This is a genomic window from Pectobacterium araliae, assembly GCF_037076465.1.
GTDB lineage: Bacteria > Pseudomonadota > Gammaproteobacteria > Enterobacterales > Enterobacteriaceae > Pectobacterium > Pectobacterium araliae.
Map to the genome: position 1 here is coordinate 4,322,636 of NZ_AP028908.1, position 56,467 is coordinate 4,379,102.

A 56,467-nucleotide genomic window follows, 5' to 3' on the forward strand; every position below is an offset into this window, starting at 1 on the left:
TGGTGCGGAAAAAGCGCGTTTCTACCACACAATGCTGCTGCTGCTGGCACCGATTTGCCTTGGTTTGTTCGCAACGTTTTATCTGCACAGCCTGGCGGGCTGGCTGTTTATTCTGGCGCTCCCGCTGCTGATTCAGCAGGCACGCTATGTGCTGCGTGAAACCAGCGCATTCAGTATGCGTCCGATGCTGGAAAAAACGGTGAAAGGCGCGCTGCTGACCAATATCCTCTTCGCCGTGGGTGTGATATTGAGTTAAGCGCGAGCGAAAAACGGTGCGCATTTACTGATGCGCATCAAGTTAACATTTGATGATTTTGCCAACAGCGGCTAGAAAGGGATATACTCGTGATCCCAGCGGCAAACAGACGTTAATCCTATGAAATACGATACTTCCGAACTGTGCGATATCTACCACGAAGAGGTGAATGTTGTTGAGCCTCTGTTCTCTAATTTTGGCGGGCGTACTTCATTTGGTGGCAAAATCACCACGGTGAAATGTTTTGAAGATAACGGCCTGCTGTTCGATCTCCTTGAAGAGAACGGCCTCGGGCGCGTGCTTCTGATCGATGGCGGGGGCTCAGTGCGCCGCGCGTTGATCAATGCGGAAATCGCTCGGTTAGCGACGCAAAACGAGTGGGAAGGGATTGTCGTATATGGCGCAGTGCGCCAGGTTGACGATTTAGCTGAGCTGGATATTGGTATCCAGGCGATGGCAGCCATTCCGGTCGGTGCAGGTAGCGAAGGCATTGGCGAAAGCGATATCCGCGTCAACTTTGGCGGCGTAACCTTCTTCTCCGGCGACCATCTGTATGCCGATAATACCGGCATTATTCTGTCGGAAGACCCCCTGGATATTGAATAATATCGTTGAATTTTCAGGGAATTTATCACGTCGAGCGATGATAATGGGTAGATCGTAAAGACGCTGTGAATACATCCCTGTACGCTTGATCCGCGCAATATGAATCTCATCCTGAGATTCACCCTTACAGGGCACGTTCAAAAGCGTCATTGACGCTTTTTTCCCTGGCGCGGACGCTTTACTCTTCTATCCCATTATCACCGTTCTAATTCAGTGAAATAGACTTCTCTGGCTGTCAAAAGCCCGATTAGACTTCTTCCATTTTGCCTAACAATGCGCGCAGGCGCTCTTGCCATACCACTTGTTCTTCTTTCAACTGCTCGTTCTCGCGCACCAGCGCTTCACGTGAACCCGCTGCCGCCTGAACATCCTGCGACAGCGCGTTGTTCTGCTCTTTCAGCTCTTCAATTTCCATTTGCAACAGCGTGATGGTATCAATCGCCTGCTGAACTTTCGCTTCCAGCTTTTCAAACACTTCAAATGACATTCTTCAAACCCCTTTTAATCGCAACAAGGCAAAGATCGGTTAACGCTGGCTTTCGAACTCTGTAACCAACACTCACGGTGTCGCGTCATCCGCCCACAAAAACAATCCTAACCGCGGGACGGCTGGCAAGACAGACCATAGCGAAATTGTATGTAGCCAATGGCACCCTGTCTAGCGTACATCCCCCACTACACAAGTGTCGCAGCTTTTCTTACGTAACACTATCAGTACAAACTGAAAAATGGGCAGTACACACTGAAAAACAAGCGGCGCAGGCTGAAAATCCTCACTGTTCGCTTCCCCATTACTCCTATTGTGTTAATAAATTTAACCTGAGCGTTACTATCACCGTGGGCGAAAAACTACCGCAAGTCATTTTATAAGCGAATACGCTCATTTTTTTGACACGCCACACACATTTTAATTTCGATATTTCTCGTTTTCGCTCATTAACGATAAATTCACATCATAAACACATTTAAAACAGGGGATGCCACCAGCGGCATCCTTAGACCTATCACTCTGTACGTTACCCAGCAGGAAAAAAATATGAGCCAAGCAGAACGTTCAACGCTAAAAGGCCAGTGCATCGCCGAATTTCTCGGCACTGGCCTGCTGATTTTCTTCGGTGTCGGCTGCGTCGCCGCGTTAAAACTGGCGGGAGCCAGCTTCGGACAGTGGGAGATCAGCATCATTTGGGGCCTGGGGGTGGCGCTGGCCATCTATCTGACCGCCGCGATCTCCGGGGCACATTTAAGCCCGGCGGTCACCGTCGCCTTATGGCTATTCGCCTGTTTCGACCGCAAGAAAGTGCTCCCCTATATCTTTTCCCAGCTTGCTGGCGCCTTCTGCGGTGCGGCATTAGTCTACGGTCTGTATTACAATTTATTCTTCGATTTCGAACAAACACACAATATGGTGCGCGGCAGCACGGAAAGCCTAGAGCTTGCCAGCATTTTCTCAACCTACCCGAATCCACATATTTCAGTAATACAGGCGTTTCTGGTTGAAATCGTGATTACCGCGGTTCTGCTGTGCCTGATTCTGGCGCTGACCGATGATGGCAATGGTATCCCACGCGGGCCGCTTGCCCCGTTGCTGATCGGTATTCTGATTGCCGTCATCGGGGCATCAATGGGACCGCTAACCGGCTTTGCTCTCAACCCAGCGCGTGACTTTGGTCCTAAGCTGTTCGCTTTTCTAGCAGGCTGGGGCAACGTCGCCTTCACTGGCGCACGTGAAATCCCTTACTTCCTGGTTCCTATCTTTGGCCCGATTATCGGTGCCTGTCTGGGTGGCTTTGGCTACCGCGCACTGATTGGCCGTAATCTGCCATGCGATGTGTGCGAACCCGAGGCAGACGCTACCACGCGTCGTGAAAGCCGTTAAACTTAACGCCACGACCATCCTAATTTCACGGTAAATCATTACAGGATTGGATTTATGAACCCGGAAAAAAAATACATTGTTGCTATCGATCAGGGTACAACCAGCTCCCGCGCTGTCGTACTGGATCACGACGCCAATATCATTAGCGTTTCACAGCGTGAATTCACCCAGATCTATCCAAAAGCCGGCTGGGTAGAGCACGACCCAATGGAAATTTGGGCAACACAAAGTTCAACACTGGTCGAAGTGTTGGCTAAGGCCGATATCAGCGCAGATGAAGTCGCAGGTATTGGTATCACCAACCAGCGTGAAACTACCGTCGTATGGGAAAAAGAGAGCGGAAAACCGATTTATAACGCTATCGTCTGGCAGTGTCGCCGTACCGCTGAAATTTGCGAGAAGCTGAAAAAAGACGGTATGGAAGAGTACGTCCGCAATACCACCGGGCTGGTGGTCGATCCCTACTTCTCTGGCACCAAGGTTAAATGGATTCTGGATCACGTTGAAGGCTCCCGTGAGCGCGCCAAACGTGGTGAATTACTGTTTGGTACGATTGATACCTGGCTGATTTGGAAAATGACGCAAGGGCGTGTTCACGTAACAGATTACACCAATGCCTCCCGTACCATGCTGTTTAACATTCATACGCTGGAATGGGATACCCGCATGCTGGAAGCGTTGGATATTCCGCGCGAAATGCTGCCGGATGTGCGCGCTTCTTCAGAAGTCTATGGCCAGACCAATATCGGTGGTAAAGGCGGCACGCGTATTCCTATCGCCGGTATCGCGGGTGACCAACAGGCGGCACTGTACGGCCAGCTCTGCGTAAACTCTGGACAGGCAAAAAATACCTACGGCACAGGTTGTTTCCTGTTGATGAACACAGGTAAAGAAGCGGTGCTGTCCAAACATGGCCTGCTGACCACCATCGCCTGCGGCCCACGTGGTGAAGTAAACTACGCGTTGGAAGGTTCCGTGTTTGTTGGCGGTGCCTCTATCCAATGGCTGCGTGACGAGCTGAAACTGATCGGCGACTCCATGGATTCCGAGTACTTCGCAACGAAAGTGAAGGACACCAACGGCGTCTATGTCGTACCGGCCTTCACCGGTTTGGGTGCCCCTTATTGGGACCCGTATGCCCGTGGCGCGATCTTCGGCCTGACCCGTGGCGTGAATGCTAACCACATCATCCGGGCAACGCTGGAATCCATCGCCTTCCAAACCCGTGACGTGCTGGATGCGATGCAGGCAGATGCAGGTACGCGTCTGAAATCACTGCGTGTTGACGGTGGTGCCGTCGCCAACAACTTCCTGATGCAGTTCCAATCCGATATCCTCGGCACGCTCGTGGAACGCCCGGAAGTGCGTGAATCCACGGCGCTGGGTGCCGCTTTCCTGGCGGGCTTAGCCACAGGCTTCTGGAACGATCTGGATGAAGTGAAGAGCAAAGCGACTATCGAGCGGGAATTCCGCCCCAGCATCGAAACCGTAGAGCGCAACGTTCGCTACAGTGGCTGGCAGAAAGCCGTGGCTCGTGCACGTAGCTGGGAAGATCACGACGCCTAATCCATCCACTAATCCATCAACAACGGGCGCGCCTGCCGCGCCCGTTTTTTCCCTATCGCGCAACCGCCACACTCCCCCGTTGTGATAAAATCCCCGCCCATATCCTCATGTTGATCGTTTGAGAACCGAGATACCGGGGCAACCACGGTGCGAGGCGTCCCTGCGGGAACCTCATCACCGCGTTTCCCCTAAATCCAGGCTTAATTGGCTAACATAAGGCCACTTCTTCTTTTCCCGATCGACAACAGACAGGTATTTATGAAACGTGAATTAGCCATTGAGTTCTCACGCGTTACCGAAGCCGCCGCGCTGGCAGGCTATAAGTGGTTAGGTCGTGGCGACAAAAATGCCGCCGACAATGCCGCCGTACAGGCGATGCGCATCATGCTGAATCAGGTCAATATCAACGGTCAGATTGTCATCGGCGAAGGGGAAATCGACGAAGCACCGATGTTGTTTATCGGTGAACAGGTTGGCACCGGTCAGGGCGATGCCGTTGATATTGCTGTCGATCCGATTGAAGGCACGCGAATGACGGCAATGGGACAGGCGAATGCGTTGGCCGTGTTAGCCGTCGGCGAAAAAGGCGCGTTTCTGCATGCGCCAGACATGTACATGGAAAAGCTGATCGTTGGGCCCGAGGCAAAGGGTGCGATTGACCTTAACCTGCCGCTGGCGGACAACCTGCGCAATATCGCGATCAAGCTGGGTAAACCGCTCAATCAGTTAACCGTAACGACGCTGGCTAAACCACGCCATGATGCCTGCATCGCGGAAATGCAGCAGTTGGGCGTGAAAGTGTTCGCTATTCCAGATGGCGACGTCGCCGCATCCATCCTCACTTGCATGCCGGACAGCGAAGTTGACGTGCTGTACGGCATCGGCGGTGCGCCAGAAGGCGTGATCTCGGCAGCTGTTATCCGCGCACTTGATGGTGACATGCAAGGCCGTTTATTGGCACGTCATGAAGTCAAAGGCGATAGCGCTGAAAACCGCCGCATCGGTGAAGATGAGCTGGCACGCTGTCGGCAAATGGGCATCGAAGCGGGTGGCGTCCTCAAACTCGACGACATGGCACGCAACGACAACGTGATTTTCTCCGCGACAGGCATCACCAAAGGTGATTTGCTGGATGGGATTGCGCGTAAAGGCACTATGGCTACCACGGAAACACTGCTGATCCGCGGCAAATCCCGCACGATCCGCCGGATTAAATCGACGCACTATCTGGATCGTAAAGATCGCAAGCTGCACGAATTCTTACTGTAGCAGGCGACTGACTGATTGTTTCACAGTTGTTAATAAATGGCGTATCGTAGACGCACGACTTACATGCACGAAATAGCGGCGTCTAACGCCAGTAATAGGAGCAGAAAAATATGGCTGAATGGGTAACAGGCAAAGTGATTCAGGTGGAAAACTGGACAGAAAGTCTGTTTAGCATTCGGGTTCATGCACCCGTCGATGCATTCACTGCCGGGCAGTATGGCAAGTTGGCACTGGAGATTGAGGGTGAAAAAGTGCAACGCGCGTATTCCTACGTGAACGCGCCCAGCGATCCTACGCTTGAGTTCTATCTAGTGACCGTGCCGGAAGGCAAGCTCAGCCCGCATCTGCATGCCATGCAGCCCGGTTCAGACGTCATGATCGTCAAAGAGGCCGCTGGCTTTTTCGTGCTGGAAGAGATTCCTGATTGTGAAACACTATGGATGCTGGCGACAGGTACGGGTATCGGCCCCTATTTGTCCATCCTTCAGGAAGGCAAAGGGCTGGAACGCTTTAAGAACATCGTGCTGGTTCACGCCGCACGGTTCTCACGCGATCTGAGCTATCTGCCGCTGATGCAGCAATTACAGCAGCGCTACCACGGTCAACTGCGTATTCAAACGGTGATTAGCCGGGAAGAGGAAGCAGGTTCACTGACAGGACGTATTCCTACGTTGATCAGCAACGGCACGCTGGAAGCCGCCGTGGGCTTGCCGATGGATACCGCGACCAGCCATGTCATGCTATGTGGTAACCCGCAGATGGTGCGTGATACTCAGCTGTTGCTGAAAGAAGAGCGGCAAATGACCAAACACCTGCGCCGCAGGCCCGGCCATATGACCGCCGAGAACTATTGGTAAACGGCAAATTATTCCCAATCAGCGGCGGAAGCGAAATGGCTCCGCCTCTGCGCCAAACCGATTTTCTCCTTTTGTTCCCAGAAAAACACCGCAGTCGAGCAAGATCATCACGACAATCAGGATCGGCAAGAAGCGACCAACGCCCCACTGCCAGATGGCGGAGAACATAGTCCAATTTCCTGAGGCCAATACCCACGCCACCACGAGCAGCAGCGCCCACCAGCCACTTTTGTTACGGTCGTGCAGGCGTTTTACCATCATCGCCGCCGTCGGCCACAATAAGACCACTAAACCAAACGCCGTCAGTTGCGTATCCAGCCAATGTTGACCAGAAAGCGTAAACAATACCGCCATCAGCGCTACCCAAATCCCCATCCAGAGCCAGAAATCACGACGACCAATACGGCCTTTAAACGAGAAGCACCATTGCTGTAATGTCATTAACGATAACGCCCTGAATTGTTAGCCTGTCTGGCCGAATCAATCTGTATTTATTGTGGGTGATTTTACCTCAACCGGGGTGTTTACCTGCAATTTTTACGCGATTTTTGACAACCACGCACGATCTCTCACAACGACGTACTATTTTTGACAACGACGTACAAATGCCGCTTTAATCGAACGTATTCTGCCGTTATCGGCCTGGACATCTTCTGAAGTGGCTGACCCGAATCCCTATGACACGAAAACGCATCGCTTCACTGTTGGTTTTATCATCGCTGGTGCTGTACCAGACTCACGCGGGTGCCGATCCGACGTTTCCGCCCAAAACGTCATCCAATGTGCCATACCTGCTAGCCGGTGCCCCCACCTTCGATCAAACCATCACACAATTCCGTTCTCGCTACAACCTGAGCAACCCTACGCTGTCGATCGGTGAATTTCGGGTTGTCGACACCGGTAATATCACCAGCATGTTGACCCGCGCGGCCAGCCGGATCAACGACCACCTCTATGCCTCAACCGCGCTGGAGAAAGGCACCGGGAAAATCAAAACGCTGCAAATCACCTTACTACCGCAGCCGCAGAGCGAACAAGAAACCGCAGCGCGCCGCAAACAGGCTATCGACTATATGGCAGCGCTGGCACGCACGTTCGCCCCTTCGCTGACGGAAGAACAGAGTGTGAAAAAAGTCACCGGACTGCTGGAAAAAGGCAAGGGACAGCGCTTTTATCAACAAACGGAAGGCGCTTTGCGTTATGTGGTTGCAGATGATGGCGAAAAAGGGCTAACTTTTGCTGTTGAACCGATTAAGCTAACGCTATCTGAACCGTGATCAACACGGTAGTTCATGACGAAAAACAGAGCCACGGTCACATTTCGTCTCTATACTGTGGGCAGGTCATACTGCCTGAAGGCAGTAAAATTTATGCATCGGTTCATTAATACCTTGATTTATTAACATATTGATTCATTCGCGATTCCGGCTGGAGGAAAAAAGATGCGACATCCATTAGTTATGGGTAACTGGAAGCTGAACGGCAGCACTCACATGGTCAACGAACTGATCGCGGGTCTGCGTAAAGAGCTCAGCACCGTTGACGGCTGTGGCGTAGCGATTGCACCACCTGCCCTCTACCTCGATCAGGCTAATCATCAACTGGCAGGCAGCCGCCTTGCACTGGGCGCACAGAACGTTGACGTAAACCTTTCTGGTGCCTTCACCGGTGAAACCTCTGCCGAGATGCTGAAAGACATCGGTGCGAAGTACATCATCATCGGCCACTCAGAGCGCCGTACTTACCACAAAGAAAGCGATGAATTCGTTGCCAAGAAATTTGGCGTGCTGAAAGATGCGGGTCTGATTCCAGTACTGTGTATTGGCGAAACTGAAGCAGAAAACGAAGCGGGTCAGACGGAAGCCGTCTGTGCACGTCAACTGGATGCCGTGTTGAATACACTGGGCGCGAAAGCGTTTGAAAACACCGTAGTGGCCTACGAGCCAGTATGGGCCATCGGCACGGGCAAATCTGCCACCCCAGCGCAAGCTCAGGCCGTTCACAAATTCATCCGTGGCCATATCGCCAAGCAAGATGCTGCCGTTGCCGAACAAGTGATCATCCAGTACGGCGGTTCGGTTAACGCAGCGAATGCCGCAGAGCTGTTCACCCAGCCGGACATCGACGGCGCGCTGGTTGGCGGTGCCTCACTGAAAGCTGACGCCTTTGCCGTGATCGTGAAAGCCGCAGCCGAGGCGAAACGCGGCTAAGCGTTTGTTTATAGAAAAAGACGAACACACGTTTGTCTAATCAAAAAAGCCGGTTCACGCTATCGCGCCAACCGGCTTTTTTATGGCAGCACAACGCTTACTTCACCGCAGGGATTTGCTGCGTAATGCAGTGAATATTTCCCCCGCCCAGCAGGATTTCCCGCGCAGGCACGCCACTAATCAGATAACCAGGGAACATCTGTTGCAGCAGGTCGCGTGCAACCTCGTCCGTCTTCTCGTCCAGCAGTGGGAAAACGATCTGCTGATTGCTGATCAGGAAATTCACATAAGACCCTGCCAGACGAGAACCCGCAAGGCGCTCAACGGCATCTCCACTGTCCACGCCTTGCGCTTCCTCTTTGGTCGCATACAGCGGACCGGGGGCAGGTAATTTCCAGATTTTCAACTGTCGACCCTGAGCATCTTTGGCCGTAGATAACACACGATAAGCGGCCATAGAGCGTGCATACTGCGGATCGTTTTCATCATCAGTCCAGTGCAGTGCTACTTCACCGGGACGCACGAAACAGCACATGTTATCGATATGCCCGTCAGTTTCGTCGTTGTACACGCCCTCTTCCAGCCAGATAATCGTCGAGATGCTGAGGTAATCACGCATCAGCTGTTCGATTTCCGCCTTGCTCAGGTGCGGGTTACGGTTCGGATTGAGTAAACATTCTGCTGTGGTCAACAGCGTGCCTTCACCATCGACATGGATCGAGCCACCTTCCAGAATCAGCGGAGCGGCATAGCGTGCCGTCTGATGATAGTCCAGCACCTGTGCAGCGACGTTCTCATCCTGATGCCAGTCTTCATACAGACCGCCCAGCTCGCCGCCCCAGGCGTTGAACTGCCAGTCGATACCCCGACGTTCGCCAGCCTGATTCAGCACGATGGTTGGTCCGGTGTCGCGCATCCAGGCGTCGTCGCTTTCCATTTCCACCAGTGCAACATTTACTGGCATGACTTTTTGCGCATCCGCCATGTAACGTGCAGGCACGCCCATGATAACGGGTGTGTTCTGGGCGATGGCTTCCGCCACCCGCGCGAACGTTTTCTGCGCCGGAACGCCCTGTTCGCGCCAGTTATCGGTACGATACGGCCAAATCATCCACACGGCGTCATGCGGAGCCCATTCGGCAGGCATCACAAAACCATCCTGCTGCGGCGTGGTGAGAGGGGAAGTCGCTAACTGTGGCATCACTTATCTCCGGGTCTTACCGTCAGAGCTGGCAATCGTGCCGTACATTTCCGGGCGACGATCGCGGAACAGGCCCCATGAGGCACGCTGTGCCGCAATGGCTTCTAAATCAAATTCATGCACCAGAATCGCTTCATCCGTTTTATTGGCCTGTGCCAGCAGCGCACCCGTTTGATCGGCAATGAAAGATGAACCGTAGAACGTCATTTCCAGACCGTCGATGTATTTACTGGCTTCCGTACCGATACGGTTGGAGGCGATCACTGGCACCAGATTCGCGGCGGCGTGACCTTGCTGAACGCGGGTCCAGTGCGGCTGGCTGTCGATATCCGGGTAAGCCGGTTCGGAACCAATGGCCGTCGGATAAAAAATCAGCTCTGCGCCTTGCAACGCCAGGCTGCGTGCGGTTTCCGGGAACCACTGATCCCAGCAAATACCCACGCCGATTTTCGCGTAGCGTGTCTGCCAAACTTTGAAGCCGGTATCGCCCGGAATGAAAAATTGCTTCTCCTGATACGCCGGACCATTAGGAATGTGCGTTTTGCGATAAACGTCCAGCACGGAACCATCTGCGTCAATCATCACCAGCGAGTTGTAATAGGCATTATTGGCACGCTCAAAGAAGCTCAACGGCAACACCACATTCAGCTCCGCCGCCAGTGCGGAAAAATGCTTAATCAGCGGGCTGGTTTCCAGCTCCTGCGCCAGCGCATAGTGCTCCGGGCTTTGATCGATACAGAAATACGGTGCGGCAAACAGTTCCTGAATCAGGATAACCTGCGCGCCTTTTGCATGCGCTTGTCGCACCAGTTTTTCAGCGTTTTCGATATTCTTGGGCAGATCCCAGGAACACGCCATTTGTGTTGCGGCAACGGTAACTTTTTTCATGCGAAAACCTCAATAATAACGATATATACCCGCCCTTTCTCACCGGCAAGTATCAGCAATCAGTGTTTCTCTCGGCCACGATTATACATCGGCACTAACCGGCGCGGCCTTAACGAGACGCGGGATAGGTTATGCGACTTGTAGGCGATGCAAGCCAGACAGATCCAGTGATTGACGCGCTTGCCACAGGTCAAAATCACGCTGCATTCCCAGCCACACGTCAGCGGTTCCACCCAGAACGATCGCTAAACGCAGCGCCATTTCAGGTGATATATCTGCTTTTTTCGCGATCAAACGTTGCACCGTTGACGGAGCAACGTTCAATGCCTTTGCCAGCCTACGAGCACTCAAATCAAGTGACTCCATAGACTCTTTTACCAGCCCCCCTGGATGGGGGGGATTAAACATTTTACCCATCAGTGATAATCCTCCAGATTAACGATATAGACATCACCACCTACAAACTCGAAAGTGATACGCCAGTTTCCAGTCACGGTGATTGACCATATCCCTTGCTTGTTCCCTTTTAGGGAATGCAGGTTAAACCCAGCAATATTAATACCTTCTATCTGTTTTGCGTTATCTAATACCGCTAGGCGATAAGCGAGCTTTTCAGACTGTTTTGCATCAATCCCAACCGTTGAGCCTGTTTCAAAGAATTTCTTTAATCCTTTGTGTTTAAAGCCCTTTATCATTTTTACCCATCCTTGTGTTGCGCTATGCGCATCATACCAAGGTGCCGCGTGTGACGCAACGCTAAATGCCAGCCATCTTATGACGAATGGCGGTAATCTCGTCGCGCCATTACGGGAAAAACTGGCATTTAAAAACGTCCACATGTTGCCCACACTAGCGGAAAACGGCCCATTTTTGACCACATTTTAACCGCTTGCAATTGCTTGTAATCGCTTAACATGCAATTGTTTTTAAAGGGTTTTCCTGAAAAACCCCAAAAAAAAGCCCTCCATCATGGAGGGCGAAAAGACAGGGATGGTGTCTATGGCAAGGAAAAACAGGGTGTGTACCTACTACACATTACTACTCGGACTACACTACGCTTACAGACTACTTACTACACTACTACTCGGGACTATCTGTCTCGGCATGGTTTGTCGTGCCTGGTGCTGGCGCGGCCATTTGGTTAAACATGGATATCTGCTGCTGCATCTCTTTCATGCGTTGCTTATGCTTCAGCTCTAAAATGTCTTTCTGTGCTGGCGTCAGCAGGTTATACATTTGGTTGCGCACTCGGGTCATCTGAATCTGACGCTCAATCTGCACACTCATCATTCGGGTTATCTGCGCTCGTACCGCCGCTTCATCAAACGTTTCGGCGATTACCAACTGATGCATAGCTTTAATATCTTCAGTATTAAACGCGGGTTTGTCCTGACGACTCTGGTGCATCAAATCACGCATTTGCTGACGCTGTTGCTCGGTCAACCTCACGCCATCGAACATACCTTGCTGACCGGATGCACCTTTTGTAGCGGCATCATCAATGTGCCAACCGCTGCTCACCGGAGCGTCCCCACTCTCTGCTGCAAAGGCAGTAAACGTGCCTAACATAAGCAGTGAAGCAAGAGATAAGGTTGCGAACTGTTGCATCAATAACTCTCCAGAGCGGTACGTCATTTTGTGAATCAATGAGCATGAGTCTACGCATCTTGCTGCAAACATGCGTCAGAGGATGTAAAACTACGTAAAGTCATGGAATAGCGCTAATCTATGTCGTATTTTGCCCTTGGAGGTAGAGAAAACATGAATAAAATTCTGCTGGTTGACGACGATAAAGAGCTGACCGCTTTATTGAAAGAATTGCTCGAAATGGAAGGTTTTAACGTCGTTGTCGCCTACGACGGCGAGCAGGCGTTACAGATAATAGATAACACCATTGACCTGTTATTACTGGATGTGATGATGCCGAAGAAAAACGGTATCGATACCTTAAAAGAGCTACGACAGCAGCATCAAACGCCGGTCATCATGCTGACCGCCCGCGGCAGCGAACTGGACCGCGTTCTTGGTCTGGAGTTGGGTGCCGATGACTATCTGCCTAAACCCTTTAACGACAGGGAACTGGTGGCGCGAATTCGCGCGATTCTCCGTCGTTCCAACTGGACCGATCAACAGCAGGCGGGTGATAACAGCGCGCCAACGCTGGAGGTCGATGGCCTGCGTCTGAACCCCGGACGACAGGAAGCCAGCTTTGACGATGTTGTACTGGATTTGACAGGCACCGAATTCACGCTGCTCTATCTGCTGGCGCAGCGGTTAGGGCAGGTGGTTTCCCGCGAGCATTTAAGTCAGGAAGTCCTCGGCAAACGTCTGACGCCGTTTGATCGTGCGATTGATATGCATATCTCGAACCTGCGGCGTAAATTGCCAGAACGTAAAGACGGCTTGCCCTGGTTTAAAACCCTGCGTGGACGAGGCTATTTGATGGTATCAGCTGCATGATCAATAGTTTGACGGCTCGTATCTTTGCCATTTTTTGGTTAACGCTGGCGCTGGTACTCATGCTGGTTTTGATGGTGCCCAAGCTGGACTCGCGCCAGCTTACTGCCTTGCTGGAAAACGAGCAACGGCAGGGCATCATGCTGGAACAGCACATTGAAGCAGACCTCGCCAACACCCCGGCCAACGATCTGCGTTGGTGGCTACGGTTGTTCTGGGTGTTGGAGAAATGGGCTCCACCGGGGCAGCGCCTTTTTCTGGTCACCAGCGAAGGCCGGATCTTTGGCGCAGAGAAACATGAAACCCCGATTGTGCGTAATTTTATCGGGTTGTCGGATAACGCCGATCATCCACAAAAGAAAAATTATGGCCGTATTGAGCTTCTCGGTCCTTTTGCGATCCGCGACGGTGATGACAACTATCAGCTTTATCTGATTCGTCCTGCCAGTAGCCCGCAGTCCGATTTCATTAGCCTGCTGTTTGACCGACCTCTACTACTGCTGATCTTCACCATGTTGATCAGTTCACCGCTGCTGCTCTGGCTCGCCTGGAGCCTGGCGAAACCCGCACGTAAGCTCAAGCACGCCGCCGATGAAGTCGCCAAAGGCAATTTACGCCAGCATCCTGAATTGGAATCCGGCCCGCAGGAATTTCAGGCTACGGGCGTCAGCTTTAACCAAATGGTCAGTGCGCTGGAACGGATGGTGACCGCACAGCAACGCCTGCTGTCTGATATCTCGCACGAGCTGCGGACGCCGCTGACGCGCTTGCAGTTGGCAACGGCGCTATTGCGTCGGCGTCAGGGTGAAGGCAATGAGCTGAACCGCATCGAGACGGAAACGCAGCGGCTCGACAGCATGATTAACGACCTGCTGGTGCTGTCACGCAATCAGCACAAGAATGAACTGACCCGCGAGTTCCTGCATGCTGATGAACTGTGGGGCAATGTGCTGGACGATGCAGCTTTTGAGGCCGAGCAGGTGGGCAAAACGCTGGAAGTTCCTTACCCTCCGGGGCCGTGGACGCTCTTCGGTAACCCAGCCTCGCTCGACAGTGCGCTGGAGAATATCGTGCGCAACGCGCTACGTTATTCTCACAACCACATCGAAGTGGCTTTCTCGGTGGATAATCAGGGCATCACCATCAAGGTGGATGACGACGGCCCCGGCGTTAGCCCGGAAGATCGTGAACAGATTTTCCGCCCTTTCTACCGTACCGATGAAGCGCGTGACCGCGAATCTGGCGGTAGCGGTTTGGGACTCGCCATTGTGGAAACCGCGATTACGCAGCACAAAGGGTGGGTAAAAGCGGAAGACAGCCCGCTGGGCGGGTTGCGCTTAATCATCTGGCTGCCGTTGCATCAACGCTAAATCGGACAACCGCTTTCCTACCGCTACCTCCTCTCAGGTGCCCAACACGGGTACCTGTCACGTTCTGTTTATCTTCTCTGCATTGAGTTTTTTACGCGATTGCGTAGAGTGATCGCACTCATGCCGAAAACAGGCAAGACCCGTGTTGAATAAAGGATACCAACCATGAAAGGAGTAACGCTGCTGGCTGGCGTACTGACCGCATTAATGAGCAGTCAGGCATTCAGTTCCAGCGATGGAGTGTGCGGCTTTTCCGACTCGGAATGTGGCGTATCCGCTCTCCCCTATTTGCAGCCGGGCAATGACACGCGCGCGAACCTGATGCTGCTGCAAAGCCGCCTCCACAACATGTCGCTTCCGTTGCCCCATCCTTTACCCGATCAAACGCGTTCACGTATCGACCCTTTCACAGCCTATCGGGTCATGGGGATTGCGGCGACGGAAACACCTCAGACGTCAGAGGCAGGGGAAGATGTCACGGCTGATGCACCTTATCTCTCGACGCTCAACAAAGCGAAGCAGCTGAATCTTCCGTTATCCGTTCAGGGCACCCTCTCCACGTTTTCGCCTGACGACAACGAAGGACGGCATATTTCCAATGCGCTCTCCACATTGGAAGCGTTTTTTGACGTCCTGTTGGCAGACAAACAGCTCACCGAGGAACAACGCACGCTGCTGGCGCATCAGCGGGTGAATCTCCTCAACCCGTTGTATACCAAAGAAGCGCTGAACGAGGGTCTTGTCAGTCTGCCGGACGAAGGGCACGCTGGCGCGCTCATGCACTATTTGTTCGCGGTTCTGGCGTTTTATCAGGGTCACTTTGATGAGGCGGAAAACGGTTTTCAGGCGTTGGTATCATCACCACAGCCGTGGGTCGCAGAAACCTCACGCTATATGTTAATTCGCGTGGCAATCAATAAAGCCATGGAAAACGCGTTAGATGAATACAACATGTTCGACGCCAGTAAAGCCGATAAAGACACGGCACAGTTGGCGGTTAAGCATATTGATGAGTATCTGAAACAGTATCCAGAGGGGCAATACATCGATTCTGCTAACGGGCTATATCGCCGCGCTTACTGGATCATGAACGATATGGATGCCTTAGCGAAAACGTACCAACACGAGTTGAACGACACCGCCGACATCGAAACCCTCCTTGAATTAAGCGACGAAATCGACAACAAGCTGCTGGAAAATCGGCAATTCACCAGCGCACCGGGCAGCGCGCCATTGACGATGGTGCAAGATCTCAAACGCTTGCGTTCGGATGAAGGATGGATGGCATTACCCGCCTTATCCACCGATGAACTGGCGGCGCAGAAACCGCTGTTTGAGCAAGACAATATGCAGGAAGCGTTCAGCTACCTTCAGGCCGCACAGCTGTTTTATAATCAAAAAGATTACGCCGCTGTGGTTAACAGCATTCCCATGACACCGTCGAGCGATCTCACCGATACCGTACGTTTCAGCCTGCAAGTACTGCGCGGTCGGGCGCTGGTGCGTCTGGAACGCTGGGATGAGGCAGAAGCGCACTGGCGCCAGCTGTTAACGCTTAAAATGGGGTACACGCAGAATCAGTTCCTGCAATTAGCGCTGGCAGAAACGCTGGTCAAGGCAGGCCACCCAGAGCGCGTTTTTGCTGCCGATAGCCCGGTGAAAAACCTGCGCTTCCGTTCCGCCGTACTGAAAGTCAGCGCCAATGCCGATCTGCTCCGTCAGCAAACAGGCCCGCAGCAGAGCCATGAAGAGCGAGCGATTGCGCTGCATACGCTGTTAACCAAATCGCTGACCCACGGTGATTACGCCAGCTACCTTAAAGACGTTCAGCTTAGAAAAGACATCCCACCGCTGGTCAGCAGCGAAAATCAAAGCTGGAATCAGGAAGATCTAACGACCTTTGATTGGGATGGCAGCGACACCGAAGAAGGCTATCAATGTCCAGCGCTGGATAGCGTGGTCACAACGCTAAACCAACGTCCCAATGACGCCCGTGCGATTAACTGCCTCGGTGAATTTTTCCTGCGAACCAATAACAGCGTGGGTTTCGACTGGGGTGAAAACAACATGCTGAGTGGGTTAACCAATGCACCCGCCCAATTCGTTGGCACCGAGTATAACCGTCTGGATGGTTATGTACGGGTGATTGCCGACCCGAAAGCCCCACCGGAAGACAAAACCTACGCCCTGTATCGTGCAGTCTACTGCTATGCACCAAGTGGCTATAACGACTGCGGCCCACAGGAAATCAGCAAAGCAACACGCAAAGCCTGGTTTACCCAATTGAAGACCAAGTACAAAGGCAGCGAGTGGGCAGACAAGCTCGATTATTACTGGTAACGCCGTCAATCATGCTGGCCTGCCTGCTTTCGTTCTGTACGCAGGCCGCTCCCGTTACGGCACCCGATCCAACCACCAACGCGGTGGATGCCACCGTCGACGCGACGCGCTATCAGGATTTCTGGCTGTGGGCCGCAGTGCGACCCCAGCCGATTCTGCATCAGGCACAGACGTTGTACCTGCATCAGGGAGAAGTCGCCCGCCGTCAGGGCAACGTCGTTTTCCTGCGACAAGGGGTTCCCCCCAGCCAATTACGCGTGAAGCGCGTCTGGCTGGCTTTCCGCATGACCACGCTGGACCTTTCCGATCGCCATCTGAACCGAATGCTAAAGCTACGGGAAAAATGGCAACGCCACGGTAATCACGTTGTCGGGATTCAGATAGATTTTGACGCGAAAAGTTATCAATTGGCGGGTTATGTCGCATTTCTGACGCAATTGCGCGAACGTTTACCCGAAGATTGTCAGCTCAGTATTACCGGGCTGCTCGACTGGTCGAAAACAGGGGATGTCTCGGCGCTTAACCGCTTACAGGGCAAGTTGGATGAAGTCGTGGTGCAAACCTATCAGGGACGCAACACGATTACCAACTACGCCGAGTACCTGCCCGCGCTGATGAAGCTAACCCTGCCTTTCCGGCTAGGGCTGGTACAAAACGGCAAGTGGGAACCACAGTGGCAACAGCGCCTTGCCACTTCACCGTATTATCGCGGGGAAGTGGTCTTTCTGGTAAATCCACCATTGAAAAAATCCGCCACGGGTAGGCTGTAACAAGCCGTGGTTACAGGCAACCACCGAAGCCATTCTGCCGCCAGGCTTCATAACTAATAATCGCCACGGAATTCGACAGATTCAGGCTACGGCTGTTGGACTGCATGGGAATGCGGATACGGAAATCCGATTCAAAGCCGTTACGAATTTCATCCGGTAGACCGGACGTTTCCGATCCAAACAGCAACACATCACCTGGCTGGTAGGTTGGCTGGTCATACGGACGGCTGCCTTTCGTGGTGCAGGCGAAGATGCGTTTGCCGGGAACCGCCGCCAGAAAATCCTGATAGTTTTTATGACGGCTAACCTGCGCCAGATCGTGGTAATCCAGCCCTGCGCGGCGCAGTTTCTTCTCTTCAAAATCAAACCCCAGCGGTTCAATCAAATGAAGCGTACAGCCGTTATTGGCAGCTAATCGGATGATATTGCCGGTGTTTGGTGCAATTTGAGGTTCATAGAGCGCGATATGGAACATGAGATAACGTCAGCCACGAAGAAAAATTCCGCCGCAGTATAGCGCATTCCCGTTGGGCAACCCAAAACCTGCGCGCAGCGGAATACGGATTACTCTGCACGACGTTTTTATCCGTAGCGATTACACTTAAGGAAATACATCAGCATAATGTACTGATGAAAACACGATGCGGGTATACAGCCTGTGTGGAGGTTGAATGAAACACCCTAAGACATTATTGGTCTATGCTACCCTGCTCAGTCTGCCGCTTCTGGCGAGCGCCAACACGACGCAGGCACCCACGCCTCAACAACAGTTTGAAAGTGGCATCAGCAGCCAGAAACAGTTGCAGCAGAATATGCAACAGAGCCAGAAATTGCAGCAGCAACAGCTGAATAATCAGCTCCAGCAGCGTAATCAGCAATTGCAGCAGCAACGCCAACAGCAGCTACAGAAGGATTTGCAGCGGTCACAGAGAACCACACCGCCGCCGCCAATCAATCAGAACCCTTGATGCTACGTTGGCCTTATAGCCGCACACCCATTAGCGTTAAAATCAACGGCGTGGTCAGCGCCGCCATCGCTGTTGATAGCAATAAACTTGATGCCACTGGGCCACCCAGCACATCGAACTGGCGCGACATCAGATAGACGTTGACGCCCACCGCCATCGACCCCAGCAGCACAACCGCACGCGTCTCCATTTCCGGCAGGCCGAGCGCAATCGCAATTCCCCAGATCACCAGTGGCTGTACCAGCAGTTTAATCGTGCAAATTGCCGTGCTGATCTGCCAGCCGTCACGCACGCGGTATTCTGCCAGCCCCATCCCCAGCGCCACCAGCGACAGCGGGGCGGCAATCTGCCCCAGCATGGAAAGCGGCTGGTCGACATACGACGGCAGCGGCAAGCCCGTCAGGCTAAATAAAGTACCGGATAGAATGCCGATAATCAGCGGGTTCTTCAGCACGCCCAGTGCGGTTTTGGTGAAGCCCTGTAGCGACAACGCCCCGTTACGCGCCCATTCCACCGACACCGTCACCAGCGTCCACAAAATAAGCCCGTTAAACACCACCACCAGCGCAACAGACGGGATCGCCTCTTCACCCAGCATCAGCGTGGCAATCGGCAGCCCTAACATCACGTTGTTGGAGAAAATGCCGCTCAGCGCAAACAGCGAGCCGGAGACGCCATCGAGATGAAAGACTTTACGCGCCACAATGCGGCCTAAGACAAACACCAGCAGGCAGCCGCCGAAAAAGGCAATCAGCAGCCGGGCATCCACCACCGGACGTTTAGAGAAATCCGACATCAGGCGGAACAGCATGGCGGGCATCGCCACAGAGAAGACAAAGCGTGTCATGCCGTCGGTCACGGTGGTCGGCCATTTACCGTAGCGAATCAGGCTATAACCGAGCGCGATAAGAACAAAAAGGGGTAACGACAGAAAAATCTGGTGCCAAAGCGAAACAATAAATGCGGGCATAACGCCACTTCCTTATTACCGGCACCAAGTCAGAAAAAGAGTCCCCGCAAGCAAAGATCATGCGGTAATAGGCGAATGCTGGTCATTTAAGCATGAGCATGGATTTACTCGCACAGTACCCGTGCTCGCCCTGACGGGCTGCCACAAGTGGCATTTAAAATGCGTTTGCATTTTATAGGGGAAACACGGCGATGAGGTTCCCGCAGGGATGCCTCACACCGTGGTAGCCCCGGTATCTCGATCTTTAAACGATCGGCATTCGACGATAGGCAGACCTCAGCCGGTCGCAAAGTTTGCCCCAATCAAATCTATCCGGTCAGTACAGATACAGTCAACGCCCCAATCCAGCAAAATTTGCGCACGATCAGGTTGGTTGACGGTATAAACCAGAATACGCAAACCCGCAGCTTTCAGCGCCGCGACGCGTTCTGCCGTCAGCAGCTTGTGATTCAGATGGATGGACACACACGCCAGACGCTGTGTTAATGCCAGCCAGTCTTCTTCCCACTCATCCAGCAGCAACCCGCGCGGCAGCTCCGGCGCGGCCTGCTGCGCGGCTTCAAGCGCTTCGATAGAGAACGAGGATAGCAGCGGCGCGATCGGATGATCGGCCCACAGCTGACGCGCCGCCAGCGCAATCACCCGCCCGGTTTCTGCTTCATACCCGGTGGTGGGTTTAATCTCGATATTGGCCGCCATGCCATACTGCACGCAGCGTTTTGCCACTTCCGATAGCAGCGGCAGGCGTTCACCAACAAATTTATGACCGTACCAACCACCGACATCCAGCCCGACCAGCTTGTCCCACGGCAGTTCTCCGGCAATACCCCAGCCGTTGCTGGTGCGCTCAAGCGTGTCATCGTGTAAGAGGAAAATCTGGCCGTCCTGCGACAGCTTGGCGTCAAACTCGATCATCTTGTGACCAAGGCTGGCACCGACATCAATCGCCGCCAGCGTGTTTTCTGGTGCCAGTGAACCACCGCCGCGATGGGCGACAATGGTCGGGTAAGGCCAGCGTGTTTCCATTATCCCATCCGTAATCCGCTTTGCGAATCAAACAGGTGCCATGATGACGTCGGCAAATACAGCCAGAGCGTCGAGCCAATCGCAGGGCAGTGCTCATAAGAGAGTCGCGTAATCACGTTCTGCCCGCCCCACTTACCGTGCGCTAAATTGTCCGCGCCCAGCAATTCGAGTGTTGAAATCTGCAACGGAATCCCGCCCGCTTCGCGCGTCGCCAGCTGAATATGCTCCGGCCGCACCCCCAGCGTCAATGCTTTACCACACCACTGCGGCTTCGGCTCAGGCAGCGCCAGCGCGATATCTTCGCCGATTTCAAAGCGGCAGCCGTCATCGCTAATGCGACCTGACCACAGGTTCATCGCGGGTGAGCCAATAAAGCTGGCCACAAACAGCGATGCCGGGCGGCGATAAATATCAGCCGGCGCGCCGATTTGTTCGGCGATCCCTTTGTTCATCACGATGACGCGCTGCGCCAGCGTCATGGCTTCGACCTGATCGTGCGTGACGTACAGGCTGGTGGTTTTCAGGCGCTGATGCAGTTGCTGCAATTCCAGCCGCATTTGTACGCGCAGTTTGGCATCCAGATTCGACAACGGTTCATCGAACAGGAACACCGCCGGTTCACGCACAATCGCCCGCCCCATTGCCACGCGCTGGCGCTGGCCACCGGATAGCTCACGCGGCTTGCGTTGCAGCAGCGGCATCAGTTCAAGAATACGCGCTGCGTCTTCTACTCGCTCACGAATCTGCGTCTTGCCGAAACCACGGATTTTCAGGCCATAAGCCATATTGTCGAACACGTTCATATGGGGATAAAGCGCATAGTTCTGGAACACCATCGCAATACCGCGATCTTTCGGTTCCAGATCGGTAACACGCTGGTTATCAATATAGATATCACCGCTGGTGGTGCGTTCGAGGCCTGCCACCATGCGCAGCAGCGTCGATTTGCCGCAGCCCGATGGCCCGACCATCACGACGAATTCACCGTCCGCGACGTCCAAATCGATGGGTTGGATAATCTGTGTTTTGCCATCGTAAGACTTGGTGACGGCCTGAAGTTTTAAACATGCCATAAGCGTTTCCGAAATTCGTCCTGATTTATTTTTCGCTGTCGACCAGGCCGCGAACGAACCAGCGCTGCATCAGTAGTACCACCAGCAGCGGCGGCAGCATGGTCAGCAGCATCGCGGCCATCACCTGATTCCACTGGGTCGCGCCATCACCGGAGGCAATCATGCTTTTGATTCCGGCGACCGCAGTACCCAGACTGGCATCGCTGACAATCAGCAGCGGCCACAGATACTGGTTCCAGCCGTAGATGAACGTGATCACAAACAACGCCGCCAGATTGGTCTTCGACAGTGGCAACACCATGTCGAAGAAGAAACGCATCGGGCTGGCACCGTCGATACGCGCCGCTTCCATCAGCTCATCCGGCAGCGTCATAAAGAACTGGCGGAACAGGAAGGTTGCTGTCGTCGAGGCCATCAGCGGCAACGTTAAACCGGTGTAGCTGTCCATCATGTCCAGCCGCGCGATCACTTCTACGGTTGGGAAAATACGCACTTCCACCGGCAGCATCAGCGTCAGGAAAATCATCCAGAAGAACAGGTTGCGCAGCGGAAAACGAAAATAAACGATGGCGTAAGCGGACAGGATCGATACGGTAATTTTGCCCACCGTGATCGCCAGCGCCATGACGAAGCTGTTGAGCAGCATCAGCCCGAACGGCGTGGTGTTGTTGCCCGCGCCGTGCAGCCAGATATAACGCAGATTTTCCCACAGGTGAGAACCGGGGATGAGCGTCATCGGTGCCTGAAAGACTTCCTGATTATCCAGCGTGGCGGCCACAAAACCCACGTACAGCGGAAACAAAACGGCGAGAATGCTGACGATCAGCATGACGTGGCTGAAAATAGTTAACCCGCGACGATTCTCAATCATTGCCATTGACCTTCATAGATTCACCTTCATTGATAATTCACCTTCCGTTCAACAAAGCGGAACTGAATCACGGTCAACCCGATAACCAGCAGCATCAGTATCACCGACTGCGCCGCCGAACTGGACAGATCCAGCCCTGCGAAACCCTCGCGATAAATTTTGTAGATCAGCGTGGTCGTCGACTGCACCGGTCCACCTGCCGTCGCGGCATCGATAATCGGGAAGGTATCGAAAAAGGCGTATACCAGATTGACGACCAGCAAGAAGAAACTCACCGGCGAGATCATCGGCAGCACCAGATTGAAGAACCGCCGCACCGGCCCTGCACCATCGATCGCGCCCGCTTCCACCAGCGAGCGGGGAATGGATTGCAACGCGGCGAGGAAGAACAGGAAGTTATAGCTAATCTGCTTCCAGACCGACGCCAGTACGACTAAAGACATCGCCTGACCGCTGTGCTGCGCGTGGTTCCACGTATAGCCCAGCAGCCCGAGAAAATGGGTAATCAGCCCCAGACCGGGGTTAAACAGGAACATCCACAGCACGGCCGCGACGGCGGGTGCCACGGCATAGGGCAGGATAATCAACATCTGATACAGGCGGCTGGCGCGGATCACGTAGTCCACCAGCGCGGCCAGAAAGAGTGAAATCAGCATGCCAAACCCTGCCACCAGAAAGCTGAATATCAGCGTGGTGTAAAACGAATCGAGGTAGTAAGAGTTATTGAACAGCTGCCTGAAATTTTCCATGCCGACAAATTCGCTGGATAGCCCAAACGGATCCAGATTCTGCACCGAATACCACAGCGCCTGACCAGCAGGCCAGATAAAGAAAATCACGGTAATCAGCAGTTGGGGCAACACCAGCACATAGGGCAACCAGCTGCTACGAAAAACGGGGCGGGATGATGTCATGCGGTAACTCATTGCAAACAGAAAAGAAGCAGGCCGATTCCCTTCGGCCCGATATTACCCGACAAAAATGTATTACTTCGTCGACTGCTCGAAGCGACGCAGCAGCGCGTTACCGCGTTCTACCGCGCTATCCAACGCCTGCTGTGGCGTCTTCTTACCTGTCCATACGCTTTCTAATTCTTCATCCACAACGGTACGAATTTGCGGCATATTGCCCAAACGCAGACCTTTGGTGAACGGCAACGGTGGCTTGTTCAACATCTGACGCGTGGCAATATCCGCACCGGGATTTTTCTCGTAGAAACCCTGCTTCTGCGTCAGCTCATACGCCGCAGTGGTGATCGGTAGGTAACCGGTTTTTTGGTGCCATTCAGCGGCATTTTCAGGCTTCGCCAGGAACTGCATAAACTCAGCGACACCTTTGTAGGTCGCGGCATCTTTACCGCCCATCACCCACAGGCTGGCTCCGCCGATAATAGCGTTCTGCGGCGCACCTTTCGCATCGGCGTCATACGGCATCATGCCAACGCCATAGTTGAACTTGGCATGTTGACGGATATCCGCCAGTGAACCAGAGGAAGCGGTCGTGATAGCACAATCGCCGTTGTAGAACTTCTCGGTCGGCTCATCTTTGCGTCCGAAATAGGTGAAGTCACCCTTCTTGTTCATGTCCTGCAACAGCTGGATATGTTTGACCTGCGTAGGTTTGTTGAATTCCAGCACGGCATCGGTGCCGTCAAAGCCGTTGTTCTTGCTTGCAACGGGCAGACCATGCCAGGCGCTGAAGTTTTCAATCTGAATCCACCCCTGCCAGCCGCTGGCGTAGCCGCACTTCATCCCAGCCGCACGCAGCTTGGCGGTGTACTCGGCCATTTGCTGCCAAGTTTTCGGCGGCTGCTCTGGATCTAACTCGGCTTTCTTGAAGGCATCTTTGTTGTAGTACAGCACTGGGGTTGAGCTGTTAAACGGCTGAGACAGCAGGTGGCCGCTCTTCGCGTCGGTGTAATAACCGGAGACCGTCGGCACAAACACTGACTCATCAAAATTAATGCCCGCGTCTTTGAACACTTCATAGACGGGCTTGATGGCTTTGCTTGCCATCATAGTGGCCGTACCGACTTCATAAACCTGTAAAATAGCGGGTGCATTCCCTGCGCGATAGGCCGCAATCCCGGCAGCCAGGCTCTGCTCGTAGTTGCCTTTGTAGACCGGCACAATTTTTACGTCGCTGTGTTCTTTATTAAAACGGTCAGCCAGAGAATTCACTTCTTTCCCTAACTCGCCTTCCATGGAGTGCCAGAAAGGAATGTCTGTCGCGGCCTGCGCACCAGCGCTCATCAGCGCGAATGCCACACACGCCGCGGCGGTGCGAATAGCATGTGTTTTACGAATTGTGTTGTTGAACATGCCTGTCTCCTGCAATCAATTAAATGCGCCATCATCACGGCGTTTTTTATGCGAAGGTAAACATGACATGAGCGCATGACAGAAAAATAACTGGAAGATGACGGGAAAGTGACAGAGGGAGGCATAAGTAAAGAATTCACTTATGCTACAGGAAATAAATTTTACAGGTTTTCACTAAACATGGACGACAATCGGCGTAAGAAGTGGAATAACGGCATGAAACCATAAGGTTCTATTAAACACTCTGGATACCCTACTCAAGGCTATTTTCGAATAACATCAACGATAACGGTTTTAGGATCGTTGATGATTCCTATATGTATCGTTTTATCTGAATCCGTCGACTTCCAATACTCACCCGTCGCGTCTGTGTAGCTCAGCGTAAAACCAAGCGATGCTAGATAGCCGCGTATGTTTGTCGCGTCATTGGTGTTTTGAAACGTAATATTGCTGACTTCCAACGCAGGGCCATCAACCGTTGCATAGCCAAAATCATAGAGAGAAGAAATGCGTGGGCTATTTTTAATGATGTCGTCCGTAAGCATTTCATATCGTCGGGTGTCCTGCTCCGAATAGCGAGAACTCCCTTCAGTCAGAATGACTAATGCAGGCCAATAATAGATAAGCGGAGAGGCAATTAGGATCGATATGACGAGTGGTATAATTATCTTTTTTTTCATGTTATTTAAAGAGATTTGTTGTGAGTTCAGTGCCATCGTAGGATGCAATACCTACATTTCCTGACGCAAAGTCGTTATAAGGTTGTATTGTTTGCATAACAGAGGGGAGAAACCCTAACCGAGGTTGAGCATAGGGCATGAGCTCAGGGTCCGGAAATAAAATAGGTCGGAATCCTATATTTTTAAAATTTCCGATAGGGCCATAGAAATCCCATCGTTTTAATGCTTCTTCTTTACTCACTGGCCGTAATAAATAAAAAGGGTTAGGAGTAGAAATCACTCGGTAAAAACCTAATAAATCTGAAACAAGATCTTCCCCACTAAATCCACTATCTGTAACTAAATTGAATGGAAAAGAGGCCTGCATAGATTCAAACCGTTTCGCTACGGTGAGCATCATAGCAAGAGCAATGCGATGTCTTTCTTGAGGAGACCTTCCTTTTTTTATCCGCCATTTAATAAACCGGCTGATAGTGACACTTCTTCTGAGTCCAATCATGCCTTGTTTATATGTCACATCGTAGTATGGCATTCCGTCTTCAGTATTCTCTCCGACATACATTTGTTGAATAATATCCTTAATGTCGTCCCCTTTCGCATGGCCTAAATCAATCCACCCTAGCACCTCGGTATAAATCAAGCCATATGTCACACCAGAGGCTTGTCGGCCATCAATAATTTCACTACGCACGCTCACTATTTACATTCCTTTGTTTTTCATAAGCTTATTTAATTAACGACATCACAATAATACGTTTATTTCCACATTCGACTCAAGACGATAGTTAGGCCGTCCCAATTTAGCTATCCCTCTCACCCCGCCACCAGCACCTCAACCCCCATTTTGTTTAACGCGTCTTTAGCGGCGGCGGGCAGGCCGTCGTCGGTGATGATGCTATCGAATATGCTGAACGGCGTGGCGAGGTGGGTGGCGATGCGGCCGTATTTTGAGGTGTCACATAGGAGTACGCGTTTTCTGCTGGCTGAACATCACGGCGTTTTTTGGGCGAAAACAAACATGGCATGCGCGTATGACAGAAAAATAACTGGAAAATGACGGAGAAATGACAAAGAGAGGGAGAGGTAAAAGCACCGATTAAACATACTATTTCGTGCCACTACGATTACGACCATTGTAGAAAACCCGTAATTTAGACTATAGTTATTATTACTAGTCATGTTTAAGGATGAACCGTGGCGGTATACACAACGAAGCTCTTCGATAAAAAACTAAAAAGCAAACTACTTTCAGACAGTTACCTTTTTGAGATTGCTCATGAGGTAATGAATGGTCGCTTTGAGGGTGACCTTGGCGGTGGTGTGATTAAGAAACGAATCGCATTGAATGCCGGAAAGAGTGCAGGAGCCAGAACTATCATCTTTTTCAAACTGGGCTCTAATCTATTTTTTGCCGATGGATGGAAAAAAAATCAGGTCAGGAAAGGCGTTAAAGAAATTCAGGATGATGAGCTGGCTGTTTATAAAGACATTGCTGGTGACCTACTTCAACTCACCGTTCAACAAATAGCTCAATTGGTAAAAGTGAAAGAACTACGAGAGGTGGAATGCGATGGCTGCAAAGATGAAAGAGCTGCAGGAAATGGCGAAAAGCCTGCATGAACACGGGGGTATCACTGATACCACGATGGAACGCATTAATAATCGGGTTGCAGCACGGGAATTCCGTGAACGCATCGAGCAAGCTCACGCAATGAGCGGTGCAGAAATTCAGAACATGCGCTCCCGTTATAAAATGTCGCAATCTTCTTTAGCTTACGCTCTCAATATGTCCGTTGAGAGCGTCTCAAAATGGGAACGGAATGAGAAGAAACCCTCAGGGGCTGCGCTACGTCTTCTCAATATAATCAACGAGAAAGGTCTGGATATTTTTGCCAGTTAGACAAACAGACATAAACAACCCCCTCACCCCGCCACCAGCACCTCAACCCCCATTTTACCTAGCGCGTCTTTGGCGGCGGCCGGTAGGCCGTCGTCGGTGATGATGCTGTCGAATACGTTGAGCGGCGTGGTGAGGTGGGTGGCGATGCGGCCGTATTTTGAGGTGTCGCACAGCAGTACGCGTTTTCTGCTGGCTTCCACCGCCGCACGTTTCACCACGACTTTGTCTTCATTCGGCGTGGACAGCCCGCGCAGGCTCCATGAGGAAGCGGAGATAAAGGCGATGTCGATAAACAGGTTGCGCAGCGCCTGCGCCACCGCTTCGCCGATGCAGGATCGGTTTTCCCGACACAGCGTGCCGCCCGTGTGGATCATGCGACACTGGCTGGACTCAATCAGAAAGGCCGCGATCGCAAAGTCGTTAGTGACAATCAGCAGATCGTCGCGCTCGGCCAGTTCACGCGCCAGCGATAGCGTCGTGGTGCCCGCATCCAGATAAATGCAGCTATTGAACGGGATATGCTGCGCCGCCAGCTTGCCAATCGCCTCTTTCTGCTGGCTGAACATCACAGATTTATCCTGATGCGATGGCTCAATCGCCAGCCGTTCAGGCGAACGCACGCCACCGGAAACGCTCAGCAGCAGGCCGTCCTGCTCCAACTTTTGCACATCGCGCCGTACCGTCATATGCGACACGCCCAACCGCTCGGTCAGTTCGTTAATACTTACCGCGCCGCGCTCGGCGATGAGCGCCAGAATCTGTTGATGACGTTCTACTGGAATCACGCTGTCCGTTCCCTGTTTGATTGTGCTGACCTGGTAAATATGGAGGCTGATAAATATTGTGAGAAACACCCCGTTTGATGACGATAATTATCATAAATTCACGTCATAAACCACGCCAGACATAACAACCTTTCTCATCACTCAATGCCAAAAAAGAAATAATCGACTGATATATAAAGATAATAATGAAAATCATCTTCCCGGCGGGGTTCAGCTACACTGAATCATCACGACATCAATGTTAATTTATGTGATAAAAATCACCACAATTTGTTCTGATAGTCCTTATATTTAACACCAGAGAACAAAAAATCACTAATTTTAACAAGGCAACCACGATGAAAAAGACTTCTGATTATGCTGTCGCCGTTATCGGTCTGGGTTCCATGGGCTTTGGCGCTGCGGCGTCCTGCATCAACGCCGGCCTGACGACATACGGTGTCGATATCAATCCGCAGGCGCTGGAACGCTTACGTCAGGCGGGTGCGGCGCAGGCCGACACGCGTATTGATGCCTTCGCTGACAAGCTGGATGCCGTCGTGCTACTGGTGGTGAATGCCGCACAGGTGAATGGGATTCTGTTCGGTGAGCCGCAGGTCGCAGCGAAACTCAAGCCCGGCACCGTAGTCATGGTGTCCTCAACGATCTCCGCGCAGGATGCCAAAAATATCGAGCAGCGTCTGGCCGAGCATCAGCTCATCATGCTGGATGCGCCGGTATCTGGCGGTGCGGTAAAAGCTGCCGCAGGCGACATGACCGTGATGGCATCCGGCTCCGATCTGGCTTTTGAGAAACTGAAACCGATACTCGACGCCGTCGCAGGCAAGGTCTACCGCATCGGTGAAGAGATCGGGCTAGGTGCGACCGTTAAAATCATCCACCAGCTGTTGGCAGGCGTACATATCGCCGCTGGTGCAGAAGCGATGGCACTGGCCGCCCGCGCCGATATCCCGCTGGATATCATGTACGACGTGGTGACCAACGCCGCCGGGAATTCCTGGATGTTCGAAAACCGCATGCGCCATGTGGTGGACGGCGACTACACGCCAAAATCCGCCGTTGATATCTTCGTGAAAGATCTGGGGCTGGTCACCGACACCGCTAAATCGCTCCATTTCCCGCTGCCGCTGGCTTCCACCGCGTTCAATATGTTTACCGCTGCCAGCAACGCCGGATTCGGTAAAGAAGACGACAGCGCAGTCATCAAGATTTTTAACGGCATTACGCTGCCGGAAAAGAAGGAGGCGCCATGATCAAGCTGGGTGTGATTGCAGACGATTTTACCGGTGCCACGGATATCGCCAGCTTTCTGGTGAACAATGGGCTGCCAACCGTGCAGCTCAACGGCGTACCGCCGTCCGATTTTAAGGTTGAAACGCAGGCCGTCGTGATTAGCCTGAAATCGCGCTCCTGCCCGGCGGAACAGGCGGTAGCAGATTCCCTTAAGGCGCTGGCGTGGCTGCAACAGCAGGGCTGCCAGCAGTTCTACTTTAAATATTGTTCCACCTTCGACAGCACCGCGAAAGGCAACATCGGTCCGGTGACCGATGCACTGTTGGAACAGCTTGGCGAAACGCAAACCATCATCTCTCCGGCGCTGCCGGTGAACGGCAGAACCGTCTATCAGGGCCACCTGTTCGTGATGGATCAGCTGCTGTCTGAATCCGGGATGCGCCACCATCCCGTCACGCCGATGACGGACAGCAACCTGATGCGCGTTATGGAGCAGCAGGCTGCCGGGCGTTGCGGATTAGTGCCGTATGCCGTGATGGATCTGGGAGCGGAAGCCGTCAAACAACGGCTGGTGCAGCTGAAAGAAGAAGGTATGCGCTATGTGGTGCTGGATACGCTAAACGAACAGCACCTGCTGACGCAGGGCGAGGCGCTGCGCGACATGAAGCTGGTCACCGGTGGCTCCGGCCTGGCGATTGGGCTGGCGCGTCAGTGGGCAGAGTCTGCGGCACAAACTGGTTCCGCAACCGACGCAGGCAAGCCGCAGTCCGGCGCAGGCGTTGTGCTATCAGGCTCTTGTTCGGTGATGACCAACAAGCAGGTCGCTCAGTACCTGAAGCAAGCGGCAGGCCGCGCGATCGATGTTGCCCGTAGTCTGCAAGGCGATGAATCCTACGTGCAGGAACTGGTTGATTGGGTGAAGGCACACCGTGACGACACACTCGCGCCGCTGCTGTACGCCACCTCATCACCCGATGAACTGGCGCAAATTCAGCAGCGCTGGGGCGCGGAAGCCAGCAGTCAGGCGGTGGAGAAATTGTTTGCCGCCGTTGCCCGCCAGCTTCAGCAAGACGGTTTCCAGCGCTTCATTATCGCGGGCGGTGAAACCTCCAGCATCGTGGTGCAAACACTGGGCATCCACGCATTCCATATCGGGCCGTCTATTTCTCCCGGCGTGCCGTGGGTGCGTTCGACCAATCACCCACTCTCTCTGGCGTTGAAATCCGGCAATTTCGGTGATGAAGACTTTTTTGCCCGCGCCCAAAAGGAGTTTGCCGCATGAGTGAAAAACACCACAGCACCGAAGCAGCGCTGAACAGCGAGCAACGCGCACGCGCGGAAATGGTCAAACTAGGCGCGTCCTTTTTCCAGCGCGGCTACGCCACCGGTTCCGCGGGCAATCTCTCACTGCTACTGGATGACGGCACGCTGCTGGCAACACCGACCGGCTCCTGCCTCGGCGAACTGGATGCCGAGCGGCTGTCCAAAGTCAGCATGAGTGGCGAGTGGATCTCCGGGGATAAACCGTCGAAAGAAGTCAGTTTTCACCTGTCGATTTACCGTAATGATCCCGAATGCAAAGCGATCGTTCACCTGCACAGCACCTATCTGACGGCGCTCTCCTGTCTGGAAGAGTTGGATACGCAGGATGCCATCAAGCCGTTCACGCCCTATGTGGTGATGCGCGTCGGTAAAGTGCCCGTCGTCCCTTATTACCGCCCCGGCGATGCGCGGCTCGGTGAAGATCTGGCGAAACTGGCCTCGCGCTATAAAGCGTTCTTGTTGGCTAATCACGGTCCCGTCGTCACCGGTAAGGATCTGCGTGCAGCGGCGGACAACATGGAAGAGTTGGAAGAAACCGCCAAGCTGATTTTTATTCTCGGTGATCGAAAAATTCGCTACCTCACCGCTGACGAAATTACCGAGCTCTCTTGATGAGTGACTTTTTACTGAGCTATGGAGTTAACCATGCCTAAGTTTGCTGCCAATCTTTCTATGCTGTTTACTGACGTGCCGTTTCTCGATCGTTTTAAAGCCGCTGCCGATGCGGGTTTCACCTCGGTCGAGTACCTGTTTCCTTATGAATATCCGGCACCGCTGCTGGCGGAAAAGTTGCGGGAAAATGGCCTGAAGCAGGTGTTGTTCAATACCGCGCCCGGCAATATTGCGGCGGGTGAATGGGGCGTCTCTGCCCTGCCCGACCGTATTGAAGATGCCCGCCGGGATATCGATAACGCCCTGGAATATGCGCTGGCGCTGAATTGCCCTTCGGTGCTGGTGATGGGGGGCGTCGTGCCGCCCGGTGAAGACCGCGCTGCCTATCAGCAAACCTTTATCGATAACCTGCGCTACGCCGCCGATAAATTTGCACCACACGGCATCAACATCATGATTGAGGCGCTGAGCGCGAAGGTGAAGCCGAATTACCTGTTTGCCAGTCAGTATCAGGCATTGGAATTAGCCAATCTGATCGACAGGCCGAACGTTTATATCCAGCTCGATTTCTTCCACGCACAAATTGTCGATGGCAACCTGACGCAAATTATTCACGATTTGGCTGGCCGCATCGGACATATTCAAATTGCTTCGGTTCCTGCGCGACATGAACCCGATGAAGGGGAAATTAATTATCCGTTCATCTTTGCCGAATTGGATCGCGTAAATTATTCCGGCTGGGTTGGCTGTGAATATAACCCACGCGGTAAAACGGAAGACGGGTTGGGATGGGCTAAACCCTATCTAAAGAAATAAGTTATCGCGGAAAAATATTGCTGTTCCCATAAAAGAATAAACACCAGAGACATATTTATAAAATATCGAGAAAAGGTCAGGTTCCCGCATTATTCCGATGCGGGAATCAGGTCACCCTTTTCTTCAAATAAAACAATAACCCAATACCTTTTCAGCCTCTGAATTGAAAAGATGGGATCAATGAGGATAAGAACATGGCCACCTCGCTCTTACTCTGCATCGCTATCGCCGGGGTATTACTCCTGCTGCTGATGGTCATTAAATTTAAAATTCAGCCCTTTGTTGCCTTGCTGGTCGTCAGTTTACTCGTCGCCCTGGCAACCGGTATTCCTACTGCTGAGGTGATGAAGGTGATTACCTCCGGCATGGGCGGTATTCTCGGTTCAGTGGCGATTATTATCGGCCTCGGCGCGATGCTCGGCAGAATGATCGAAGTGTCCGGCGGCGCGGAATCCTTAGCGCACCGCTTTGCGCAATTAATGGGACCGGGACTGATGGTGGCAGCGCTAACCATCGCCGCGTTTATTCTGGGTATTCCGGTCTTCTTCGATGTCGGCTTTATTATCCTTGCCCCGATTATTTACGGCTTTGCGAAAGTCGCGAAAGTCTCCCCGATTAAATTTGGTTTGCCCGTCGCAGGCGTGATGCTGACGGTGCACGTTGCGCTGCCGCCCCATCCCGGCCCCGTCGCCGCTGCTGGTCTGTTAAATGCGGATATCGGCTGGCTGACCATCATTGGCCTGCTGGTGTCGATTCCTGTCGGCATTATCAGCTACTGGGCGGCCAAGGCCATGAACCGCCGTAAGTATGCGCTTTCCGTCGACGTGTTAGAGCAGTTACAACTCGCGAAGCCGGAGGATGCTACGCCGAACACCGCTCCCGTGTCAGCCCCTTCGGCCGGGATGATCACCGCGCTAATTGCGATTCCTATCGCCATCATCATGCTCGGCACCGTGTCTGCGACCATTCTGCCCACTGGACACCCAGTGCGTAACGTGATGTCGCTGGTCGGTTCTCCCGCCGTGGCGCTGCTGATTGCACTGACACTCGCATTCTGGCTGATTGCCCTGCGTCGCGGCTGGTCGCTGGAAAAAGCCAGCGGCGTGATGGGCGATGCCATGCCTGCCGCCGCGATGGTTATTATGGTGACCGGTGCCGGTGGCGTGTTCGGTAAAGTGTTGGTGGAATCGGGCATCGGTAAAGCGCTGGCAGATACGCTGACCAGCATTCACCTGCCGCTGGTGCCTGCCGCCTTTATTCTGTCGCTGGCGCTGCGTGCCTCGCAAGGTTCGGCCACCGTTGCCATTCTTACCACCTGCGGCCTGCTGAGCGAAGCCGTCAGCGGCCTGAACCAGATGCAACTGGTACTCGTGACGCTCTCTGCCTGCTTTGGCGGGCTCGGTCTGTCGCACGTTAATGACTCAGGGTTCTGGATCGTCACCAAATATCTGGGGCTATCCGTCGCCGATGGCCTACGCACCTGGACGGTGCTGACGACTATCCTCGGGCTGGCCGGGTTCCTCTTTACCTGGGCGCTTTGGCTGGTCATGTAAGGGTTTCACCCTTTCACTACGGAAAACCGCTAATATTCAGCGGTTTTCCTCCTTATGCCAAAAAATACGCCCGTTTTACTCTTATATTCCACATCTGCCTATCCATGTACTGTCTTTATAATATATCCACGACAAGAGACAACACGCTCTCCTGTCAGGCAAGTCTGCATAACACGTGCATGTCATCAGCAATACGCCCTATTCCTGACCTTTCGTAGAGAGCAGCCCAATCCATAAGGCTAAACCTGCATCAACTGATGAAAATAATAAAGGAACACTATGAATTTTTTAGCAAAAATGAAGCTTGGCACTATGCTGGGTACGGGCTTCGCCTCTGTCATTATCATCGGTCTAATGGTCGCCGTTCTGGGGCGCTTTCATCTGGTCGACCTCGGCGAAGATATTGAATCACTGTCAGAAAAAAATCTGGCCAGTCTTATCCTGATACAGGACGCCAAGAGCGGTTTTGATGCCGTGGCACGCTCGGTTCGTACTATCGGCCTGACAGACAATAGAAGCCGTATTCAGGAAGAAAAGCGCCTGATCGATCAGCAAATTTCCCGCAATACTGAAACCCTAACCAAACTGTATGAAAGCCTGTCTGAGCCAGAAACCCGCAGCCTGCTAGACAATCTGACGCAGGCACGCCCAGCTTACAGAGATGCGGTGAATAAAGCGGTTGAGCTTGGCGTATCCGAAAATGCGGAAGAAAGGGCACAAGCCGTGCAGCTCATGGTCAATGAGATGCAGGTAACACAAGCACCGGTTTTCGCCGCGCTGGATAGCATGGCGCAATTGCAGAAAAAGCGGACGCAGGACATGACGACAAGCGCCATACAGGAAGCGCGTGGAGACGGTAACACGCTGATTATCTTCGCGGCGATTGCGGTTCTCGTCGGTATTCTGGTTTCCGTGCTGATCACCCGCACCATCAAAAATTTGTTGGGCGGCGAAGTGGCTTACGCCGCCCAAATCGCCCAGGCGGTTGCACAAGGAAACCTGGCCGTCGTGGTCAATCTGCGCTCCGGCGATAACCACAGCATGCTGGCCGCGATGAACGTCATGCGTAAAAGCCTGAGTGGGATTGTTGAACAGGTACGAGAAAGCAGTGAATCCATCGCGACCGGCTCCAGCCAAATCGCCGCAGGCAGCACCGATCTCAGCCAGCGCACGGAAGAACAGGCGGCTAACCTGCAACAAACGGCGGCCTCAATGGAAGAAATGAGCCAAACCGTGCGTCAGAACTCGGACACCGTGCGTAACGCTACGCGGTTGGCGCAGGCAGCCAGCAATACCGCCGCAAAAAGTGGCGAAGTCGTCGGCAATATCGTTGTCACCATGAAAGAAATTACCGACAGCTCGCAAAAAATTGGCGACATCATCAGCGTCATTGACGGCATCGCGTTCCAGACCAATATTCTGGCGCTCAACGCAGCAGTAGAAGCCGCACGCGCTGGCGAACAAGGACGTGGTTTTGCCATGGTCGCAGGCGAGGTACGCTCGCTGGCACAGCGTTCCGCCACCGCCGCCAAAGAGATTAAAGAACTGATCGGCCACAGCGTCGAGAAAGTTGAGACGGGTTCTGCTCTGGTCAGCGATGCAGGAACGACGATCGAAGAGTTAGTGCGTCAGGCCCGTCACGTTGCCGACTTGATCAACGAAATTGGTGCCACCACGCAGGAACAAGAGTCCGGCGTTTCACAGATTCATGATGCCGTTAACCAACTCGATCAGGTCACGCAGCAGAACGCCGCGCTTGTTGAGCAATCCGCATCCGCCGCCGATAGCCTGAGCGATCAAGCCGCCCATCTGGTCGAACTGATGAAAGTCTTCATCATCGAAGGCGGATCATCGCAGCGTATCGCACCCGCGTTAAAAAGACCTTCAAGCGCAACGCTTTCCCTGACACCCCCTAAAGGCAGTACGGAAAGCCACAGCCAAAACTGGGAAACCTTTTAACGAATACGGCCGATCGATAGAGTCCTCGGCCTATTAGCGTAAAAAATCAATCCGCTGAGCCTTCAGCGGATTTTTACATTAACAGGTTGCTCGTTATCAGCAATTACAGCGCCCGACGCAAGCGAGCCACCGCTTCATGCATTTGCTCATCCGTTGCCGTCGCAAAGGACAGGCGCAGCGTTGAGTAATCGATACTGTCTGGGAAGAAAAACTCGCCCGGCACGAAGACAACGCCCTGATCCAGCGTCTTCTTCAGCCATTCGGTGGTGTTGAAATTATCCTGACGGAATTTCGCCCACAGGAACATCCCACCTTTCGGCTGGTTGAAGGTGATCACATCACCCAGTTCCTGCTCGACCAGCTGTGCCAACAGTTCGCCTTTGTGCTTATAGGCGTGGCGAATCTTCTCGATCTGCGTATCCAGACGACCCAGCCCCAGATAGCATTCCGCGACGGTCTGAGACAGTGAACTCGCGTGCAGATCAGCGGCCTGTTTGATAATCGCCACTTTGTGCAACAGCCAATTCGGCAGAATCGCCCAGCCGAGACGCAGCCCCGGCGCCAGCACCTTCGAGAACGTAGAGGTATACAGCACGTATTCCGTGCTACCCAGTTGATCCTGTGCCAGTTGGAACAGCGTCGGGTTGCGCTCTTCGGTGAAGCGTAGCTCACCATAGGGATCGTCTTCGATAATGACAAAACCGTAGCGCTCCGCCAGTTGAATCAATTTCAGGCGACGTTCATAGCTCAGCGTCACGCCGCTCGGGTTACCGAAGTTAGGAACGATATAAACGCCTTTGATACGCTGTTTCTTCAACAGCTCTTCCAGCTCATCGACCACCATGCCGTCAGCATCGGATGATACCGACATCACCTGCGCCTGCGCCAGCTCCAGCGTTTGCAGCGCCGCCAGATAAGTCGGGCGTTCAACGACGAACACGTCGCCCGGATCGACCATCGCACGCATAATCAGGTCCAGCGCCTGCTGTGAACCTGCCGTCACAACAATATCGTCGCCGCGCGTTTTTACGCCACGTACCGCACACAGCTCGGCAATGCGATCGCGCAACACGCCGCTGCCTTCGGTTAAGCCATACTGGAATGCCGTTTTCGGCTGTTCGGTAATCGCTAACTGCGTGGCCTGATTTAACCCTTCGAAATCAAACAAGGCATCTGACGGAATCCCGCCAGCCAGCGAGATAATGTTTTCCATCTTGCTGTGTTTCAGCAGTTCACGGATGGCGGAACTTTTTAACTGAGCGATGCGGTGCGCCAACAACCCTTCAATAGCCATGTCTTCTTAACCCTTCTACGAAACAGGCCGGTAAGCCGGCCCGATCGACTATTTATTAATATCATCCGCCCAGATAGGCCGAGCGTACCGCTTCATTAGCTAACAATGCCGCACCGGTATCTTCCAACACGATATGACCGTTTTCAAGTACATAACCCCGGTCAGCCAGTTTCAGCGCCTGATTGGCGTTTTGCTCTACCAGGAAGATAGTCATGCCCTCTTCGCGCAGTTGCTGGATCGTGTCGAAAATTTGCAGGATGATAATCGGTGCCAACCCCAGCGACGGCTCGTCCAGCAACAGTAAACGCGGCTGGCTCATCAAGGCACGGCCAATCGCCAGCATCTGCTGCTCACCGCCAGACATGGTGCCGGAACGCTGGGCGCGTCGCTCATAGAGGCGCGGAAACAGATCGTAGACGCGCGCGATGCGTTCCTGATACTGATCGCGCTCGGCAAAGAATCCCCCCATCGCCAGATTTTCTTCTACCGTCATGCGGGAAAAGACGCGACGGCCTTCCGGCACAATCGCGATCGCTTCACGCATAATCTGCGCCGTCTGCCAGTGTGTGATGTCCTTACCGTCAAACGTAATGGAGCCTTCCGTCGCGCGGGGATCGCCGCACAGCGTGCCCAACAGCGTGGTTTTACCGGCACCGTTGGCACCGATCAACGTGACAATCTCGCCCTGATTAATGTGCAGGCTAACCTGATGCAGCGCCTGAATCTTTCCGTAGTGGGCCGAAACCTGATGTAATGACAGCATAAACGTTATCCTTCACCCAGATAGGCACGGATGACATCCGGGTTGTTACGAATTTCAGCTGGAGTGCCTTGTGCCAGCGGCGTGCCCTGATTGACGACATAAATCCGATCGGAAATTCCCATGACCAGCTTCATATCATGTTCAATCAACAGAACAGACACCCGATGGCTATCACGCAGCTCCGCAATCAGCTGATTTAACTCGTCAGTTTCTTTCGGGTTCAGACCCGCCGCGGGCTCATCGAGCATCAACAGCTCAGGTCGCGTTACCATGCAGCGAGCAATTTCCAGACGGCGCTGCTGGCCGTAAGCCAAATTTCCCGCCTGACGGTTCGCTAAATCCAACAGGCCGATACGCTCCAGCCACACCGCCGCACGCTCCTGCGCATCCGCTTCCGCACGACGAAAGCCCGGCGTTTTCAACAGCCCGGCAAACACGCCGCTTTTCAGGTGCTGATGCTGCGCAACCAGTAAGTTCTCGATCACCGTCATTTCACGGAACAGACGAACGTGCTGGAACGTGCGTACCACGCCCATTCGGGCAATAGCCTGTCCGGGCAGCCCTTCCAGATGACGATCGCGCAGCATGATGGTGCCGCCACTCGGGCGATAAAAACCGGTCAGGCAGTTAAAGACTGTGGTTTTCCCCGCTCCGTTAGGGCCGATCAGCGAGACGATTTCGCCCGCATGAATATCCATTTCAACGTTGTTGACCGCCAGCAGGCCGCCAAAACGCATCATCAGATTTCTGACTGATAAGAGTGGCTGCGTGCTCATGCTTGCTCTTCCTTGTTCGCGACTTTCAACTTCATCTCAGGACGCTTCATCGGCAGCAAGCCTTGCGGACGCCAAATCATCATCAGAACCATCAATGCACCCAGCAATAACATGCTGTATTCATTCAGATCGCGCATCAGCTCACGAGACACGACCAGCAGAATCGCAGCGAGAATGACCGCAAACTGCGAGCCCATACCGCCCAGTACCACAATAGCCAACACAAAGGCCGACTCGGCAAACGTGAACGATTCCGGGCTGACAAACCCTTGACGCGCGGCAAACAGCGTACCGGCAAAACCAGCGAACGCGGCGCTGATGGTAAAGGCGGTCAGCTTAATGCGCGTTGGACTCAGCCCCAGAGAACGGCAGGCGATTTCATCATCGCGCAGTGCTTCCCAAGCGCGACCCAGCGGCATCCGCAGGAGACGGTTAATTACAAACAGGGTCAACACAACCAACAGCAACGCAACCAGATACAGGAAGATAATGCGGTCGCTGGGGTCATATTGCAGGCCAAAGAAGTTGTGGAACGTATCCCACCCGCCATCGCGCGCGTTGCGGCCAAATTCCAGACCAAAGAAGGTCGGTTTAGGGATCTGGCTGATACCGTTCGGACCACCGGTAATGTCGGTATTATTCAACAGCAGGATACGGACAATTTCCCCGAACCCAAGCGTCACAATCGCCAGATAGTCGCCGCGCAACCGCAGCACCGGGAACCCCAGCAGGAAGCCGGACAGCGCTGCTACCATGCCCGCCAGCGGCAAACTTTCCCAGAAGCCCAGACCATAATAGTGGTTCAGCAGCGCATAAGTGTACGCGCCAATGGCGTAAAACCCGCCGTAGCCCAAGACCAGCAGACCGGACAGACCCACGACGACGTTCAAACCCAGACCCAGCATCACGTAAATCAGCGTGAGGGTAGCAATGTCCACCGTACCGCGCGAAACCAGAAACGGCCAGGCGATAGCGGCGATAATCAATGCCGCAGCCAGTACCTTCTGCCGTGGCGTACTGCCATCAAAGCTCGGCAGCACCAGTGATGGTGCGGAAAATTTCTTAATGCTTTGCTGGAAGAAAGGGCGGATCAACTGGAAGAAGAACACCACAATGCAGCCCGCACCAATCCAATACCAACGCACTTCATCGGCACCGCGCACCACCAGTTTGGTGCCATCCAGCGCCAGTTGCATGCCCATTAAAAATGATGCCAGCACCAGCAGCATGAACGCGGAAACCACTGCATTAAACAGGTTGAGCTGCTTCATACTTTCTCAACCTCCGGGCGACCCAGAATACCGGTTGGCATCACCAGCAGCACCGCAATCAGCAACGCAAATGACACCGCATCTTTGTATTCCGTGCTCAGGTAAGCGGACGTCAGCGCTTCGGCTACGCCCAAAATCAACCCACCGATCATCGCACCAGGGATACTGCCAATCCCACCCAGCACCGCCGCCGTAAAGGCTTTCATCCCAGCCATAAAGCCGATATAGGGGTTGATAACACCGTAAAATTGTCCCAACAACACACCGGCAACAGCGGCCATGAGCGCGCCAATAACGAAGGTCAGAGAGATGACGCGGTCGGTGCTGATACCCAGCAGGCTGGCCATTTTCAGGTCTTCCGCACAGGCACGACAGGCGCGCCCCATACGGGAATAGCGAATAAATAGCGTCAGCGCCAGCATGGCGAGGAACGTCACAATCCAGATAGTCAACTGCATGGTGCTAATGGTGGCGGCAAAGCCATTGCTTTCGCCCAGCACCCACTGCCCAGTGACCAGACTCGGCAGCGCAACATCGCGCGAGCCCTGATTCAGGCTGACGTAGTTTTGCAGAAAAATTGACATCCCGATGGCAGAAATCAGCGCAATCAAACGCTTTGACGTCCGCACGGGGCGGTAGGCCACCCGTTCGATACTCCAGCCGTAGGCACTGGAAATCACCACAGCGGCAACGAAGGCGACGCTAATCAGAAGCCAGCCAGCGTCGATACCCATCATCATCAGGGCCGCAATAACGATAAAGGAAACATAGCTACCGATCATATAAACCTCGCCGTGCGCGAAGTTAATCATGCCGATAATGCCGTAAACCATGGTGTAGCCAATGGCGATCAGCGCGTAGGTGCTGCCCAACGTCAGGCCGTTGAACATCTGCTGAAGAAAATAGAGGAACTGCTCGGACATACCTTAACCTTAAATGCCGCCCCCGCGCCTTGCGGCAACGGGGGCTTCGGTATTGAGGGATTCGTAGTGGTACACACTCAGAAAGCGGAGAATGCTCTCCACGCAGAAGAGATAAACAACGGTACATTCATCCGTTGCCGCCTCCCGGCATGATGATTATTTCACTGCGCTGGACGTACCGTCTTTGTGCCACTCAAATACGCCAAATTCAAACCCTTTCAGGTCGCCTTTTGCATCCCAGCTTAATGGTCCCATTACGGTATCCACGGAGTTTGCTTTCAGATCCGCGACCAGTTTTTCCGGCTCATCGCTACCGGTACGTGTCATCGCTGTAGTCAGTGATTGCAGCGCAGCGTAGGTCGTCCAGACGAACGGACCGGTTGGGTCCAGTTTTTTGGCCTTCAGCGCATCCACAATCGGTTGGTTAGCTGGCACCTGATCATAACGCTTCGGCAGCGTCACCAGCATGCCTTCAGAGGCATCGCCAGCAATGTTGGACAGCGAGGAGTTACCCACACCTTCAGGACCCATGAATTTGGTGGTCATACCAGCCTGACGCGCCTGACGCAGAATCTGCCCCATTTCCGGGTAGTAGCCGCCGAAATAAACGAAATCCACGTTTTCTTTCTTCAGACGCGCAACCAGCGTGGAGAAATCTTTGTCACCCGCCGTCACACCTTCAAACAGCACAACATTCGCGCCCGCTTTTTTCAGGCTATCCTGAACAGAACGGGCAAGACCTTCACCATATTGCTGTTTGTCATGAACCACAGCGATACGCTGCGGCTTGAGGGTTTCGACAATGTATTTCGCCGAGGTTGGCCCTTGATCGGAATCCAGTCCCGTCGTGCGCAGCACCATTTTGTAGCCACGCGTGGTCAAATCAGCGTTGGTTGCCGCAGGCGTAATCATGATCACGCCTTCTTCTTCATAGATATCAGACGCAGGCTGCGTGGAGGAGGAACACAGATGGCCAATCACATAGCGGATACCGTCATTGATGACTTTGTTCGCGACGGCAACCGCCTGCTTAGGGTCGCACGCGTCATCGTATTCAACGCCAACCAGTTTGTTGCCGTTGATGCCACCTTTTGCGTTGATATCAGCAATGGCCTGACGCGCGCCAATGAACTCCATATCACCATACTGCGCAACGGGACCAGACATCGCACCGACAACCGCAACCTTAATATCGGCAGCATTAACGGCATGGCTAAACGCCACCGCCATACAACTCATCAGCAATACTTTACCTTTACTGAATTTCATTCTTTTTACCCCATCTGTCATTATGGATATTGCCGAAAACCTGACCGCCATTTGCCAGAATCTGGCTATTTTCTTATAAGTAAGAAAGGTTTAGGTTATTATTAGTAATAATTTCTAATAAGGCTTTATTTTTCATATTATTAAACAGGAATATTATGCTGCAAATCAACTAACACTGTCAGAAACAAGCGGAGCAAACAGCATAAAATGCCAGATGCAAAAACTAGCATTTAATTTATATATAGTCAGATATTCTACTTTATGCATTAATTGTCGATGGATTACTCGAAAAACAAAGAACGAGAAAAACATTTGCTCTATTAACCATAACGTTCAAATTACACAACTGTTCTACTACAAAACAACTACATTATTCTTCACTCACATGATGGAGTGCCGATAAAAATGAAACTAACCGTTGAATGCCTCACCCAATTCAGCCCTCAGGATAAAATTGATCTGGCAAAAATTTGGCCGCATCAAAACATTGATCTATTAGAAGCAGGACTAAAACCGACGCGACGACTCTTTGCCGCCCGTTTTAACGATCGGTTGCTTGGAGGAATACTGGTCGAAATTGCCGGGGATTATGCGGAGCTGAGCGATTTAATGGTGCGAGAAGTCACACGGCGGCGAGGAGTAGGGCAACTTTTGGTTGATGAAGCGCGCCGCCACCTTCCTGAAGTGAACGAGTGGTGGCTTGCCACGGCAAACCATGCGGCGATCAAAGAGGAAGTGCTAGCGCGATTTATGGTGTCCTGCGGCTTCTCACCGGTGTCCGGCGGCTGGCGCTATATTCGCAGAAAAGAAACGCCTCTGGTGCTTGATGAACTCAACCCAGAGAAACCCTAAACGCCTCTCTACGTCCTGAGATTTACATCAGACAAATCGAGTAGGAGGCGAGATTACTCCCGCCGTCCTCTCACACCACCGTACGTGCGGTTCCGCATACGGCGGTTCATGTTAACTCTGGAACTGCCGTTGCTGCTCCACTAGTGATATCAAGCCGAGTCGTCTGAACTGCGCCGTCTTTATCGCATCATTCATGTGACTCGACCCCGCGTTCCACCACGCTCCTCGCTGGTTACTCGCCGACCTCCACGCTCGCTTTTCACACAAGCCCGCTCGCATTAGCATTCGGGCTCGCGTATACGTTCGTTTCCATTGCCGCCACAGTAGACTGCGCAGTTTACGCCTGACCCAGCCGTCAATCTTCTCCAGAACTCCTTTTACTTCCGTGTATCTGAAGTAGCTCATCCAGCCTCGCAGTATCGGTGTGAGTTCATTGATTACGCCTTTCACTGATTTCGTCGCGTGCCCTGTCGTCAGGCTACGGATCTTCTCCTTCAGCCTCTCGACACTGCTCCCTGCGATCTTCAGTCGGGTCTGTTTGTGCCGTGTCACGCTGTATCCCAGGAACTTACGCTCCCACGGTCGCGACACCGCACTCTTCTGCTCATTGACCTTTAGCTTCAGTATGTCTCTCAGGTACACCCTGATTGCCCTAAAGATATGCTCGCCTGCTTTGCGACTGCTCACGTAAATGTTGCAGTCATCCGCATAGCGACAGAAGCTGTGACCTCGACGCTCCAGTTCTTTATCCAGTTCATCCAGCAGAATGTTCGACAGTAGCGGCGACAACGGTCCGCCCTGCGGCATTCCCTTACCTCGCTTCTCTGTCTCGCACCCGTTCGTCATTTCCGCTTCAAGGTAGCGACGTATCAGTTTCAACAGCCGTTTATCCCTGACAGCCTCGCCAGACGTGACATCAAAATGTCATGATCCACCCGGTCAAAGAACTTTTCCAGATCCAGATCGACCACCCAGCGTTTCCCGCTTTGTATGTAGCGCTGTGCCTGTTGCACTGCCTGCCACGCATTGCGGTTACTTCTGAACCCGTAACTCGATTCGCAGAAGTGCGGCTCCACGACCGGACTGAGTTGTTGTGCTATCGCCTGCTGGATAAGCCTGTCCACTACCGTCGGGATACCCAGGGTTCTCACGCCGCCGTCCGGCTTTGGGATATCCACTCTGCGTATCGCCTGCGGCTGGTAGGCGCCCGTAATCAATGCCTGCCTGATACTCGCCCAGTTCTGTTTCAGCCACGGCTTCAACTCCGTCACTTTCAGGTTATCTACCCCTGCCGCGCCGTTGTTTTCCACCACGCGCTGATAGGCCAGCATCAGGTTCTCTCTCGTTATCACCGTTTCCATCGTCAACGGCATTTCCGCTTTCGTTTGCCCACCGACCGCCGTGGGGATTTCAGCACCCTCATGCAGCACTGACGGATACTGTCCGTCTCCTCTGCCGCTGGCCGCAGTGCTCTGCGCTTGTGCCTCATTAATTCCCATCGAGTATCGGTGTCCTAATCACGGTTAATCATGTTCAGCCCTTCATGCTGCCAGTTATGCAGCACTACTACGGCTTCGGCTGACTGCTGCACGTTCATCCCGTCGCCTCTCGACGCTCGGTAGCCCTGAAGCAAACGTGCAGCCCTCCCGGGGTAATTCGCGCGACCTTCCTGCTTATGCCTGTCAGCTTTACGTCACAGCGTTCTGTGCAAGTATTGGGCTTTGATGATATTTGCCACCTTACCCCGCTGTGCCGCCTAAACTGCTTCCTGTTCGTCAGGCCAGCATTTTGCCTTCAGCTTCCTTCAGATCCCACCTCGCGGTGGGCACCCTTGCCGTTCGGCTAACACTTCCCCTTGCCGGGTGTGTAGAGGACTTTCACCGCCAAGTCGCCCCTTGACCACTACAGTCAACGGACAGCGCCCGTCAAGGCGCTACGCGCCATGCCCGGCGCACAAACACAAAACGACCGGGCATTACCCGGTCGCTAGAGAAAGAGACGATGAGAGCGATTACGCTTCTATCGCCGCTCGCAGTTTTTTCATCGCATTCTTTTCTAACTGACGCACACGCTCGGCGGAGACGCCGTATTGGTCGGCCAACTCCTGCAAGGTGGATTTGTTGTCATCATCCAGCCAGCGGGCGCGGATAATATGCTGGCTACGTTCATCCAGCCCTTCCAACGCGTAAGTGAGCTTGTCGGCCGCATGCGTATCCCAGTTATCTTCTTCAATGCCATCGGCAAAGTCAGACGATTTATCCTGTAGGTAAAGCATCGGCGACATCGCTTTGCCGTCGTGAGAATCTTCTTCTGGCGTCGGATCAAACGTCATGTCCTGCGCCGCCATACGGGATTCCATCTCACGCACGTCTTTACTGGACACGCCAAGTTCACGAGCGACCAGCTCGACTTCGTCCTGATTAAACCAGCCGAGGCGCGTTTTCGTCTTCCGCAGGTTAAAGAACAGCTTACGTTGTGCTTTGGTGGTCGCCACTTTCACGATACGCCAGTTACGCAGCACATATTCATGAATCTCAGCTTTGATCCAATGCACGGCAAAAGAAACCAGACGCACGCCAACTTCAGGGTTGAAGCGACGTACCGCTTTCATCAAGCCGATATTCCCTTCCTGAATCAGGTCCGCCTGCGGTAGGCCGTAGCCGGAATAATTGCGGGCGACGTGAATAACAAAGCGCAGGTGTGACAGAATCAGGTGCTTAGCAGCCTCCAGATCGCCCTGATAATGCAGTCGTTCAGCCAGCGCCCGCTCTTCCTCCGCCGTCAGCATTGGATAGGCATTGGCGGCACGAATATACCCTTCCAGACTGCCCTGGGGAACTAAGGTGAAAGTTTGCATATCTTTGGTCATTCAACCCTCTCAGTTGTTCTACTCGTCATATTGCAGTCGGCTATCTTAGCACTGCTTCACCGCGTCGTTTTGCGCGAAAATGGCAAAATGCGGCACCTTAAAGCGTATTTATCGAATACCTTAAAATCCGTCTATTCAGACTGTGATTTCGCTCGCAAGTTCCCATCATTTTATTCACCTCATGCCAGAGATCAAGCAGGAGACAAACCAACGGTGAATCAAGGAGAAAGCACAGCGGGAAGGACAAAGAAGCGATGTCGCTGAGGAGGTTTCCCCTGCAATACGGTCTGAATTACAGGGGAAAATTATACCAGAAAAAGCTTACTGTGGTGTAAAACGACGTAAATGTTGTACCGTTGCCAGCCAGGCGGCCAGCCAGCCAATCATACCGGCGATTAACAGCAGCAGCAGGGACTCATCCCAGCTCAGCCCTTTGACGGCAAACGTCGTACCAAAGACGGCGGCAACCTGTGCCACCACCGCATCCAGCTTCCAGACCAGCGCCTGCGATAAAATCAGCGACAACACCGCGCCGCCCACACCCATCGCCGCCCCACCGTTCAGGAACGGACGCAGAATAAAGCCGTCCGTTGCACCAATCAGCTTCATCACGTTGATGGTTTCACGGCGGCTGAAAATACTCAGACGCACGCTGTTGCCGATGACCAAGAAGACGGCAACAATCATCAGGACACCAATCGTCGCGGAAATTTGCCCAACCAGATTGGTCAACGCCACCAGCCGCGCAAACCAGCTGTCGTCCATCCGCACTTCGTCCACACCCTGCGTCGCGGCCACGCGGTCGCGTAGCGTCGTCAGCGTAGTGGAATCCTGAAAACTCATTTTTGGCGTGACAATCGCGACAGCGGGCAGCGGATTTTCTTCCAGCATATCCAGCGCGCCGCCAAAGCCAGACCAGTTGCGGAACTCGCCCATCGCTTCATTGCGCGACAGATAATTGACTTTATCGACGCCGTCTTCAGATTGAAGCTGTGTGATGACTGCCTGCGCAGCGTTGTCATCCAGCGATTTATCCAGATATACCGTCAACTGCGGTGAGGGATACCACTGTGTGGCAGCCTGACTCACGTTTTTCCAGACCAGATAGCAGATACTGGGCAACGCCAGTGAGATGGCAATAACCATCACGGTCAGAAAAGTGGCAAGCGGCTGGCGCAGCATATCGGCCAGCGTATTGGTCCAGGCATAGCGCCACTGTTCCTGCCAGCCGCCGCGCAGTGCTTTCGCTTTTGCGACAGGCTTTTTCGCATTACGGACGTTATTCGCCATTGTGGTTTCCCCCCACCATGCGACCATCCGACAGCGTCAGCACACGGTAGTTACGGCGGGCGATCAGCCCAGTATCATGCGTCGCCATCAAAACGGTGACACCAACGCGATTGAATTCTTCAAACAGGCGCAAAATGCCTTCTGACAGCGCGTCGTCCAAATTACCCGTCGGTTCATCCGCCAGCAACACCGCGGGTTTGTTCACCACCGCACGCGCAATGCCCACACGCTGCTGTTCACCGCCGGACAGCTGGATAGGATAGTTCTTCGCTTTATCCAACAGGCCAACCTTGTCCAGCGCGGCGGATACCCGACGACGAATATCCTCACTGCTGGCACCCGCGATGATGAGTGGCATCGCGACGTTGTCATAGACCGTGCGCTCCATCAGCAGATGGTGATCCTGAAAGATCATGCCAATCTGACGCCGCAGAAACGGAACTTCACGTTTTTTCAGGCGGCTGATATTGTGGCCGCCAAATAAAATCTGACCCGCGCTGGGACGTTCAATGCCACAAATCAGTTTCAGCAGGGTACTTTTCCCTGCGCCAGAATGACCAGTCAGGAACGCCATTTCCGCTGGGCGCAGATGGAAATCCACCCCTTGCAATGCCTGACGCCCACCGAGGTAAGCTTTACTGACCTGTTCAAAACGAATCATCCGTTTTAATCCTCTCGGGCAAAAAGTGCCTCAATAAAATCGTCGGCCTTGAATGGCCGTAAATCTTCAATGCCTTCACCTACCCCAATATAGCGGATAGGAATCGCAAACTGGTCGGCAATGGCGAAAATCACCCCGCCTTTCGCGGTGCCGTCCAGTTTAGTTAAGGTAATGCCTGTCAGCCCGACCGCTTCATTAAACAACCTGGCCTGACTCACCGCGTTCTGCCCGGTACTCGCATCCAGCGTTAGCATCACTTCATGCGGCGCGTCTTCATCCAGTTTCTTCATCACGCGTACAATCTTTTTCAGCTCTTCCATCAGGTGCGCTTTGTTTTGCAAACGCCCTGCGGTATCGGCAATCAGAACATCAACGCCGCGCGCTTTCGCGGCCTGAATCGCATCGAAAATCACCGATGCCGAATCCGCACCGGTATGCTGCGCGACCACCGCCACGTTATTGCGCTGTCCCCAGACCTGAAGTTGCTCGACCGCCGCCGCACGGAAAGTATCACCCGCCGCCAGCATCACGGACTTGCCCTGTGCCTGGAACTGGCGTGCCATTTTGCCAATAGTGGTGGTTTTGCCCACACCATTAACGCCAACCATCAGAATGACATACGGCGTTTTACCTTCGATATTCAGCGGGGCGTCCACCTTAGCAAGAATCTCCGCCATTTCTTCTTTCAGCTTAACAAAAAGCGTATCCGCATCTTTCAGTTGGCGACGACTGGCGTGCTCCGTCAGGCTACCGATGATCTTACGGGTCGTCTCAACCCCGACATCGGCAATCAGCAGTTGTTCTTCCAATTCATCAAACAGATCGTCGTCGATTTTCTTACCGCGAAACAATCCGATAAATCCGGAACCGAGGTTCTGGCGCGTTTTCACCAAGCTGCGCTTCAGACGCGCGAAGAAGCCTTCTTTCGTCGGGCGTTCTTGTTCTTGCGCCACAACAGGCACGTCATTTTCCTGCTCTGCTCGCGCTTCCTGCGGCGCGACATCCAGCGCTGCATCAGCGACAACCGCGCTTTCGGCGATCTCAACCTGCGCGATCGGATCGACAACATCACGATCGAGAACCTCATGATCGTCTGGTGTAGTAATGACGGGGGCGGAAACAATAGGTTCAGCGTTGGCTTCTGGGACAACCACTGTCGGCTCGTCTGCCGTAACGGTCACCTCACGTTCGGCGACCGGCTGGGTCAATTCTTCCGCTTCAACCGTCACTTCTTCCGGCTGTGATTGCTCTACGCGTTGGTGAGTCGATGCGGCGGCATCTGGCTCTGATGCTATCGGCTGTTCTTCGACAACCGGCTGCTCTTGCGGTTGCTCTTGTTGTTTTTCTTCCTGTTTCCCGAGTCCCAGCCAGGAAAAAAAACCGCGCTTCTTTTCTTTTGACATGTACGATCGCGCTCCACGCTGCTCACCGCAGCGAATCAATCAATGAAAATCATATTTAAACAACAAGTTTAACACTTTCCTGCCGACAGCAACACGCAGCCAGCAAGAGCAATGGCAGACAATTCTCAGCGCTACCGACAATCTTCGTAACGAAAGGCACTGTCCGTAACGAAGTGTGTCAAACACAGTGCGTTACCGAAAGCCCGCAGACAGCACAAAATTTTGGCTTAAGCGCCTTAACGTCCATCTTAACATTCCCTCTACACGTAACCGCCGTTAGAATAGCGCCAGAAATTTCCTGCCCGCACCCACACCATGATGATGCGGCACAACAATAACCCTGTGAGCTATGGCTAAAAAAAATGCATCGTCAGCCGCCGGACAAATCCGAATCATCGGTGGTCAATGGCGCGGCAGAAAACTCCCGGTTCCTGATAGCCCCGGTTTACGTCCCACCACCGATCGCGTGCGGGAAACCGTGTTTAACTGGCTGGCTCCCGTGATTCAACAAGCGCGCTGTCTGGACTGCTTTGCTGGCAGCGGCGCGCTCGGACTGGAAGCGCTGTCCCGTTATGCGGCTCATGCCACATTATTGGAGATGGAACGTGCAGTCTCTCAGCAATTAACGCAAAATCTGGCGCTGCTTCGGGCGGAAAACGCCGAGGTGGTCAATACTGATGCCCTGAGCTGGTTGGCGAAGCCGGGTACGCCGTTTGACGTCGTGTTTCTCGACCCACCGTTTCGCAAAGAACTGCTGAACAACACGCTTGCTCTGCTGGAACAACAGGGCTGGCTGGCTCCAGACGCGTGGATTTACGTGGAAACCGAAGCGGAAAATGCGCAACTGGCCATCCCAGAAAATTGGCAACTGCACCGTGAAAAAATTGCGGGTCAGGTCGCCTACCGTTTGTACATCCGCCAGTGATCTTCGCAGCGACGTAAGGGTAAGAGATGATTTTGATTAACCTTGGCAGATTATTGATGCTGGGCGTGTGGGGATTTTTGTTGCTTAACCTGATTCAGCCATTTCCCAAGCCGTTGAATATCTTCATGACCGTGGCGATGGTATTTATGATCCTGATGCATGGTTTTCAGCTGCTGCTGTTAAAATCCAGCCAGCCGAAAGATAGCCCGGCGCTGAACCGTGCGCTTCAGGCACGCATTTTCCTGTTTGGCGTGTTTGAACTGCTGGCGTGGCAGAAAAAGCAGCCTAAGCCACCGAAGCCGTAATCGCTCCTGGGCACAGCGCATCAATACTGTGCCCTTTCGCCTCACAGGAGGCGCAGCGCAAAATCAGGACTTTTTACCGGGAAGGTAAGGGAACGCGGTGACGTTATCGCCTAAATCAGAAATGCGAGCGCTGCCTTTTTCCGTCACGGCATCAATACGAATGATCGCCTGCAAAGGGATGAAGCTGCGGCTAACGCCGGAGAATTCCGTTTTTAGCTTCTCGGTTGAGGGATCAACCAACACCGTAGACTGGCTATCAAACACAAAATCGGCAATTTCAATAAAACCAAACAGGCTGCTTTGCACCAACTCACGCACATAAAGCTGGTAGTTCTTACCGTTATTTATAAATTGAATACGATAAAGTGCGGATTCATTACTCATTCAACACAATGCTCCCTTCAAGACTTCACGGCGCCCATCTACAATAAAAACAGGCGATAACATACCATGAAGCTCACGAAAGGCGCATCCGTCTCACACCGTGTTGTTTAACTTCCTCACAATCCCCTACACTGAATAAAGAACGGTTTATTTTTATCCTGACACAAACAAAAACACAAAAAGGACACGCTATGCTTTGGTCATTTATTGCTGTGCTTTTTTCTGGTTGGTTGTATGTAGACGCCAGCTACCGTGGTCCAACGTGGCGGCGTTGGTTATTCAAACCCGTCACGATGCTACTGCTGCTGGCGCTGGCCTGGCAGACGCCGCTACTTGGTGTGCCGGGCTATTTGATTGTGCTGGGGCTGCTGGCAACGCTGGTTGCAGACACCCTGCTGTTGCTGCCGACTCAGCGCCTGCTTTACGCATTTGGCGCCTATTTCCTCTCCCATTTGCTGTACACCATTAGCTTTTTTACCGGACAGATTTCACTCACATTCTTTTGGCCGCTGGCTTTAACGCTCGTTATTCTGGCCGCGATCCTGATCGCTATTATCTGGGGACGATTGGACGCACAACGCTGGCCTGCCTGCGCCTTTATCATCATGACAACGCTGATGGTCTGGATTGCCGGCGAACGGTATTTTGCGCTGGGGACAAACGCAAATTTCGCCCTGCTGACGGGCACCGTACTGCTGTTTATCGCCCATGCAGCCTGGCTGATTCACCATTACCGTTTTCCGTTCCGAGCCCATCAGGCGATTGTCGCGGCAGGCTATTTTGGCGGCCATTTCCTGATTGTTCGCTCCCTCTATTTCTGACGTTCGCGGCACTCACGAAAATCTGGCTAAGCATTGAGCGGCGGTGTAAAGTTCCTGATAAGAATAGCTATCACTAACCTAGGAGGAAGGCATGCACTCTCATCAACATAACCACAGCGCTGAGAAATCAGCTTGCTGCAATAACAGCGTTCATCATGCGCCACGTAGCACTACGCACAGCACTAAAAGCTGCTGCAACGAACACGCGCAGCATTCAAACCACGCCGACCACAGTTGCTGTTCAACCAAACACGCGTCTGATGCCATGGTGAAGGCCGCAGGTGGCACAGAGCAGCATTCGTCAGACAGTGGCGGTAGCGCGGATTCTGACGACCCCGATGGTGGCGACAGCGACAGGCCCCGATCCCACCAGCGTTTCAGTTGGAAAATCAGCGGGATGGATTGTCCCAGCTGCGCACGTAAAATCGAAAATGCAGTAAAAAATCTCACCGGAATTGAAAAAGCCAACGTGTTGTTCTCCACCGAAAAACTGGTGGTTGATGCCTACACCGATATTCGCCCTCAGGTTCAACATGCCGTTCAGCAAGCGGGCTTCACCCTGCAGGACACCGCACTCCCCATTGCACCATCTGACACGTCTATCTTACGTCGTTTCGTGCATGAATATGGTTTCTTAATACTTTTCACTTTGCTGGCTGCTGCAAGCTGGGGACTTTCCCTGTTAAGCGAGCGCGGCGGGCAGATTGCGTTTATCGCAACCACGATTGTCGGGCTGGTTCCGATACTGAAAAAATCGATACAGCTCATTCGCTCCGGTACACCCTTTGCAATCGAAACGCTAATGAGCGTGGCCTCCATCGGGGCACTCTTGATTGGTGCCACCACCGAAGCCACGGTTATTTTGCTGCTGTTTATGCTGGGCGAATATCTGGAGTCTTACGCTGCCAATCGTGCCCGGCGGGGTGTAACGGCACTGATGGCGCTACTTCCTGAAGACGCCACGGCAATCGTCAACGGGCAGCGTCGGCTCGTTCCCGTAGCGAGTCTGATCCCCGGCGATGTGATTGAAGTCGCTCCCGGTGGGCGACTCCCTGCCGATGCGGAGCTATTGAACAGCGACGCCAGCTTTGATGAAAGCGCCCTGACTGGCGAATCGGTTCCCGTTGAGCGTACGCCGGGTGAAAAAATTGCCGCTGGCAGCCTGTGTGTCGATCGGGTCGTGCAGTTGCGTGTGGTTTCACAGCCGGGCAACAGCGCCATCGACCGCATTCTGCAACTGATAGAAGAGGCGGAAGAGCGCCGTGCGCCGATAGAGCGCTTCCTCGATAAGTTCAGCCGTTACTACACACCGGCCATCATGCTACTGTCGCTGCTGGTGATTCTGGTGCCGCCGCTACTGCTGGCGCAGCCGTGGCAAGAGTGGATTTATCGCGGCCTGACGTTGCTGTTAATCGGCTGTCCATGTGCACTGGTGATCTCAACGCCTGCGGCGATTACGTCTGGGCTGGCTGCGGCAACGCGCCGTGGAGCACTGATTAAAGGCGGTGCGGCGCTGGAGTCGTTGGGCAGTATCAAGACCATCGCATTCGACAAAACGGGTACGCTGACGGAAGGCAAACCGCAGGTGACGGACGTGTTACCCGCAACAGGCATTAGCGAAACGGCGCTGCTGACGCGTACCGCCGCGGTGGAATCAGGTTCGCACCATCCGCTTGCCAAAGCGATCGTTCAGCATGCGTTGTCCACGAGTACATTCCTGCCGATGGCGGAAAACCGCAAAGCGCTGGCAGGTGTCGGCGTTGAAGGCACGATAGGCGGCAAACGGATTCAGGTTAGCGCCCCAAGCCGCATCACACCCAATCTGCTTGATGCCGACGGATTGCAACGGGTTGATGCACTGGAAAGCGAGGGGAAAACCGTGGTGGTGGTGCAAGAAGACGACAGGCTGCTCGGTCTGTTGGCGTTGAGCGATACATTACGCCACGATGCGCGTGAGGCGCTGGATGCCTTACAACAGTTAGGAATTCGTGGTGTCATGCTCACGGGCGATAATCCCCGCGCGGCCGCGGCCATCGCAGCAACATTAGGGATCGATTACCGGGCTAGCCTGCTCCCTGCCGATAAAGTCACGGCGGTCAGCGAGTTGAGCAAGCAGCACCCTGTCGCGATGGTAGGTGACGGCATCAACGACGCGCCAGCAATGAAAGCCGCAACCATCGGCATCGCGATGGGAAGCGGTACGGATGTGGCGCTGGAGACGGCCGATGCCGCCTTAACGCACAGTCGTCTAACCGGGCTGGCTGCCATGATTAGCCTGTCGCGGGCGACGCAGCGTAATATTCGCCAGAACATTACCATCGCGCTGGGGCTGAAAGCGGTATTTCTGGTCACCAGTATTCTGGGCATTACCGGGCTGTGGCTCGCAGTGCTGGCGGATTCTGGCGCAACCGCGTTAGTCACCGCCAACGCGCTGCGACTGCTGAGAAAACAGGACTAATAGCGGTACACGGTGCAACACCGCTCACCAAGTAATTCTAATACTCTAAATAATTCGAGTTGCAGGCAGGCGGCGACACAGTGAATCCCCGGGAGCTTACATCAGTAAGTGACTGGGGTGAGCGAGGAAAGCCAACGCACCTGCGGCTTGAAGTATGACGAGTATTAACCTTTGCGCAGCAGATAACGGTAAGGAAGCTGTTCAGTCTCCTGCGCCAGAAGCTCATGCTCCATATACACGCAAAAACCGGGAATATCGCGAGTGGTGGCCGGATCGTCGGCAATAATCAGCAGCGTTTGCCCGGTTTCCATCTGGCGCACAGCCTTACGCACCATCATCACAGGCTCAGGACAGCGCAGCCCCTGGGCATCAAGGGTTTTATCCGGGTTGGTAAAGGGATCGGTCATCAACGTTCTCAGTACTGGAATCAAAAAACCGCCTTAGTTTACGCGCAGGATTTCCCGACGCAAGCGACGACAACGTTTGCGCATAAAACAACCATCCTTTCCTGACAAAACACATTGCATTAGCAAAGCAATTGCGTATTATGCCGCCGCGTTGCAGCATAAATCTGCACGTTATCTCTTGGGTTCCCTAACCCCAATAACCAAAAAGGTCACATTATGTATCGTTTTACTCCCCAGCAGCGGCTTACGGCGCTGATCTGGCTATCGTTGTTCCATGTCCTGATCATTACGTCGAGTAATTATCTGGTCCAGCTCCCGGTATTGATTTTCGGTTTTCATACCACTTGGGGCGCATTTACCTTTCCGTTTATTTTTCTGGCCACTGACCTGACGGTACGGGTTTTCGGTGCGCCGCTGGCGCGTCGTATCATTCTGACCGTAATGGTGCCTGCGTTGGCGATCTCCTATCTGGTGTCGTCACTGTTTTATCAGGGATCGTGGCAATCATTCGAGGCGCTGAATCAGGTCAATATTGTCGTGGCACGTATCGCCTGCGCCAGCTTCATGGCGTATGTTCTCGGCCAAATTCTGGATGTCCACGTCTTCAACCGGCTACGTCAGAAACGCGCATGGTGGGTCGCTCCGGCTGTGTCGACCGTGTTTGGTAATTTCAGCGATACGCTGGCCTTTTTCTTCATTGCATTTTATCGCAGCACCGATGCCTTTATGGCAGCAAACTGGGTAGAAATTGCGATGGTGGATTATGCTTTCAAAGTGTTGATCAGCCTGGCCTTTTTCCTGCCGATGTACGGCGTCATGCTGAACATGGTGCTTAAACGCCTGAGTGAACAAAAATATTCGACGGACTACCACTCCTTCAGCAGCCACCATTAATGCCGATCGTTTAAGAAACGAGATACCGGGGGCTACCACGGTGCGAGGTATCCCTGCGGGAACCTCATCACCGCGTTTCCCCCTCGACCCACGCTTAAGCGAGTAGCATTATCCATTTACGCCGCCTTTTCTCCTTAAGTCACTCATCGCTTTGTAAAAAAACGCAGGTATCAAGAACGGTTTGCAACAACAAAACGCTTGTTTTTGCTATCTGAATAGGGTGCCATACTGTTATTACCTATTTAAAAACGATTATCTGTTTCAAAAACGAGAGAAAGGGAACCTATGTCGAATGTAATCAAATACCTCGGTGTCGGCTTGCTTGTCGGCCTGCTTGCTGCCTGTGATGGCAAAACGGATGACGCTGCAAAAGCGGGCGCACAAGATAAACCAGCCGCAGAAGCTACCGCGAGCCAGAACATTGAGTTACTGGATGGCAAGGTGGCGTTTACCCTGCCAGCCGATATGCGTGATCAAAGCGGTAAAGTCGGTACGCAGGCGAACAACATGCACGTTTACGCCAATGACAATGGGCAGAAAGCGGTCATCGTGATTCTCGGTGATAACACCACAGAAGAGCTGACCGTGCTGGCACAGCGTCTGGAAGACCAGCAACGCACGCGTGATGCCAATCTCCAAGTCGTCACCAACAAAACCATCGACGTTGACGGCAAGAAGCTGCAACAGCTCGACAGCATTATCACCAGCAGCGGACAGCAGGCTTATTCCTCTGTGGTGTTGGGCAAAGTGGAAAACCAACTGCTGACCTTGCAGATCACGCTGCCAGCCAGCAATCAGCAACAGGCACAGAGCGAAGCGGAAGGCATCATCCACACGCTGAAGCTGAAATAATCCCGCCCTTTCACCCGTCTCTTAATCAACAAATCCCCAGTTCATTGGGGATTTGTGCTCCTGCCAGCTTAGCTCTTAACCTGAGAAACACAGCATCACCCTACCTATGCCGAAATGGGGAAAAGATCAGACCTCTTTCTATGCACCTCTTTTATTTAGATATAAAATTATTTCAATACTAATCAATTGATTAAATTGTTTTTAATTCTTTCTTCGTACTATTGCGTTTCCATTTCACCTGCTATCTTTTACTCATCATTTTTTATCAATGGACTCATGCCAAGGATGTCGCAG

General features: G+C 53.2%; 59 protein-coding genes and 1 pseudogene (1 of these 60 only partly in view). 28 read left to right on the forward strand and 32 right to left on the reverse strand.

Annotated features, from left to right (window positions below; genetic code table 11):
- Positions 1 to 256, forward strand: partial view of a 1,4-dihydroxy-2-naphthoate polyprenyltransferase gene (locus AACH44_RS19635; RefSeq protein ID WP_261849516.1) — the end only. The gene continues 662 nt to the left of window position 1, outside the view; the window shows 256 of its 918 coding nt (coding positions 663-918); its start codon lies beyond the left edge, outside the window; the stop codon is at positions 254 to 256.
- 120 nt (positions 257 to 376) lie between these two features.
- Positions 377 to 862 (forward strand): ribonuclease E activity regulator RraA, encoded by a 486-nt coding sequence (gene rraA / locus AACH44_RS19640; protein ID WP_005973328.1) that lies wholly within the window; start codon positions 377 to 379, stop codon positions 860 to 862.
- Positions 863 to 1,109: 247 nt separating this feature from the next.
- On the opposite strand, the gene zapB is transcribed toward rraA, so the two are convergent.
- Positions 1,110 to 1,349, reverse strand: a complete 240-nt coding sequence (gene zapB / locus AACH44_RS19645) for a septal ring assembly protein ZapB (protein WP_010281529.1) — start codon at positions 1,347 to 1,349, stop codon at positions 1,110 to 1,112.
- A gap of 549 nt (positions 1,350 to 1,898) precedes the next feature.
- Between zapB and AACH44_RS19650 the strand changes: the two genes are divergently transcribed.
- The 4 genes from AACH44_RS19650 (at position 1,899) to fpr (ending at position 6,430) form a co-directional block, all read left to right on the forward strand.
- Positions 1,899 to 2,738, forward strand: a complete 840-nt coding sequence (locus AACH44_RS19650; RefSeq protein ID WP_261849517.1) for an MIP/aquaporin family protein — start codon at positions 1,899 to 1,901, stop codon at positions 2,736 to 2,738.
- Between the two features lie 54 nt (positions 2,739 to 2,792).
- Positions 2,793 to 4,304, forward strand: a complete 1,512-nt coding sequence (glpK, locus tag AACH44_RS19655) for a glycerol kinase GlpK (protein WP_261849518.1) — start codon at positions 2,793 to 2,795, stop codon at positions 4,302 to 4,304.
- A gap of 258 nt (positions 4,305 to 4,562) precedes the next feature.
- The gene (glpX, locus tag AACH44_RS19660) at positions 4,563 to 5,573 is read left to right on the forward strand and encodes a class II fructose-bisphosphatase (protein WP_261849519.1); all 1,011 of its coding nucleotides are present in this window, start codon (positions 4,563 to 4,565) and stop codon (positions 5,571 to 5,573) included.
- Between the two features lie 110 nt (positions 5,574 to 5,683).
- Positions 5,684 to 6,430, forward strand: coding sequence for a ferredoxin--NADP(+) reductase (gene fpr, locus AACH44_RS19665; protein WP_261849520.1), 747 nt, complete (start codon positions 5,684 to 5,686; stop codon positions 6,428 to 6,430).
- Between the two features lie 18 nt (positions 6,431 to 6,448).
- Here fpr and AACH44_RS19670 read toward each other — a convergent pair whose 3' ends face one another.
- Positions 6,449 to 6,871: a DUF805 domain-containing protein gene (locus AACH44_RS19670; protein ID WP_261849521.1), complete on the reverse strand. Its 423-nt coding sequence runs from the start codon at positions 6,869 to 6,871 to the stop codon at positions 6,449 to 6,451.
- 236 nt (positions 6,872 to 7,107) lie between these two features.
- On the opposite strand from AACH44_RS19670, the gene AACH44_RS19675 reads away from it, so the two are divergent.
- The gene (locus AACH44_RS19675; protein ID WP_261849522.1) at positions 7,108 to 7,707 is read left to right on the forward strand and encodes a YiiQ family protein; all 600 of its coding nucleotides are present in this window, start codon (positions 7,108 to 7,110) and stop codon (positions 7,705 to 7,707) included.
- A 165-nt stretch (positions 7,708 to 7,872) separates the two neighbouring features.
- Positions 7,873 to 8,640 carry a triose-phosphate isomerase gene (gene tpiA / locus AACH44_RS19680; protein ID WP_261849523.1) on the forward strand — a complete coding sequence of 256 codons (768 nt, stop codon included), beginning with the start codon at positions 7,873 to 7,875 and terminating at the stop codon, positions 8,638 to 8,640.
- A gap of 97 nt (positions 8,641 to 8,737) precedes the next feature.
- Here tpiA and aguA read toward each other — a convergent pair whose 3' ends face one another.
- From aguA to cpxP, 5 genes are all read right to left on the reverse strand, one after another.
- Positions 8,738 to 9,841 carry an agmatine deiminase gene (gene aguA / locus AACH44_RS19685; protein ID WP_261849524.1) on the reverse strand — a complete coding sequence of 368 codons (1,104 nt, stop codon included), beginning with the start codon at positions 9,839 to 9,841 and terminating at the stop codon, positions 8,738 to 8,740.
- Between the two features lie 3 nt (positions 9,842 to 9,844).
- Positions 9,845 to 10,729, reverse strand: coding sequence for an N-carbamoylputrescine amidase (aguB, locus tag AACH44_RS19690; RefSeq protein WP_011095743.1), 885 nt, complete (start codon positions 10,727 to 10,729; stop codon positions 9,845 to 9,847).
- Between the two features lie 129 nt (positions 10,730 to 10,858).
- The gene (locus tag AACH44_RS19695) at positions 10,859 to 11,146 is read right to left on the reverse strand and encodes a HigA family addiction module antitoxin (protein WP_261849525.1); all 288 of its coding nucleotides are present in this window, start codon (positions 11,144 to 11,146) and stop codon (positions 10,859 to 10,861) included.
- Entirely contained in the window at positions 11,146 to 11,424 is a 279-nt protein-coding gene (locus AACH44_RS19700; RefSeq protein WP_261849551.1) for a type II toxin-antitoxin system RelE/ParE family toxin, read from the reverse strand. The genes AACH44_RS19695 and AACH44_RS19700 overlap by 1 nt, the downstream gene beginning before the upstream one ends.
- A 385-nt stretch (positions 11,425 to 11,809) precedes the next feature.
- Positions 11,810 to 12,337 carry a cell-envelope stress modulator CpxP gene (gene cpxP, locus AACH44_RS19705; RefSeq protein ID WP_261849526.1) on the reverse strand — a complete coding sequence of 176 codons (528 nt, stop codon included), beginning with the start codon at positions 12,335 to 12,337 and terminating at the stop codon, positions 11,810 to 11,812.
- 153 nt (positions 12,338 to 12,490) lie between these two features.
- Between cpxP and cpxR the strand changes: the two genes are divergently transcribed.
- From cpxR to AACH44_RS19725, 4 genes are all read left to right on the forward strand, one after another.
- Positions 12,491 to 13,189 carry an envelope stress response regulator transcription factor CpxR gene (gene cpxR, locus AACH44_RS19710; RefSeq protein ID WP_137741535.1) on the forward strand — a complete coding sequence of 233 codons (699 nt, stop codon included), beginning with the start codon at positions 12,491 to 12,493 and terminating at the stop codon, positions 13,187 to 13,189.
- Positions 13,186 to 14,556: an envelope stress sensor histidine kinase CpxA gene (gene cpxA / locus AACH44_RS19715; protein ID WP_261849527.1), complete on the forward strand. Its 1,371-nt coding sequence runs from the start codon at positions 13,186 to 13,188 to the stop codon at positions 14,554 to 14,556. Before cpxR ends, cpxA begins: the two co-directional genes overlap by 4 nt.
- Positions 14,557 to 14,721: 165 nt before the next feature.
- Complete coding sequence (locus tag AACH44_RS19720) at positions 14,722 to 16,896, forward strand: hypothetical protein (protein WP_261849528.1); 2,175 nt, start codon at positions 14,722 to 14,724, stop codon at positions 16,894 to 16,896.
- Positions 16,866 to 17,666 carry a DUF3142 domain-containing protein gene (locus AACH44_RS19725; RefSeq protein ID WP_261849529.1) on the forward strand — a complete coding sequence of 267 codons (801 nt, stop codon included), beginning with the start codon at positions 16,866 to 16,868 and terminating at the stop codon, positions 17,664 to 17,666. The genes AACH44_RS19720 and AACH44_RS19725 overlap by 31 nt, the downstream gene beginning before the upstream one ends.
- A 10-nt stretch (positions 17,667 to 17,676) precedes the next feature.
- Here AACH44_RS19725 and AACH44_RS19730 read toward each other — a convergent pair whose 3' ends face one another.
- Positions 17,677 to 18,141 carry a tRNA (cytidine(34)-2'-O)-methyltransferase gene (locus AACH44_RS19730; protein ID WP_261849530.1) on the reverse strand — a complete coding sequence of 155 codons (465 nt, stop codon included), beginning with the start codon at positions 18,139 to 18,141 and terminating at the stop codon, positions 17,677 to 17,679.
- Between the two features lie 196 nt (positions 18,142 to 18,337).
- Between AACH44_RS19730 and AACH44_RS19735 the strand changes: the two genes are divergently transcribed.
- Positions 18,338 to 18,634, forward strand: a complete 297-nt coding sequence (locus tag AACH44_RS19735; RefSeq protein ID WP_261849531.1) for a hypothetical protein — start codon at positions 18,338 to 18,340, stop codon at positions 18,632 to 18,634.
- 13 nt (positions 18,635 to 18,647) lie between these two features.
- Here AACH44_RS19735 and AACH44_RS19740 read toward each other — a convergent pair whose 3' ends face one another.
- From AACH44_RS19740 to AACH44_RS19780, 9 genes and pseudogenes are all read right to left on the reverse strand, one after another.
- Positions 18,648 to 19,604, reverse strand: a complete 957-nt coding sequence (locus AACH44_RS19740) for an AEC family transporter (protein WP_261849532.1) — start codon at positions 19,602 to 19,604, stop codon at positions 18,648 to 18,650.
- Between the two features lie 276 nt (positions 19,605 to 19,880).
- A complete protein-coding gene (ugpQ, locus tag AACH44_RS19745) occupies positions 19,881 to 20,630 on the reverse strand; it encodes a glycerophosphodiester phosphodiesterase (RefSeq protein ID WP_261849533.1) in 750 nt (249 codons plus the stop codon).
- Positions 20,630 to 21,703, reverse strand: coding sequence for a sn-glycerol-3-phosphate import ATP-binding protein UgpC (locus AACH44_RS19750; RefSeq protein WP_261849534.1), 1,074 nt, complete (start codon positions 21,701 to 21,703; stop codon positions 20,630 to 20,632). Before AACH44_RS19750 ends, ugpQ begins: the two co-directional genes overlap by 1 nt.
- A 25-nt stretch (positions 21,704 to 21,728) precedes the next feature.
- Positions 21,729 to 22,574: a sn-glycerol-3-phosphate ABC transporter permease UgpE gene (ugpE, locus tag AACH44_RS19755; protein ID WP_261849535.1), complete on the reverse strand. Its 846-nt coding sequence runs from the start codon at positions 22,572 to 22,574 to the stop codon at positions 21,729 to 21,731.
- Between the two features lie 26 nt (positions 22,575 to 22,600).
- Positions 22,601 to 23,488 (reverse strand): sn-glycerol-3-phosphate ABC transporter permease UgpA, encoded by an 888-nt coding sequence (gene ugpA / locus AACH44_RS19760; RefSeq protein WP_261849536.1) that lies wholly within the window; start codon positions 23,486 to 23,488, stop codon positions 22,601 to 22,603.
- A 72-nt stretch (positions 23,489 to 23,560) separates the two neighbouring features.
- A complete protein-coding gene (ugpB, locus tag AACH44_RS19765) occupies positions 23,561 to 24,895 on the reverse strand; it encodes a sn-glycerol-3-phosphate ABC transporter substrate-binding protein UgpB (protein WP_261849537.1) in 1,335 nt (444 codons plus the stop codon).
- Positions 24,896 to 25,158: 263 nt separating this feature from the next.
- Positions 25,159 to 25,575 (reverse strand): hypothetical protein, encoded by a 417-nt coding sequence (locus AACH44_RS19770; RefSeq protein WP_338659627.1) that lies wholly within the window; start codon positions 25,573 to 25,575, stop codon positions 25,159 to 25,161.
- Position 25,576: 1 nt separating this feature from the next.
- Positions 25,577 to 26,272 (reverse strand): hypothetical protein, encoded by a 696-nt coding sequence (locus AACH44_RS19775; protein ID WP_338659416.1) that lies wholly within the window; start codon positions 26,270 to 26,272, stop codon positions 25,577 to 25,579.
- A 116-nt stretch (positions 26,273 to 26,388) separates the two neighbouring features.
- Positions 26,389 to 26,559, reverse strand: a pseudogene (locus AACH44_RS19780) (DeoR family transcriptional regulator); the annotation flags it as partial.
- A gap of 210 nt (positions 26,560 to 26,769) precedes the next feature.
- Here AACH44_RS19780 and AACH44_RS19785 point away from each other — a divergent pair.
- Positions 26,770 to 27,195 (forward strand): type II toxin-antitoxin system RelE/ParE family toxin, encoded by a 426-nt coding sequence (locus tag AACH44_RS19785; protein ID WP_224718407.1) that lies wholly within the window; start codon positions 26,770 to 26,772, stop codon positions 27,193 to 27,195.
- Complete coding sequence (locus AACH44_RS19790; protein WP_010303241.1) at positions 27,146 to 27,475, forward strand: helix-turn-helix domain-containing protein; 330 nt, start codon at positions 27,146 to 27,148, stop codon at positions 27,473 to 27,475. Before AACH44_RS19785 ends, AACH44_RS19790 begins: the two co-directional genes overlap by 50 nt.
- Before the next feature lie 23 nt (positions 27,476 to 27,498).
- On the opposite strand, the gene ygbI is transcribed toward AACH44_RS19790, so the two are convergent.
- Positions 27,499 to 28,260 carry a DNA-binding transcriptional repressor YgbI gene (gene ygbI, locus AACH44_RS19795; RefSeq protein ID WP_261849540.1) on the reverse strand — a complete coding sequence of 254 codons (762 nt, stop codon included), beginning with the start codon at positions 28,258 to 28,260 and terminating at the stop codon, positions 27,499 to 27,501.
- Between the two features lie 338 nt (positions 28,261 to 28,598).
- Between ygbI and ltnD the strand changes: the two genes are divergently transcribed.
- The 6 genes from ltnD (at position 28,599) to AACH44_RS19825 (ending at position 35,756) form a co-directional block, all read left to right on the forward strand.
- Complete coding sequence (gene ltnD / locus AACH44_RS19800) at positions 28,599 to 29,513, forward strand: L-threonate dehydrogenase (RefSeq protein ID WP_261849541.1); 915 nt, start codon at positions 28,599 to 28,601, stop codon at positions 29,511 to 29,513.
- Positions 29,510 to 30,775 (forward strand): 3-oxo-tetronate kinase, encoded by a 1,266-nt coding sequence (otnK, locus tag AACH44_RS19805; RefSeq protein ID WP_261849542.1) that lies wholly within the window; start codon positions 29,510 to 29,512, stop codon positions 30,773 to 30,775. The genes ltnD and otnK overlap by 4 nt, the downstream gene beginning before the upstream one ends.
- The gene (otnC, locus tag AACH44_RS19810; RefSeq protein WP_261849543.1) at positions 30,772 to 31,428 is read left to right on the forward strand and encodes a 3-oxo-tetronate 4-phosphate decarboxylase; all 657 of its coding nucleotides are present in this window, start codon (positions 30,772 to 30,774) and stop codon (positions 31,426 to 31,428) included. The genes otnK and otnC overlap by 4 nt, the downstream gene beginning before the upstream one ends.
- A gap of 33 nt (positions 31,429 to 31,461) precedes the next feature.
- Positions 31,462 to 32,244, forward strand: coding sequence for a 2-oxo-tetronate isomerase (otnI, locus tag AACH44_RS19815; protein ID WP_010303260.1), 783 nt, complete (start codon positions 31,462 to 31,464; stop codon positions 32,242 to 32,244).
- Between the two features lie 194 nt (positions 32,245 to 32,438).
- The gene (locus tag AACH44_RS19820) at positions 32,439 to 33,797 is read left to right on the forward strand and encodes a GntP family transporter (protein WP_261849544.1); all 1,359 of its coding nucleotides are present in this window, start codon (positions 32,439 to 32,441) and stop codon (positions 33,795 to 33,797) included.
- Between the two features lie 279 nt (positions 33,798 to 34,076).
- On the forward strand, positions 34,077 to 35,756 hold the full coding sequence (locus AACH44_RS19825) for a methyl-accepting chemotaxis protein (RefSeq protein ID WP_261849545.1): 1,680 nt from the start codon (positions 34,077 to 34,079) through the stop codon (positions 35,754 to 35,756).
- Positions 35,757 to 35,859: 103 nt separating this feature from the next.
- Here the strand turns inward: AACH44_RS19825 and AACH44_RS19830 are convergent, their stop codons facing one another.
- The 6 genes from AACH44_RS19830 to AACH44_RS19855 all read right to left on the reverse strand — a co-directional run bounded on the left by AACH44_RS19830 (position 35,860) and on the right by AACH44_RS19855 (position 42,052).
- The gene (locus AACH44_RS19830; RefSeq protein WP_261849546.1) at positions 35,860 to 37,050 is read right to left on the reverse strand and encodes a PLP-dependent aminotransferase family protein; all 1,191 of its coding nucleotides are present in this window, start codon (positions 37,048 to 37,050) and stop codon (positions 35,860 to 35,862) included.
- Positions 37,051 to 37,111: 61 nt separating this feature from the next.
- The gene (livF, locus tag AACH44_RS19835; protein ID WP_005976440.1) at positions 37,112 to 37,813 is read right to left on the reverse strand and encodes a high-affinity branched-chain amino acid ABC transporter ATP-binding protein LivF; all 702 of its coding nucleotides are present in this window, start codon (positions 37,811 to 37,813) and stop codon (positions 37,112 to 37,114) included.
- 5 nt (positions 37,814 to 37,818) lie between these two features.
- Positions 37,819 to 38,589, reverse strand: coding sequence for a high-affinity branched-chain amino acid ABC transporter ATP-binding protein LivG (gene livG / locus AACH44_RS19840; protein ID WP_261849547.1), 771 nt, complete (start codon positions 38,587 to 38,589; stop codon positions 37,819 to 37,821).
- Positions 38,586 to 39,860, reverse strand: coding sequence for a high-affinity branched-chain amino acid ABC transporter permease LivM (locus AACH44_RS19845; protein ID WP_261849548.1), 1,275 nt, complete (start codon positions 39,858 to 39,860; stop codon positions 38,586 to 38,588). Before AACH44_RS19845 ends, livG begins: the two co-directional genes overlap by 4 nt.
- Positions 39,857 to 40,783: a high-affinity branched-chain amino acid ABC transporter permease LivH gene (livH, locus tag AACH44_RS19850; protein ID WP_107168655.1), complete on the reverse strand. Its 927-nt coding sequence runs from the start codon at positions 40,781 to 40,783 to the stop codon at positions 39,857 to 39,859. Before livH ends, AACH44_RS19845 begins: the two co-directional genes overlap by 4 nt.
- A gap of 156 nt (positions 40,784 to 40,939) precedes the next feature.
- Positions 40,940 to 42,052 (reverse strand): branched-chain amino acid ABC transporter substrate-binding protein, encoded by a 1,113-nt coding sequence (locus AACH44_RS19855; RefSeq protein WP_261849549.1) that lies wholly within the window; start codon positions 42,050 to 42,052, stop codon positions 40,940 to 40,942.
- Between the two features lie 405 nt (positions 42,053 to 42,457).
- On the opposite strand from AACH44_RS19855, the gene panM reads away from it, so the two are divergent.
- Positions 42,458 to 42,904, forward strand: coding sequence for an aspartate 1-decarboxylase autocleavage activator PanM (gene panM, locus AACH44_RS19860; protein WP_261849550.1), 447 nt, complete (start codon positions 42,458 to 42,460; stop codon positions 42,902 to 42,904).
- Positions 42,905 to 43,015: 111 nt separating this feature from the next.
- Here panM and AACH44_RS19865 read toward each other — a convergent pair whose 3' ends face one another.
- From AACH44_RS19865 to ftsY, 6 genes are all read right to left on the reverse strand, one after another.
- On the reverse strand, positions 43,016 to 43,783 hold the full coding sequence (locus AACH44_RS19865) for a group II intron maturase-specific domain-containing protein (RefSeq protein ID WP_338659417.1): 768 nt from the start codon (positions 43,781 to 43,783) through the stop codon (positions 43,016 to 43,018).
- On the reverse strand, positions 43,780 to 44,403 hold the full coding sequence (locus AACH44_RS19870; RefSeq protein WP_338659246.1) for a reverse transcriptase domain-containing protein: 624 nt from the start codon (positions 44,401 to 44,403) through the stop codon (positions 43,780 to 43,782). Before AACH44_RS19870 ends, AACH44_RS19865 begins: the two co-directional genes overlap by 4 nt.
- Before the next feature lie 512 nt (positions 44,404 to 44,915).
- A complete protein-coding gene (rpoH, locus tag AACH44_RS19875; protein WP_261849650.1) occupies positions 44,916 to 45,773 on the reverse strand; it encodes an RNA polymerase sigma factor RpoH in 858 nt (285 codons plus the stop codon).
- 321 nt (positions 45,774 to 46,094) lie between these two features.
- Positions 46,095 to 47,063, reverse strand: coding sequence for a permease-like cell division protein FtsX (ftsX, locus tag AACH44_RS19880; RefSeq protein WP_261849649.1), 969 nt, complete (start codon positions 47,061 to 47,063; stop codon positions 46,095 to 46,097).
- Positions 47,053 to 47,724, reverse strand: a complete 672-nt coding sequence (gene ftsE / locus AACH44_RS19885) for a cell division ATP-binding protein FtsE (protein WP_261849648.1) — start codon at positions 47,722 to 47,724, stop codon at positions 47,053 to 47,055. The genes ftsX and ftsE overlap by 11 nt, the downstream gene beginning before the upstream one ends.
- Before the next feature lie 5 nt (positions 47,725 to 47,729).
- Positions 47,730 to 49,127 carry a signal recognition particle-docking protein FtsY gene (gene ftsY / locus AACH44_RS19890; protein WP_261849647.1) on the reverse strand — a complete coding sequence of 466 codons (1,398 nt, stop codon included), beginning with the start codon at positions 49,125 to 49,127 and terminating at the stop codon, positions 47,730 to 47,732.
- 349 nt (positions 49,128 to 49,476) lie between these two features.
- On the opposite strand from ftsY, the gene rsmD reads away from it, so the two are divergent.
- Together rsmD and AACH44_RS19900 are read left to right on the forward strand one after the other, a co-directional pair.
- Positions 49,477 to 50,052: a 16S rRNA (guanine(966)-N(2))-methyltransferase gene (gene rsmD, locus AACH44_RS19895; RefSeq protein ID WP_261849646.1), complete on the forward strand. Its 576-nt coding sequence runs from the start codon at positions 49,477 to 49,479 to the stop codon at positions 50,050 to 50,052.
- Between the two features lie 29 nt (positions 50,053 to 50,081).
- Positions 50,082 to 50,357 (forward strand): DUF1145 family protein, encoded by a 276-nt coding sequence (locus AACH44_RS19900; RefSeq protein WP_161797826.1) that lies wholly within the window; start codon positions 50,082 to 50,084, stop codon positions 50,355 to 50,357.
- Positions 50,358 to 50,420: 63 nt separating this feature from the next.
- On the opposite strand, the gene AACH44_RS19905 is transcribed toward AACH44_RS19900, so the two are convergent.
- A complete protein-coding gene (locus AACH44_RS19905) occupies positions 50,421 to 50,741 on the reverse strand; it encodes a DUF1820 family protein (protein ID WP_005976419.1) in 321 nt (106 codons plus the stop codon).
- A 191-nt stretch (positions 50,742 to 50,932) separates the two neighbouring features.
- Here AACH44_RS19905 and AACH44_RS19910 point away from each other — a divergent pair, with 191 nt between their 5' ends.
- Positions 50,933 to 51,562: a lysoplasmalogenase gene (locus tag AACH44_RS19910; protein WP_261849645.1), complete on the forward strand. Its 630-nt coding sequence runs from the start codon at positions 50,933 to 50,935 to the stop codon at positions 51,560 to 51,562.
- A 91-nt stretch (positions 51,563 to 51,653) separates the two neighbouring features.
- The gene (locus AACH44_RS19915; RefSeq protein ID WP_261849644.1) at positions 51,654 to 54,020 is read left to right on the forward strand and encodes a zinc/cadmium/mercury/lead-transporting ATPase; all 2,367 of its coding nucleotides are present in this window, start codon (positions 51,654 to 51,656) and stop codon (positions 54,018 to 54,020) included.
- Between the two features lie 164 nt (positions 54,021 to 54,184).
- Here the strand turns inward: AACH44_RS19915 and tusA are convergent, their stop codons facing one another.
- A complete protein-coding gene (gene tusA, locus AACH44_RS19920; RefSeq protein ID WP_261849652.1) occupies positions 54,185 to 54,427 on the reverse strand; it encodes a sulfurtransferase TusA in 243 nt (80 codons plus the stop codon).
- Positions 54,428 to 54,643: 216 nt separating this feature from the next.
- On the opposite strand from tusA, the gene AACH44_RS19925 reads away from it, so the two are divergent.
- Positions 54,644 to 55,321 carry a 7-cyano-7-deazaguanine/7-aminomethyl-7-deazaguanine transporter gene (locus AACH44_RS19925; RefSeq protein WP_261849643.1) on the forward strand — a complete coding sequence of 226 codons (678 nt, stop codon included), beginning with the start codon at positions 54,644 to 54,646 and terminating at the stop codon, positions 55,319 to 55,321.
- A gap of 285 nt (positions 55,322 to 55,606) precedes the next feature.
- Positions 55,607 to 56,173 carry a DcrB family lipoprotein gene (locus tag AACH44_RS19930; RefSeq protein WP_261849642.1) on the forward strand — a complete coding sequence of 189 codons (567 nt, stop codon included), beginning with the start codon at positions 55,607 to 55,609 and terminating at the stop codon, positions 56,171 to 56,173.
- Positions 56,174 to 56,467 lie beyond the last annotated feature (294 nt).

Coding starts and splice junctions, on each gene's coding strand:
- AACH44_RS19915 (WP_261849644.1), top strand. CDS start 51,654: ATGCACTCTCATCAACATAACCACAGCGCTGAGAAATCAGCTTGCTGC.
- cpxR (WP_137741535.1), top strand. CDS start 12,491: ATGAATAAAATTCTGCTGGTTGACGACGATAAAGAGCTGACCGCTTTA.
- ugpQ (WP_261849533.1), bottom strand. CDS start 20,630: ATGGAAACACGCTGGCCTTACCCGACCATTGTCGCCCATCGCGGCGGT.
- aguB (WP_011095743.1), bottom strand. CDS start 10,729: ATGAAAAAAGTTACCGTTGCCGCAACACAAATGGCGTGTTCCTGGGAT.
- tusA (WP_261849652.1), bottom strand. CDS start 54,427: ATGACCGATCCCTTTACCAACCCGGATAAAACCCTTGATGCCCAGGGG.
- otnI (WP_010303260.1), top strand. CDS start 31,462: ATGCCTAAGTTTGCTGCCAATCTTTCTATGCTGTTTACTGACGTGCCG.
- AACH44_RS19845 (WP_261849548.1), bottom strand. CDS start 39,860: ATGAAGCAGCTCAACCTGTTTAATGCAGTGGTTTCCGCGTTCATGCTG.
- AACH44_RS19790 (WP_010303241.1), top strand. CDS start 27,146: ATGGCTGCAAAGATGAAAGAGCTGCAGGAAATGGCGAAAAGCCTGCAT.
- otnK (WP_261849542.1), top strand. CDS start 29,510: ATGATCAAGCTGGGTGTGATTGCAGACGATTTTACCGGTGCCACGGAT.
- AACH44_RS19770 (WP_338659627.1), bottom strand. CDS start 25,575: ATGAAAAAAAAGATAATTATACCACTCGTCATATCGATCCTAATTGCC.
- glpK (WP_261849518.1), top strand. CDS start 2,793: ATGAACCCGGAAAAAAAATACATTGTTGCTATCGATCAGGGTACAACC.
- ftsY (WP_261849647.1), bottom strand. CDS start 49,127: ATGTCAAAAGAAAAGAAGCGCGGTTTTTTTTCCTGGCTGGGACTCGGG.
- ltnD (WP_261849541.1), top strand. CDS start 28,599: ATGAAAAAGACTTCTGATTATGCTGTCGCCGTTATCGGTCTGGGTTCC.
- AACH44_RS19700 (WP_261849551.1), bottom strand. CDS start 11,424: ATGATAAAGGGCTTTAAACACAAAGGATTAAAGAAATTCTTTGAAACA.
- ftsX (WP_261849649.1), bottom strand. CDS start 47,063: ATGGCGAATAACGTCCGTAATGCGAAAAAGCCTGTCGCAAAAGCGAAA.
- zapB (WP_010281529.1), bottom strand. CDS start 1,349: ATGTCATTTGAAGTGTTTGAAAAGCTGGAAGCGAAAGTTCAGCAGGCG.
- AACH44_RS19740 (WP_261849532.1), bottom strand. CDS start 19,604: ATGCCCGCATTTATTGTTTCGCTTTGGCACCAGATTTTTCTGTCGTTA.
- AACH44_RS19825 (WP_261849545.1), top strand. CDS start 34,077: ATGAATTTTTTAGCAAAAATGAAGCTTGGCACTATGCTGGGTACGGGC.
- AACH44_RS19720 (WP_261849528.1), top strand. CDS start 14,722: ATGAAAGGAGTAACGCTGCTGGCTGGCGTACTGACCGCATTAATGAGC.
- AACH44_RS19650 (WP_261849517.1), top strand. CDS start 1,899: ATGAGCCAAGCAGAACGTTCAACGCTAAAAGGCCAGTGCATCGCCGAA.
- cpxA (WP_261849527.1), top strand. CDS start 13,186: ATGATCAATAGTTTGACGGCTCGTATCTTTGCCATTTTTTGGTTAACG.
- livF (WP_005976440.1), bottom strand. CDS start 37,813: ATGCTGTCATTACATCAGGTTTCGGCCCACTACGGAAAGATTCAGGCG.
- tpiA (WP_261849523.1), top strand. CDS start 7,873: ATGCGACATCCATTAGTTATGGGTAACTGGAAGCTGAACGGCAGCACT.
- ugpA (WP_261849536.1), bottom strand. CDS start 23,488: ATGACATCATCCCGCCCCGTTTTTCGTAGCAGCTGGTTGCCCTATGTG.
- AACH44_RS19675 (WP_261849522.1), top strand. CDS start 7,108: ATGACACGAAAACGCATCGCTTCACTGTTGGTTTTATCATCGCTGGTG.
- ugpE (WP_261849535.1), bottom strand. CDS start 22,574: ATGATTGAGAATCGTCGCGGGTTAACTATTTTCAGCCACGTCATGCTG.
- AACH44_RS19830 (WP_261849546.1), bottom strand. CDS start 37,050: ATGGCTATTGAAGGGTTGTTGGCGCACCGCATCGCTCAGTTAAAAAGT.
- AACH44_RS19730 (WP_261849530.1), bottom strand. CDS start 18,141: ATGTTCCATATCGCGCTCTATGAACCTCAAATTGCACCAAACACCGGC.
- AACH44_RS19905 (WP_005976419.1), bottom strand. CDS start 50,741: ATGAGTAATGAATCCGCACTTTATCGTATTCAATTTATAAATAACGGT.
- AACH44_RS19750 (WP_261849534.1), bottom strand. CDS start 21,703: ATGGCATGTTTAAAACTTCAGGCCGTCACCAAGTCTTACGATGGCAAA.
- AACH44_RS19670 (WP_261849521.1), bottom strand. CDS start 6,871: ATGACATTACAGCAATGGTGCTTCTCGTTTAAAGGCCGTATTGGTCGT.
- ugpB (WP_261849537.1), bottom strand. CDS start 24,895: ATGTTCAACAACACAATTCGTAAAACACATGCTATTCGCACCGCCGCG.
- AACH44_RS19820 (WP_261849544.1), top strand. CDS start 32,439: ATGGCCACCTCGCTCTTACTCTGCATCGCTATCGCCGGGGTATTACTC.
- glpX (WP_261849519.1), top strand. CDS start 4,563: ATGAAACGTGAATTAGCCATTGAGTTCTCACGCGTTACCGAAGCCGCC.
- ftsE (WP_261849648.1), bottom strand. CDS start 47,724: ATGATTCGTTTTGAACAGGTCAGTAAAGCTTACCTCGGTGGGCGTCAG.
- rpoH (WP_261849650.1), bottom strand. CDS start 45,773: ATGACCAAAGATATGCAAACTTTCACCTTAGTTCCCCAGGGCAGTCTG.
- AACH44_RS19930 (WP_261849642.1), top strand. CDS start 55,607: ATGTCGAATGTAATCAAATACCTCGGTGTCGGCTTGCTTGTCGGCCTG.
- AACH44_RS19870 (WP_338659246.1), bottom strand. CDS start 44,403: ATGGGAATTAATGAGGCACAAGCGCAGAGCACTGCGGCCAGCGGCAGA.
- AACH44_RS19735 (WP_261849531.1), top strand. CDS start 18,338: ATGAAACACCCTAAGACATTATTGGTCTATGCTACCCTGCTCAGTCTG.
- livH (WP_107168655.1), bottom strand. CDS start 40,783: ATGTCCGAGCAGTTCCTCTATTTTCTTCAGCAGATGTTCAACGGCCTG.
- rraA (WP_005973328.1), top strand. CDS start 377: ATGAAATACGATACTTCCGAACTGTGCGATATCTACCACGAAGAGGTG.
- cpxP (WP_261849526.1), bottom strand. CDS start 12,337: ATGCAACAGTTCGCAACCTTATCTCTTGCTTCACTGCTTATGTTAGGC.
- AACH44_RS19855 (WP_261849549.1), bottom strand. CDS start 42,052: ATGAAATTCAGTAAAGGTAAAGTATTGCTGATGAGTTGTATGGCGGTG.
- AACH44_RS19695 (WP_261849525.1), bottom strand. CDS start 11,146: ATGGGTAAAATGTTTAATCCCCCCCATCCAGGGGGGCTGGTAAAAGAG.
- fpr (WP_261849520.1), top strand. CDS start 5,684: ATGGCTGAATGGGTAACAGGCAAAGTGATTCAGGTGGAAAACTGGACA.
- AACH44_RS19910 (WP_261849645.1), top strand. CDS start 50,933: ATGCTTTGGTCATTTATTGCTGTGCTTTTTTCTGGTTGGTTGTATGTA.
- aguA (WP_261849524.1), bottom strand. CDS start 9,841: ATGCCACAGTTAGCGACTTCCCCTCTCACCACGCCGCAGCAGGATGGT.
- otnC (WP_261849543.1), top strand. CDS start 30,772: ATGAGTGAAAAACACCACAGCACCGAAGCAGCGCTGAACAGCGAGCAA.
- panM (WP_261849550.1), top strand. CDS start 42,458: ATGAAACTAACCGTTGAATGCCTCACCCAATTCAGCCCTCAGGATAAA.
- livG (WP_261849547.1), bottom strand. CDS start 38,589: ATGAGCACGCAGCCACTCTTATCAGTCAGAAATCTGATGATGCGTTTT.
- AACH44_RS19925 (WP_261849643.1), top strand. CDS start 54,644: ATGTATCGTTTTACTCCCCAGCAGCGGCTTACGGCGCTGATCTGGCTA.
- rsmD (WP_261849646.1), top strand. CDS start 49,477: ATGGCTAAAAAAAATGCATCGTCAGCCGCCGGACAAATCCGAATCATC.